The 57,671-nt window shown below is 39.2% G+C and carries 50 protein-coding genes and 1 tRNA gene (2 of these 51 cut by a window edge); 12 read left to right on the forward strand and 39 right to left on the reverse strand.

Annotated features, from left to right (window positions below; genetic code table 11):
- From LKF16_RS04375 to murB, 9 genes are all read right to left on the reverse strand, one after another.
- Positions 1–55, reverse strand: the start of a protein-coding gene (locus LKF16_RS04375; protein WP_291468999.1) for a YebC/PmpR family DNA-binding transcriptional regulator. The gene continues 680 nt to the left of window position 1, outside the view; only the first 55 of its 735 coding nucleotides appear in the window; its start codon is at positions 53–55; its stop codon lies off the left edge, out of view.
- A 66-nt stretch (positions 56–121) separates the two neighbouring features.
- Positions 122–664, reverse strand: a complete 543-nt coding sequence (locus LKF16_RS04380; protein WP_291469001.1) for a VanZ family protein — start codon at positions 662–664, stop codon at positions 122–124.
- Positions 657–2,279 carry an APC family permease gene (locus LKF16_RS04385; RefSeq protein ID WP_291469003.1) on the reverse strand — a complete coding sequence of 541 codons (1,623 nt, stop codon included), beginning with the start codon at positions 2,277–2,279 and terminating at the stop codon, positions 657–659. Before LKF16_RS04385 ends, LKF16_RS04380 begins: the two co-directional genes overlap by 8 nt.
- Before the next feature lie 755 nt (positions 2,280–3,034).
- Entirely contained in the window at positions 3,035–4,846 is a 1,812-nt protein-coding gene (gene glmS / locus LKF16_RS04390) for a glutamine--fructose-6-phosphate transaminase (isomerizing) (protein WP_291469005.1), read from the reverse strand.
- A gap of 399 nt (positions 4,847–5,245) precedes the next feature.
- Positions 5,246–6,601, reverse strand: coding sequence for a phosphoglucosamine mutase (gene glmM, locus LKF16_RS04395; protein ID WP_291469007.1), 1,356 nt, complete (start codon positions 6,599–6,601; stop codon positions 5,246–5,248).
- 20 nt (positions 6,602–6,621) lie between these two features.
- On the reverse strand, positions 6,622–7,761 hold the full coding sequence (locus tag LKF16_RS04400) for a CdaR family protein (RefSeq protein ID WP_291469009.1): 1,140 nt from the start codon (positions 7,759–7,761) through the stop codon (positions 6,622–6,624).
- Positions 7,739–8,605, reverse strand: coding sequence for a diadenylate cyclase CdaA (cdaA, locus tag LKF16_RS04405; RefSeq protein ID WP_291469011.1), 867 nt, complete (start codon positions 8,603–8,605; stop codon positions 7,739–7,741). Before cdaA ends, LKF16_RS04400 begins: the two co-directional genes overlap by 23 nt.
- A gap of 78 nt (positions 8,606–8,683) precedes the next feature.
- Complete coding sequence (locus tag LKF16_RS04410) at positions 8,684–10,810, reverse strand: Na+/H+ antiporter (RefSeq protein ID WP_291469013.1); 2,127 nt, start codon at positions 10,808–10,810, stop codon at positions 8,684–8,686.
- On the reverse strand, positions 10,797–11,717 hold the full coding sequence (gene murB / locus LKF16_RS04415; RefSeq protein WP_291469015.1) for a UDP-N-acetylmuramate dehydrogenase: 921 nt from the start codon (positions 11,715–11,717) through the stop codon (positions 10,797–10,799). The genes LKF16_RS04410 and murB overlap by 14 nt, the downstream gene beginning before the upstream one ends.
- Positions 11,718–11,829: 112 nt before the next feature.
- Here murB and LKF16_RS04420 point away from each other — a divergent pair, with 112 nt between their 5' ends.
- Entirely contained in the window at positions 11,830–12,591 is a 762-nt protein-coding gene (locus tag LKF16_RS04420; RefSeq protein WP_291469017.1) for an exodeoxyribonuclease III, read from the forward strand.
- 3 nt (positions 12,592–12,594) lie between these two features.
- Positions 12,595–13,131 carry a 3'-5' exonuclease gene (locus LKF16_RS04425; protein WP_291469019.1) on the forward strand — a complete coding sequence of 179 codons (537 nt, stop codon included), beginning with the start codon at positions 12,595–12,597 and terminating at the stop codon, positions 13,129–13,131.
- On the opposite strand, the gene LKF16_RS04430 is transcribed toward LKF16_RS04425, so the two are convergent.
- The 4 genes from LKF16_RS04430 to LKF16_RS04445 are packed head-to-tail and all read right to left on the reverse strand — an operon-like array spanning position 13,128 to position 15,741.
- Positions 13,128–13,592, reverse strand: a complete 465-nt coding sequence (locus LKF16_RS04430) for a GNAT family N-acetyltransferase (protein ID WP_291469021.1) — start codon at positions 13,590–13,592, stop codon at positions 13,128–13,130. The genes LKF16_RS04425 and LKF16_RS04430 overlap by 4 nt on opposite strands.
- Positions 13,589–14,056 (reverse strand): tRNA (adenosine(37)-N6)-threonylcarbamoyltransferase complex ATPase subunit type 1 TsaE, encoded by a 468-nt coding sequence (gene tsaE / locus LKF16_RS04435; RefSeq protein WP_291469023.1) that lies wholly within the window; start codon positions 14,054–14,056, stop codon positions 13,589–13,591. Before tsaE ends, LKF16_RS04430 begins: the two co-directional genes overlap by 4 nt.
- Before the next feature lie 21 nt (positions 14,057–14,077).
- The gene (gene pta, locus LKF16_RS04440) at positions 14,078–15,046 is read right to left on the reverse strand and encodes a phosphate acetyltransferase (RefSeq protein ID WP_291469025.1); all 969 of its coding nucleotides are present in this window, start codon (positions 15,044–15,046) and stop codon (positions 14,078–14,080) included.
- Positions 15,047–15,048: 2 nt separating this feature from the next.
- A complete protein-coding gene (locus LKF16_RS04445; RefSeq protein ID WP_291469026.1) occupies positions 15,049–15,741 on the reverse strand; it encodes a uracil-DNA glycosylase in 693 nt (230 codons plus the stop codon).
- A gap of 83 nt (positions 15,742–15,824) precedes the next feature.
- Here LKF16_RS04445 and LKF16_RS04450 point away from each other — a divergent pair, with 83 nt between their 5' ends.
- Both LKF16_RS04450 and LKF16_RS04455 read left to right on the forward strand, forming a co-directional pair.
- Positions 15,825–16,709 carry a Cof-type HAD-IIB family hydrolase gene (locus tag LKF16_RS04450; protein ID WP_291469028.1) on the forward strand — a complete coding sequence of 295 codons (885 nt, stop codon included), beginning with the start codon at positions 15,825–15,827 and terminating at the stop codon, positions 16,707–16,709.
- A complete protein-coding gene (locus tag LKF16_RS04455) occupies positions 16,706–17,248 on the forward strand; it encodes a hypothetical protein (protein WP_291469029.1) in 543 nt (180 codons plus the stop codon). The genes LKF16_RS04450 and LKF16_RS04455 overlap by 4 nt, the downstream gene beginning before the upstream one ends.
- 51 nt (positions 17,249–17,299) lie before the next feature.
- On the opposite strand, the gene LKF16_RS04460 is transcribed toward LKF16_RS04455, so the two are convergent.
- The 13 genes from LKF16_RS04460 to LKF16_RS04520 form a co-directional block, all read right to left on the reverse strand.
- Complete coding sequence (locus LKF16_RS04460; RefSeq protein ID WP_291469031.1) at positions 17,300–17,893, reverse strand: GNAT family N-acetyltransferase; 594 nt, start codon at positions 17,891–17,893, stop codon at positions 17,300–17,302.
- 258 nt (positions 17,894–18,151) lie between these two features.
- Entirely contained in the window at positions 18,152–18,598 is a 447-nt protein-coding gene (locus tag LKF16_RS04465; RefSeq protein WP_291469033.1) for a hypothetical protein, read from the reverse strand.
- Between the two features lie 152 nt (positions 18,599–18,750).
- Positions 18,751–19,221 (reverse strand): SsrA-binding protein SmpB, encoded by a 471-nt coding sequence (gene smpB / locus LKF16_RS04470; protein WP_291469034.1) that lies wholly within the window; start codon positions 19,219–19,221, stop codon positions 18,751–18,753.
- A 6-nt stretch (positions 19,222–19,227) separates the two neighbouring features.
- The gene (gene rnr / locus LKF16_RS04475) at positions 19,228–21,594 is read right to left on the reverse strand and encodes a ribonuclease R (protein ID WP_291469035.1); all 2,367 of its coding nucleotides are present in this window, start codon (positions 21,592–21,594) and stop codon (positions 19,228–19,230) included.
- Positions 21,587–22,336 carry an alpha/beta hydrolase gene (locus tag LKF16_RS04480; RefSeq protein ID WP_291469037.1) on the reverse strand — a complete coding sequence of 250 codons (750 nt, stop codon included), beginning with the start codon at positions 22,334–22,336 and terminating at the stop codon, positions 21,587–21,589. The genes rnr and LKF16_RS04480 overlap by 8 nt, the downstream gene beginning before the upstream one ends.
- A gap of 56 nt (positions 22,337–22,392) precedes the next feature.
- On the reverse strand, positions 22,393–22,629 hold the full coding sequence (gene secG / locus LKF16_RS04485) for a preprotein translocase subunit SecG (RefSeq protein ID WP_010624205.1): 237 nt from the start codon (positions 22,627–22,629) through the stop codon (positions 22,393–22,395).
- 73 nt (positions 22,630–22,702) lie between these two features.
- Positions 22,703–24,247 carry a ClC family H(+)/Cl(-) exchange transporter gene (locus LKF16_RS04490; protein ID WP_291469038.1) on the reverse strand — a complete coding sequence of 515 codons (1,545 nt, stop codon included), beginning with the start codon at positions 24,245–24,247 and terminating at the stop codon, positions 22,703–22,705.
- A 17-nt stretch (positions 24,248–24,264) separates the two neighbouring features.
- A complete protein-coding gene (locus LKF16_RS04495) occupies positions 24,265–25,323 on the reverse strand; it encodes an oxidoreductase (protein ID WP_291469040.1) in 1,059 nt (352 codons plus the stop codon).
- An 89-nt stretch (positions 25,324–25,412) separates the two neighbouring features.
- Positions 25,413–26,714, reverse strand: coding sequence for a phosphopyruvate hydratase (gene eno / locus LKF16_RS04500; protein WP_291469042.1), 1,302 nt, complete (start codon positions 26,712–26,714; stop codon positions 25,413–25,415).
- An 89-nt stretch (positions 26,715–26,803) separates the two neighbouring features.
- Positions 26,804–27,556, reverse strand: a complete 753-nt coding sequence (gene tpiA / locus LKF16_RS04505) for a triose-phosphate isomerase (RefSeq protein ID WP_291469044.1) — start codon at positions 27,554–27,556, stop codon at positions 26,804–26,806.
- Between the two features lie 20 nt (positions 27,557–27,576).
- Positions 27,577–28,791: a phosphoglycerate kinase gene (locus tag LKF16_RS04510; protein ID WP_291469045.1), complete on the reverse strand. Its 1,215-nt coding sequence runs from the start codon at positions 28,789–28,791 to the stop codon at positions 27,577–27,579.
- A 108-nt stretch (positions 28,792–28,899) separates the two neighbouring features.
- On the reverse strand, positions 28,900–29,928 hold the full coding sequence (gene gap, locus LKF16_RS04515) for a type I glyceraldehyde-3-phosphate dehydrogenase (RefSeq protein WP_291469047.1): 1,029 nt from the start codon (positions 29,926–29,928) through the stop codon (positions 28,900–28,902).
- Between the two features lie 34 nt (positions 29,929–29,962).
- Positions 29,963–31,009 (reverse strand): sugar-binding transcriptional regulator, encoded by a 1,047-nt coding sequence (locus tag LKF16_RS04520; RefSeq protein WP_291469048.1) that lies wholly within the window; start codon positions 31,007–31,009, stop codon positions 29,963–29,965.
- Positions 31,010–31,306: 297 nt separating this feature from the next.
- Between LKF16_RS04520 and LKF16_RS04525 the strand changes: the two genes are divergently transcribed.
- Positions 31,307–31,378: transfer RNA gene (locus LKF16_RS04525), tRNA-Arg, on the forward strand.
- A 167-nt stretch (positions 31,379–31,545) separates the two neighbouring features.
- Complete coding sequence (locus LKF16_RS04530) at positions 31,546–32,532, forward strand: alpha/beta hydrolase-fold protein (RefSeq protein ID WP_291469050.1); 987 nt, start codon at positions 31,546–31,548, stop codon at positions 32,530–32,532.
- 49 nt (positions 32,533–32,581) lie between these two features.
- Here LKF16_RS04530 and LKF16_RS04535 read toward each other — a convergent pair whose 3' ends face one another.
- On the reverse strand, positions 32,582–33,958 hold the full coding sequence (locus LKF16_RS04535) for an MDR family MFS transporter (RefSeq protein WP_291469052.1): 1,377 nt from the start codon (positions 33,956–33,958) through the stop codon (positions 32,582–32,584).
- A gap of 124 nt (positions 33,959–34,082) precedes the next feature.
- Between LKF16_RS04535 and LKF16_RS04540 the strand changes: the two genes are divergently transcribed.
- From LKF16_RS04540 to LKF16_RS04555, 4 genes are all read left to right on the forward strand, one after another.
- Positions 34,083–34,505 (forward strand): MarR family winged helix-turn-helix transcriptional regulator, encoded by a 423-nt coding sequence (locus LKF16_RS04540; RefSeq protein WP_291469055.1) that lies wholly within the window; start codon positions 34,083–34,085, stop codon positions 34,503–34,505.
- 12 nt (positions 34,506–34,517) lie between these two features.
- Entirely contained in the window at positions 34,518–35,039 is a 522-nt protein-coding gene (locus LKF16_RS04545) for a GNAT family N-acetyltransferase (RefSeq protein ID WP_291469057.1), read from the forward strand.
- Between the two features lie 178 nt (positions 35,040–35,217).
- Entirely contained in the window at positions 35,218–35,805 is a 588-nt protein-coding gene (locus tag LKF16_RS04550; protein ID WP_291469058.1) for an ATP-dependent Clp protease proteolytic subunit, read from the forward strand.
- A 314-nt stretch (positions 35,806–36,119) separates the two neighbouring features.
- Positions 36,120–37,520, forward strand: a complete 1,401-nt coding sequence (locus LKF16_RS04555; RefSeq protein WP_291469060.1) for an MDR family MFS transporter — start codon at positions 36,120–36,122, stop codon at positions 37,518–37,520.
- Between the two features lie 27 nt (positions 37,521–37,547).
- On the opposite strand, the gene whiA is transcribed toward LKF16_RS04555, so the two are convergent.
- From whiA to rapZ, 3 genes are read right to left on the reverse strand one after another with little or no spacing between them, the layout of a single operon-like run.
- Positions 37,548–38,483, reverse strand: coding sequence for a DNA-binding protein WhiA (gene whiA, locus LKF16_RS04560; protein ID WP_291469062.1), 936 nt, complete (start codon positions 38,481–38,483; stop codon positions 37,548–37,550).
- Positions 38,483–39,514, reverse strand: coding sequence for a gluconeogenesis factor YvcK family protein (locus LKF16_RS04565; RefSeq protein WP_291469064.1), 1,032 nt, complete (start codon positions 39,512–39,514; stop codon positions 38,483–38,485). The genes whiA and LKF16_RS04565 overlap by 1 nt, the downstream gene beginning before the upstream one ends.
- Positions 39,501–40,415: an RNase adapter RapZ gene (rapZ, locus tag LKF16_RS04570; RefSeq protein ID WP_291469066.1), complete on the reverse strand. Its 915-nt coding sequence runs from the start codon at positions 40,413–40,415 to the stop codon at positions 39,501–39,503. Before rapZ ends, LKF16_RS04565 begins: the two co-directional genes overlap by 14 nt.
- Before the next feature lie 138 nt (positions 40,416–40,553).
- Between rapZ and LKF16_RS04575 the strand changes: the two genes are divergently transcribed.
- Positions 40,554–42,563, forward strand: a complete 2,010-nt coding sequence (locus LKF16_RS04575; protein ID WP_291469068.1) for a cation:proton antiporter — start codon at positions 40,554–40,556, stop codon at positions 42,561–42,563.
- A gap of 117 nt (positions 42,564–42,680) precedes the next feature.
- Entirely contained in the window at positions 42,681–44,687 is a 2,007-nt protein-coding gene (locus tag LKF16_RS04580; protein ID WP_291469070.1) for a cation:proton antiporter, read from the forward strand.
- A gap of 50 nt (positions 44,688–44,737) precedes the next feature.
- Here LKF16_RS04580 and LKF16_RS04585 read toward each other — a convergent pair whose 3' ends face one another.
- The 9 genes from LKF16_RS04585 to hprK form a co-directional block, all read right to left on the reverse strand.
- Complete coding sequence (locus tag LKF16_RS04585; RefSeq protein ID WP_291469072.1) at positions 44,738–45,334, reverse strand: hypothetical protein; 597 nt, start codon at positions 45,332–45,334, stop codon at positions 44,738–44,740.
- A 111-nt stretch (positions 45,335–45,445) separates the two neighbouring features.
- The gene (uvrA, locus tag LKF16_RS04590; protein WP_291469074.1) at positions 45,446–48,301 is read right to left on the reverse strand and encodes an excinuclease ABC subunit UvrA; all 2,856 of its coding nucleotides are present in this window, start codon (positions 48,299–48,301) and stop codon (positions 45,446–45,448) included.
- 2 nt (positions 48,302–48,303) lie between these two features.
- A complete protein-coding gene (uvrB, locus tag LKF16_RS04595) occupies positions 48,304–50,316 on the reverse strand; it encodes an excinuclease ABC subunit UvrB (RefSeq protein ID WP_291469077.1) in 2,013 nt (670 codons plus the stop codon).
- A 108-nt stretch (positions 50,317–50,424) separates the two neighbouring features.
- Positions 50,425–51,675: an MFS transporter gene (locus LKF16_RS04600; RefSeq protein WP_291469079.1), complete on the reverse strand. Its 1,251-nt coding sequence runs from the start codon at positions 51,673–51,675 to the stop codon at positions 50,425–50,427.
- 11 nt (positions 51,676–51,686) lie between these two features.
- Entirely contained in the window at positions 51,687–52,979 is a 1,293-nt protein-coding gene (locus LKF16_RS04605; protein WP_291469081.1) for an alkaline phosphatase family protein, read from the reverse strand.
- Positions 52,980–53,107: 128 nt separating this feature from the next.
- Positions 53,108–54,826 carry a phospho-sugar mutase gene (locus LKF16_RS04610; RefSeq protein WP_291469083.1) on the reverse strand — a complete coding sequence of 573 codons (1,719 nt, stop codon included), beginning with the start codon at positions 54,824–54,826 and terminating at the stop codon, positions 53,108–53,110.
- Between the two features lie 226 nt (positions 54,827–55,052).
- Positions 55,053–55,991 carry a thioredoxin-disulfide reductase gene (trxB, locus tag LKF16_RS04615; protein ID WP_291469085.1) on the reverse strand — a complete coding sequence of 313 codons (939 nt, stop codon included), beginning with the start codon at positions 55,989–55,991 and terminating at the stop codon, positions 55,053–55,055.
- 38 nt (positions 55,992–56,029) lie between these two features.
- Complete coding sequence (gene lgt, locus LKF16_RS04620) at positions 56,030–56,866, reverse strand: prolipoprotein diacylglyceryl transferase (RefSeq protein ID WP_291469087.1); 837 nt, start codon at positions 56,864–56,866, stop codon at positions 56,030–56,032.
- Positions 56,866–57,671: the 3' portion of an HPr(Ser) kinase/phosphatase gene (hprK, locus tag LKF16_RS04625; protein WP_291469089.1), read on the reverse strand. The gene runs 154 nt beyond the window's last position; only the last 806 of its 960 coding nucleotides appear in the window; the start codon falls outside the window, past its right edge; its stop codon occupies positions 56,866–56,868. Before hprK ends, lgt begins: the two co-directional genes overlap by 1 nt.

Consider the following 57,671-nt stretch of genomic DNA (forward strand, 5'->3'; position numbering starts at 1 on the left):
CATCTTGAGCGCTTTTTCTACCCTGGATGTTATGCCATTTTGAGTGTCCTGACATTTCTGCTTCCTTCTTTCACTTTTATTAGTAAACCGCCTAATATAATATCAAATCTAAGCCGTTATATCAATACTCCATTGAGAATGGATGCGATTTTTTTTGATGCCGGCGACGAAGGAAAATAATCAACATTGTGATCAATATTGCCGTCAATGCTCCAACGCTATCTAATATCACATCATCCACCATTGGAGACCGTCCACCAGTCAATCCTTGATGAAATTCATCAAATGCGGCTAACCCAGTAGCCATCATCCATGGAGTAAATATTTGTAAAAACGGATTGTGCTTAAAGTAGGTGTACAATGCCAAACACAAGAACAATCCTAAAATGAAATAGGTGCCGAAATGGGCACCCTTTCTGATAAAAAATTCGATGAAGTTAAAATAACCATCATTTTTGATCGATTGATACTTATCGCCATATTGAAAACCAGCATTTTTCAATTGATCATAAAATGGACGATTATTCGAACCTAAATGTTTTTCTAAAAAAGGAATAGTCGTCTGCTGCTTATAAGTCATTGATGAACTGATAAACAAAACTAATTCTACTAAAGTAACAACCAACCAATACCATTTTTCATTACGTTTTAAATTTCTATTCATATTCTTTTTCCATATTAATTGTGGCGTTTAATTCTTTGGCACTTTCGAAGTAGTTTGAACGATACGAAACCTTGACTGCCCAATAGTAGACAAATGTCGAAACTACTAAGATCACAACAAAATCAACTGGATAACGAATCAATCCTAAGCCACCGAAATCAGTTCCACCGATCCAGGAGATACAAGATAGGAAGATCAATTGAAAAATCATCCATAATGAAGCATTGAATTTTTGTTTCATATTCTTAAATCCTCGACGACGTTCAAAGATCACATAAACTGGCAATCCTAAGATAACGATTGCGATAACTTCGATTGTCGTTGGAAACATCGTCCAATAAATTGCTAGACTGATCAAATCAAAGGCCAACGGCGCAAAGATTTTCATCCCTTTGATCTTAGTTGGACGTTTAAAGTCAGGTGCAATTTTACGAAGACTTCCGGCAACCACTGGACCAGTCAACAACGAAATCAACATCGTGGCAGAAACCACTCGAGATAACATTGTCCAATTTTTAAATAATAGAATCATAATAAAACTGACAACGAAGTTTAAGATCAAGGCCATTCGAGGAGAATCATATTTGTTGTCCGTTTTACCCAAAATTTTAGGCATGTGATGATTTTTAGGCATCGAAGCTAATGATTTACCCGCAGAAGCGGAAAAGGCCATACCACTACCAAATGGCGAAATAAACGCAGTAAAGTAAATCAAAGTCGATAGCCAGTAAATATTCAGCAAAATAGCTAAGTCTGAATATGGCGAATTAAAATCAAGCGAACCCCATCCCTTTGAAACAATCGAACTTGGCAATGAGCCAATGAAGACAAATTGCAAAGAAATGTAAATAATTGCACTGATCAATAGTGAAATAACGATTCCCCGACGAATATTGACTGCTGGCTTTTTAATATCATTACCAAGGTTGATAACAGTCTGAAAGGCAACGTAACTGAAGATAATACCAGCACTACTAATAGCTAAGAACACTGAAGATGTCCCATTAGGCATAAATTCGTGAAAATTTGAGCCTAAGTTGCTAACGCTAAAGTGAGCACTGATCAAGGCAATCATCGTCACGATCGGCACAAATATTTTAAAAATCGAAATAGCATTATTAAACTTAGCCATCAAACTAACTGACCAATAATTGATTAGCATGAAGATAACTAACATAATCGTTGCAGCAACCAAACCTTTCAAAGAAAGCTGATCGCCACGCATTAAAGCCCCAGTCCATTTAGCCCAAGACCAAGGCCAAGAACTCATATACTGAACCGATGCGACCGCTTCAATCGGCATAATCGCCAAAAGCGACAACCAGTTAGCCCACGAAGCAATATGCCCCAGAAGCGACCCATGAGTATACATAGAAAATCGACTCATCGCCCCGTCTTCAGGAAACATCGTTCCAATTTCAACATAAACAATCGCAATAATAAAAACAAGAATAGCACCAATGATCCAAGCCAAAATAGCAGCGGGACCAGCAATCTTGGCAGCTTGACTAGAGCCAAACATCCACCCAGACCCAATAATGGCACTAAGCCCAAACATAACAGTAGAAAATAAACTTAACTTCTTCTTTTTTTCAGATTCCAATTCTTCACTCATCTCTGATTCTTTAAATAATCCGATTTAAATTAACGCACATTGATAATTATAATTTAATGTGAAAAAAATAGCTAATTAATTCAGAGAGCGAAGGCCAATTGGGAACTTCCGAGCATTGCCTAGGATAAGGCTTATTGCGATTTTGGCAATCAGTCTTATCCGTAGCAAGCGGAAGAAGTTATTGGCCACAGCTCATTTCAATTCAGAGAGTGCAAAGTGCCGTTTAGACTTCGAGCATTGCTCAGGATGAGACAGATTGCGATTTTGGCAATCAGTTCAATCCGTGGCAAGCGGAAAAGTCTGGCACAAGGATAATTCGGAACTTCCGAGCATTGAAGCAAATCGTTTATTTCACTTCATCATATTGAGAAGCGATGTTGGCAAAGCCAACGAACGAAAAAGAAGAAGTCTCTAGAAACTGTATTTTTAGAGACTTTGAACTACTAGACCCAGAGTTCTTGCCAGCAAAGCCCGCATACCCTATTTCAACAAACACAGAGATTTTGACGTAAACAAGACCAGGTGGAGGGCGTAAATCGTGTGGAGCCAAGTACTGAAATTGTGCTTAGCAATTTATTGCTTAGCACAAGCCCAAGCTTGAAGACAAGCCGTCACGCAGTGACACTTGGCTCCAAGTTGTGGCCAGTACGTCACGGACTCCAAAAGCGATTTACGCCCTCCACCGGCAGTGAACCACGAAAAAAAGCATCAAGGCACAAGCCCTGACGCTTTAAACAAAATTTGAATTTTAAAACCTATTCAACTGTAACACTCTTAGCCAAGTTACGAGGCTTGTCAACATCGTTACCACGTTCAAGAGCAGCATAATAAGCAATCAATTGAGCAGGAACAACACTAACAATAGGTGAGATCATTTCGTCGATTGAAGGAAGAACCACTTGGTCACCTTCTTGAGCGTACTTCTTACTTGAGATAACAAGTACATGGCCACCACGAGCTTCAACTTCTTGGATATTTCCACGAGTATGAGCAGCACCAATACCATCATTTACATAAGCGAACACTGGAACGCCTTTTTCAATAAGTGAGATAGTACCATGCTTCAATTCACCAGCAGCGAATCCTTCAGCATGAATGTATGAAATTTCTTTCAATTTCAATGATGCTTCAAGTGAGAGTGCATAATCGATACCACGACCGATGTAGAATGCATCCTTCTTGCCAGCTAAGTAGTCATGAGCAATTTTTTCAAATCTATCTTTTTCATCAACGATAGTTTGAATAGCATTGGCTGCTAATGAAAGTTGACCTTGGAGATCAAAGTCCTTAGCTAATTGAACACCCTTATATTCACCCATTGCTTTAGCAAGCACAGCTTCCACGGCAATGTTAGCTGTGTATGCTTTTGTTGAAGCAACAGCAATTTCAGGTCCGGCTAATAATTCCATAGTGTATGTAGCTTCACGTGAAAGTGTTGAGTTAGGTACGTTTGTCATTGTCAAACTGTGATAGCCTAATTCGTTAACACGAACTAATACTTGTCTACTATCGGCTGTTTCACCTGATTGTGATAGGAAGATAAAGAATGGTTTTTGAGAAAGTTTTGGCATATGGTAACCAAATTCACTAGCCAATTCAACGTCGACTGGAACATCTGCCAAGTTTTCAAAAATATCCTTACCAACTAAGGCTGCATTGTAACTAGTACCAGCAGCAACGATGTATAGACGGTCAGCTTCAGAAACATCTTTCAACATCTTTTGGTCAACCTTAATGTCTTTTCCATCGAAGTAATGTGATGAGATCTTTCTCATTGTAGCTGGTTGTTCATCAATTTCCTTGAGCATGTAGTTTGCGTATGTTCCTTTAGAAATATCTGAGGCATCCAAGTTAACTGTGTATGGATCTCTTTGAACGGCTTTACCATCAAGTGTTGTGATGCTTACGTTGTCTTTCTTCAAGATAACAACTTCGCCATCATGAATTTCAACAAATTTGTGTGTGCTCTCAAGCATAGCCATAGCATCAGAACAAATTACGTTAAATCCATCGCCTAAACCAATTAGCAAAGGACTCTTATTCTTAGCAACAAAGATACGATCTGGTTGTTCTCTATCAACCATAGCAAATGCGTATGAGCCTTCAAGAAGTGACAATGCCTTTCTGAAAGCTGATTCAGCATCCATGTTTTCTTTAGTTGCAAAGTAATCAACTAATTGAACAGCAACTTCAGTATCTGTTTGACTGACAAACTTGAAATCGCTGAGATATTTCTCTTTAAGTTCAGCATAGTTTGTCAAAACACCGTTGTGTACTAAATAGAAACGGTTGTCTTGTGAATAATGTGGGTGAGCATTTTCAACAGTTGGTTGACCATGAGTTGCCCAACGTGTATGTCCAATTCCCATTTCACCTTGTACTTCTGGTCCAACTTCTTTTTCAAGTTGACTGATCTTTCCAACTTCTTTTACAAGGAAGTCCTTACCTTTTTCATTATTTACATAAATCCCGGCTGAATCATAGCCACGATATTCCAATTTTTCTAGTCCATTTAATAAAATTTTAGTTGTATTATCGTTACCAACTACTCCAACAATTCCGCACATAGTAAATCTCCTAAAAGTGGTATAGTTTATTCATATGTATTGGTATAGTTCATTTTTGGTTACCAATATTTGATTTGAACAACTATTACTGTACTAATTCAGTGGGATTATGTCAACAATTTTTAATTTTTTTGTTAAATATATAACAATAATGGTACAGGTGGTACATACCGGTATGGATATTGGTATAACCACGAAAGAATTTTTGATTTAAAAATTAATTACCGATGTAAATATCATGCTGTGTTTCAGAAATTTAAAGTCAGGTTTAGAACTATTCTAGTTTGGAACGTAGATCAAATAGATCGTTGTCGTAAACGCAACTCGCCATTATCAATGATTTTTCCAATAAAAAAGCTTGATACCATTGATAGTATCAAGCTAATTGATTTTTGAATATTATGCACCCATGTCCTTTTTCACGACATCAGCGATTCTTTCCGTATATTCATTAACTTTTTCTTCAGTTGCGGCTTCGCACATTACACGAAGCAATGCTTCTGTACCACTAGGACGTACTAGAACACGGCCATCGCCATCCATCTCTTCTTCAACCACTTTGATTGCGTCAAGGATGTCTTTATGTTCTTTCCAGTTGTTCTTGTCAGTTACAGGAACATTGATCAAACGTTGTGGATAGATCTTAACTGGGGCAGCCAATTCTTTCAAGCTCTTGCCGGTTTCTTTCATAACGTGCAACAAATGGATACCAGTCAACATTCCATCACCAGTATTCATGTATTCAAACAATACGACGTGTCCTGATTGTTCTCCACCGATGTTGTAATTGTTCTCACGGATTGATTCAACCACGTGACGGTCTCCAACGGCAACTTGGACATACTTCATGTCGTTTGCTTCAATCGCCTTATAAAGTCCCATATTGCTCATTACAGTAGTTACGATAGTATCCTTTTTCAAGCGTCCGCCATCATGCATGTACTTACCGAGGATGAACATGATCTTATCGCCATCGACAATATTTCCGTCTTCATCAACGGCAATACAACGGTCTCCGTCACCATCAAAAGCCAATCCGGCAACTGCATCTGAATCTTTGACCTTTTGAGCCAATTGTTCTGGATGAGTTGAACCAACATGGTCGTTAATGTTGATGCCATCTGGATGAGAAGCCATGATATCAAAGTCAGTATTCAAGTCTGCAAAAAGCGTGCTGGCCAAACGGCTAGTTGATCCGTTAGCTGTATCGAGTACGATGTTCATGCCGCTTAAATCATCTGAAACTGTTTGTTTCAAGAATTGAAGATATTTTTGAGCACCTTCTGGATAATCAGAAACTGTTCCTAGACCTTCAGCTGAAGGTCTTGGCAAGGTATCTTCTTTTGCATCGAGCAACTCTTCGATTTCATCTTCAACGTCGTCAGGAAGTTTGTATCCGTCTGATCCAAAGAACTTGATACCATTATCTGAAGCTGGATTGTGAGATGCTGAGATCATGATACCTGCATCAGCTGAAACTGCACGAACTAAATATGCGACAGCTGGTGTTGTAACAACATTCAAATTCAAGACTTCGATTCCAACTGATAACAATCCTGAAATCAAACTGTCTAACAACATTTGACCTGAAATACGTGTATCTCTAGCTACTAAGACACGTGGTCGGCTGTTTTCATTTTGAGAATGCTGTGTCAGTACGTATCCACCAGCACGACCTAGTTTAAATGCTAGTTCTGGTTTTAATTCTTTGTTAGCAATACCTCTAACACCGTCTGTTCCAAAATACTTTGTCATAAATATACTACCCCCAACGTTTAATCGTTTGCGTTGCTTTCGTTATTTTCATTATTTGTTGAATTACTGTTGCCGTTTGGATTATTGTTTCCGTTACTTGTTGTACTGCTATTAGAACTACCTTCGCTGGTATTGGAATTTGTATTAGAGCTACTTCCATTTCCTGGCGAGGGTTTACTATTGCTGCCAGTTCCATTAGTTGAGCTGACGGTTATGTTAACTAAGATCAAATCTGGATCAGAAGAAACTATTTGTCCCTTCAAGGCATCCGCAACATTAATACTGTGTTTCGAATTATTTGTAACTCCAGAAATATCCACTGGTATGTTGATCGAATCTTCAATTGCATCTAACTGTTTCTGAGTACCAAAAACTGTGATAGTGGTCACATCAGAATCAAAGGAGAAATTCATTCCCGTCGGTGAATCCCCCTGCTGGGTAAAATTTATAGAGACCTTCTTACTAGGCAAGTTGATTGGAATTTTAACATGCGCAGTTTGTGGCTCTAGGGTAACATTTAATGTCTTGCCATTTTTATCCAGAGCTTGGATCAATACTTCTTGATCAAAAGTATTCTTGATCCCTTTAGGCAATATTGGTTTAACAATCAATTTCTTGATTTTCTTAACGTCGCTTGCTGCACCAGTTACTTTAACTGTATCTGGAGATACGACTGGTTTGCCAGCACTATATCCAGAAGCGATTGAATTCTTATTGAACTGAACGTTAACCGGCAATGACTTAGTCATCCGCTTCTGAATGTTGATATTAACGTACTTCGGTTTAATTGTGTAAGTAAGTTCTGAGTTAAGACCATTTTGTTGAATCCTAACTTTGTGCTTTCCAGGTAAATATTGTCTTAAGTTAAGATAAACACTAAAGTTTTGTGTGTTCTTCGTCGCTGTGACCAAAGCCGATGGTCCTTCAATCGTCACTTTGACTGATTGAGGATATCCAGTGATGTAGTAGGCATCAGTGTTGGCTTGGACTTGCAATGGAACGGTCATGGTTGCTTTAGTGTTGACCGTGGATTGATTCGACTGATTAGAGTCTCTAGTTGAACCAACCCCAGGAGTACTGACCATAAAAAACAGCCACAGTGCTCCACAAAGGGAGATGAATGCATAGAAATAATTACTATTGATTATCTTCTTCATCATGACGATCTCCTCCCTTCTTACGACGGCCGACCCGGAAAATGTCGGAGATTGAATGATTCTCGTTTTCACCATCTTCAGATAACTGTGCGTGAAGGTACTTCAAGTAGTCTTCACGAGAAAGATCAAGCATCATGTGACCATTTCTAGTGATCATGACGCCACCAGTTTCTTCAGAGACGACGATGGTGATTGAATCGGTTACTTCACTAATACCTACTGCAGCCCGGTGTCTTGTTCCTAATTCTTTAGGAATCGTGTTGCTTTCTGACAACGGTAAATATGCGGCAGCAACTGATATTCGATTTTTTCGGATAATAACAGCTCCATCATGAAGCGGCGTATTCGGAATAAATATATTGATCAAAAGCGCTCCTGTGACTTCCGCATCCAAATCAATACCAGTCTCGACGTATTCTTCAAGTCCAGTATTCATTTCCAATGTGATCAAGGCACCGATTCTACGCTTGCTCATATATTGAATCGCCTGATCTAAACTTTCGATCAGATGATTTTTCGTCTTGCCTTCTTCATTACTTCTAGAACTGAAAAATGGCATTCGGCCTAGATGTTCGAGTCCACGTCTTATTTCTGGCTGGAAAATTACAACAATAATAATAACTCCCCAGTTGATCAGTTGGTCCATCAAGAATGACACAGTGTGCAAGTTTAAAGCCCAACTGATGATCTTGATCAAAAATATGACAACGATACCCTTCAATAATTGAACCGCTTTGGTTCCACGGATCATTGAGAGCACCTTGTAGAGAACATACCAGACAACCAAAATATCGGCTAAATTAGCAAGGTTTTGCAATGTAAAAATATTGCTAGGCGTTAAATTCATAATTTTTACCCCTCTTAGCTCGAAATCAATTATAGCAAACAATAAATATTATAAAAGTCCCATTGGTCAACATTCTAGCTACTGAATGTCGTAATTAATGACTTCCTCGCTGTAATTGATGTTTTTACGAAGGTTATTAGCAGTTATCCGGCTAATCTTACCTTGCTCTAATAGATCTTGTACAAAAGCTCTTTGGTAACTTAATGCATTAACCTCGAGATTTACTCTCTCGATGTTAAATGCTTCAGAACGATTGCGACGCTTACCTTGAAGAAGTTCAAGACGTTCTTCATAATGACGCTGGAACAAATAAAGCAAGTTGTCGTAGACAACGTTCTCATCGTCATCTTCTAGTTCACGAAGTTTTGCTAAAGCTCTCTTTGAACCAGCAATCGCAATCTTGATTGCATCGCGATTGTATTGAACCACTTCTTCTCGTTTCGTGAACGGCAAGTTAATAACCTTGGTGATTTCTTTAAGCGTTCTACGGACGTAGGCCATGATAAATTCAACCGATTGATTGTAACTATGTTTGACTAAACCACGTTTGTATTTTTCGATCCGCTTAATGGCAGTTTCGTAGGCATCTTCAGAAATTTCATTGCTGTCATGTAATTCTTCGATTGCTTCAAGTTCGCAATTTAAACAAATATCCCAGAGTTCAGCATCCTTTTTACCCTTAACTCGTTTTTTGCTGATTGGATTTGGTCCATCCGATTGCAATTGAGCATTGTGTAAATTAAAGACATATTCGGCAATCACAGTCGTATAAACTTGATTACGTTTATCGACGTTTTCTTCGCGTAATTTATTAATAGTTTTTTCAATGACGATCCTGTTAGCTTCATCAACGTTCAATTCAGTTGTAGCAACTACTTCAGTGTTATCAGCTTCATCATCGATATCATCTTCGTCAGTGTTGATAGAGTTACCACGATAAGTAATCGGTGCAGTATTCTTGGTGATCAACGGAATCAAGATCGTTGCACCCAGCAAACTGTAAATAATTACTGAACTAGCGATGAATAATAGCAAGGTCCGAGCTGGAAAGGCTGCACCACTATTAGTTACGAATGGCAATGACAAGACACCGACCATAGTAACGGCACCACGTACTCCAGATATTCCTGACATTAAACAATAGTAGAATCTTGCTCTTGAGAATAAATTGAAGTCAGTCCGATCAGATCTTTCAAAGAAGGTTGAGTAAAAGTAGCTCCAGGCAAATCTGATGACTACTAGCATGATCCAGATCACGAAGGCAAATCCTAAAGCCTTGATCGTATTCATACTTTGATTGTGGATCAATTCTTCCATGGCAAATGGAATCTCGATACCTAGTAAGACGAAAACGAATCCGTTTAATAGGTAAACTAGCATGTCCCAAGTTCTTGACGTGACCAATCTGATTTCTGGGCTGAAGGCACCAGTCGTTCTGCTAGAAGAAATATTCATGATACCAGCAATAACCACGGCTACAACACCGGAAACGTGAAGTAGATCTTCAGCGATATAGTAAATGATAAATGGAATCAAAATTTGAATGATAGCGTGAAGAATCGAGTCATCAACACCTTGGTTGATCAAATATAACCGAACCCCGTTGAAGATCCAAATCATGATCGCACCCGCTAGAGCACCAACAATTGAAATATAGAAAAAGTCGATTGTGGCATTACTGAGTGAAAACACACCAGTAACAGTCGCTGCAACGGCATACTTAAAACAAATCAAACCAGATGCATCGTTGATCAAACTTTCTCCACTTAACAGATGCATCAGTTTATCCGGTAATTTAGCTTTTTTGGCAATGGATTGCACAGCAATTGGGTCAGTTGGCGACAAAATTGCAACCAACGTAAACGCAGTTGCCCAAGGCAAACTTGGTACTAACCATTTAACCAATGCCCCACCAACGATGGTTGAAATAATAACCAGGATGATGGCATTGCCCATGATGGGGCCCTTTAATTTCCACAGTTCCTTTTTAGGGAACCGATTCCCATCATTAAATAGGATCGGCGCAATAAAGACTAATAGGAACCATTCAGTATTGACCATGATCTTGACATTTATAGTCAAGGCAGCAATCACGCCGGCTGCGATCTGAATCAAACTGGCTGGGATCGAAACAAAGTAGTGACTAATAATGTTAGCCACGATCAATAATGAAATAATCAGAATGATTGTTTCAACTATTTGCACGGACTTCACCCACCTTATCTTCTCCTATAATTCTAACTTCTGTGTGTAGTTCAACATCAAATTTCTCTTTGACTGTTTTCTGGATCAAATGGATCAGATCCATATAATCAGTTGCTGTAGCATGATTGATATTTACGATAAAGCCGGCATGCTTCATTGAAACTTGGGCCCCGCCGATGATCTTGCCTTGCAAACCAGCTTTGATGATCAATGGACCAGTGAAGTGTCCAACTGGACGTTGGAAAACAGAACCACAAGATGGATATTCCAAGGGTTGCTTTGACCGACGCAATGCGTTCAATCGATCCATTTCAGCTTGAATATCTGCTTTATTTCCTGGTTTTAAAGCAAAAGTTGCACTGACGACAATTCCGCCGTTTCTTTGAATCAAGCTCTTACGATAATCAAACTCCATGTCATCGTGATTGAATGTCTTGATTTCGCCATTTGGCATCAATACATCAGCCGACTCAAATACATCCCTGACTTCTCCACCATAGGCACCAGCGTTCATAAACACGGCACCCCCGATACTTCCAGGTATTCCTGCAGCAAATTCCATACCGGTCAAACCAGCAGCTTGGGCAGCAATCGTCGTGTCGATGATCGTGGCTCCAGCCTCTGCGATAACTTTTTGACCATCGATCTTGATTTGGTTGAAATTAGGAAGGATAATCACAACGCCTCTAATACCACCATCCTTGATAATTAGGTTGCTAGCATTTCCGATAACAGTAATCTTAACATCATTGTCGCGGGCGACATTGACGATATCGACTAATTCTTGTCGTGTTTTGGGAAAAGCTAATGTGTCGGCATTTCCACCAGTTTTTGTGAAGGTATATTTACTTAAGGGTTCATTTAATTTAAATTCAATATTAGGTAATTCGTTAATTGGAAAATTCATAATTTAACCATTCCTTATTGTACATAGACTACTTTTAATTTTAGCATACAGTCTGGAACATAACGAATAATCAAACATGCTGAACATGTTATTATTAAATAGGAGGTAGAACATGAAACTTATATCTTGGAACGTGAACGGACTTCGCGCCGTCGTAAAACATGATTTTAAAGAAACATTCGACAAATTGGATGCTGATGCCTTTTGTATTCAAGAAACCAAACTGCAAGAAGGTCAAATTGACTTAGACTTGCCAGGTTATCACCAATACTTCAATTATGCCGATCGAAAAGGTTATTCTGGAACGGCGATTTTTACTAAAGAAGAGCCGATCAGTGTCAAAATGGGACTTGACGTCGATGAATACAACCATGAAGGTCGAACGATCACTTTGGAATATCCAAAGTTTTATTTGATCACTAGCTATACTCCTAATTCTCAACAAAAGTTAAAACGAATCGATTTCAGAATGGGTTATGACGATGTTCTTAGACAATATATGCAAGAACTTTCAAAGAAGAAACCCGTTGTACTTTGTGGCGATCTTAACGTCGCTCATAACGAGATCGATATCAAGAATGATAAAACTAATCATCATAATCCTGGATTTTCCGATCAAGAAAGAGCAAAATTCAGTGAACTGTTAGATTCAGGTTTTACCGATAGTTTCAGATATCTCCATCCTGATGAAGTTAAATACTCATGGTGGAGCTATCGCTTTAATGCTCGTCAAAATAACGCAGGTTGGCGGATCGACTACTTTGTCGTTTCCAATAACGGACAAAAGATGATCAAGAACGCCGATATCTTAACGGATGTTTACGGATCAGATCACTGCCCCGTCCAACTTGATTTAGATTTAGAAGGTGAATAATTAATGAATTTTGTTTCGATGGATTTTGAGACTGCTAACGGACACCGAACTAGTGCCTGTTCGCTAGCTTTGGTTCTTGTGCGAGAGAGTCAAATTGTAGATAGTTTCTACACTCTGATCAACCCGCAAGAAAACTTTAGCCCTCGTAATATCCAGATCCACCATATCAGACCAAATGACGTAGCTGACGCACCAACCTTCGATCAAGTCTGGCCTCACATTGAGTCCTTATTTGATAGTTCACATTTGGTGGCAGCTCACAATGCCAGTTTTGATAACAGCGTTTTAAAAAATACGCTCAGTAACTATGGAATTTATCCACCAAAGTTTTTAACAATTGATACTGTTAAAACTAGCCGGAAGTTTTATCCACAGTTGCCTAATCACAAGCTCGATACTGTTTCTCGTGGCTTGAACATTGATCTTGAGCATCATCACAATGCATTAGCCGACAGTATCGCCTGTGCTGAGATCTTGATCAAAACTGAGCAACAATTTGGCGCTGACCAAATAAAAAAGATGGTCAAGCTGACTAGCTAAACCATCCGTTCCATAATAAAAGTTTTTGCTTTTTTAGACCTAGTTGTAAATCCATGTTTCTTGTATAAATGGATCGCAGCTGGGTTTTTTTTGTACACTTCTAAGGATACTTTGCTGATTGGACTTTCTTGGGCATATGCCAGCACATCCTCCATCAGAAAAGACCCAACACCTTGATTCCATAAATCTTTTTCGACAACGATACCTAACTCTGATTCATATTGGTCAATTTTTTCCAGACGAGTAAATCCGATGATATCATCGCCTAAAATCGCCAAGATCAATTCATCGTTTGGCGAATTGTATATCTCATCTAAAGAGATTCGTTCATCATCTAAAGTCACATTTTGCAGCGATTCATGCTCAATGAAGGTACTTTCTTTACTAGCTCGTTTTAAAAAATCGATCAGCTTTTCAGCATCTGTGGGAATCGCCTCTCGAAGTACTAATTCATCGCTCATAATATCGCTCCAAAATCACGGTTTAGATAATTGTCGCCGTGTAACTTGATATTGATGATCCGACCATCTTCGCTATCTGGATCACGTTTTAGGTTCACTGAAATGTGATCTGCTGGGACCTCATCTTTAATGAACTGTGGCCATTCGACCACTGTCACGCCGTTGCCATGAAAATATTCGTCAAAGCCAAGATCTTCATCTGGATTGTTTTCCAGTCGATAAGCATCCATGTGATACAACGGCATTTTGCCATCTTGATATTCGCGGATCAAAGTGAATGTTGGACTCTTAACATTTTTACTGATACCTAATCCTTGAGCTAATCCACGTGTAAAGGTAGTCTTTCCGACACCAAGATCGCCATTTAGCAAAATAACATCCCCTGCTTCTAGTAATGAAGCAAAGCGATGACCGAAGGACTCGGTTTCTTGATAAGAATGTGTTTGTAAATTATATTCCTGCATAGTATCCCTCAAAAAAATAAATTAAAGTGCTAGGGCTGCGGTCAAGATCGATAGTTTGTATACATCATCCACATTGGCACCACGTGATAAGTCGGAAATTGGCTTGTCCAAACCTAGAAGGATTGGTCCAACTGCATCAAATCCGCCAAATCTTTGGGCAATCTTATATCCGATATTACCTGATTGCAATTCTGGGAAGACGAAAACATTTGCGTGACCAGCAACCTTTGAGTCTGGTGCCTTTTGGTTAGCAACAGTTGGTACAAAGGCAGCATCGAATTGCAACTCGCCATCGATCGGAATTTCTGGTGCTAATTCTTGGGCGATCTTTGTAGCTTCAGCAACCTTAGTTACTTGGTCGCTCTTGGCACTACCCTTAGTTGAAAAACTAAGCATAGCAACCTTTGGATCGATATCAAACAACTTAGCTGACTTAGCAGCTTGAACTGCGATCTCGCCCAATTCTTGAGCACTAGGATCAATATTGATAGCACAATCTGAGAAGAGATATCTCTCGTCGCCCTTTTGTAAAATGAATGCACCACTGATTCTGGAATTGCCTGGAGCTGTTTTAACGATCTGAAGTGCAGGACGAACTGTGTCACCAGTTGAGTGAACAGCGCCAGACACCATACCGTCAGCCTTACCAAGATATACTAACATTGTTCCAAAATAATCAACATCTAGAAGCATTTTTTCAGCTTGTTCTTTAGTGTTCTTGCCCTTACGACGTTCCACAAAGGCATCAACCATGTCATCGAATTCAGAATAATTCTTAGGATTGATGATTTGAATATCACCTAGATCCAAGGAATTGTCGCTAGCAACCTTGTCGATCTCAGTTTCGTCGCCTAAAAGAATTGGCTTTAAAATATTTTCACTGTTTAATCTAGCAGCAGCTTCCAGAATTCGTGGGTCTTCACCTTCGGGTAAAACCATTGTGAGATTCTTTCCATCGATCTTTTGTTTCAAACTATCAAATAAATCCATTATCATTCCTCCATTTCATCGACAACCGTTGGTAATTGCCAATTGATTACCCTTTCATTGTATCGTAAAAGCGCTTTATTTGTTTGAGAAAATGGTTTTGATCCAAAAAATCCTCGATAAGCTGACAACGGACTAGGATGAACTGAACTGATAATTGTGTTTTTAGAAGTATCGATCAAGGCACTTTTACTCTTAGCAGCACTGCCCCAAAGTATAAATACCACGCCACCTTTATCCGATAATGCCTTGATAGCGTAATCAGTCAGTTGTTCCCAGCCTTTACCTCGATGAGAGTATGCTTGGCCTCTTCTAACGGTTAAAACCGAGTTCAATAACAAGACTCCTTGATCTGCCCACGATTTCAAGTAACCGTGTTGAACTGGAGTACACCCTTCATCAGATTGCAATTCTTTGTAGATATTCACTAGTGAAGGCGGCAACTTTGTTCCCGGAGCAACCGCAAAACTGCAGCCAATTGCTTGTCCTGGTTCGTGATAAGGATCTTGCCCTAAAATAACAACCTTAGTATCCTCATAAGACGTCCACTGAAACGCTTGATAAATCTGATACATATTCGGATAAATAGTCTGCGTCTCGTATTCGACCTTCAAAAAGTCGTGCAACTTGTGATAATAATCTTGTTCAAACTGCGATTTTAAAACATCTTGCCAATCATTTTCGATAAAAGTTTTCAATCCACACACACCTAACTATTTTAATTTTTTTTATTAAAAATATGTTAACATGCAACTATAAGCTTAATATATGGAGGTTTACTATGATCAAAATCATCGCATCCGACATGGATGGAACCTTGTTAAATGACGAAATGATGATTTCGCAAAATAATATCGATGCCATTAATGAAGCCATGGACAACGGTATCGACTTTCTAATTGCATCCGGCAGACAGCTCGACGAAGCTAAGCCATTTTTGATGAATAAATTTCACCCCGGTTATATTACTCTAAACGGGGCCGAAATTTACGACAAAGACGAGAAGCTGGTTTCCAGCAATCCCATCTCTGCCAAAAGCGTTGCTAAAATCACTGACTACTTTAAAGAAAATAACCTCTATTTCGAGCTTATCACTGATAAAGGCGTTTTTTCCAATAGTCTTGAAAAAAGAACTACTAGTATTGCCGAATTGTTGAATATTTTAAATCCAACTACCACATATGAAAAAGCTTTAGCTGATACTAAAGAAATTTTGAAGCATGCTAAAACAATCTACGTGGACGACTACGATGAGATCCTCAACGATCCCGACAACAAGATCATGAAATTGTTAGTCTTCGATAGTCGGCAAAAAGAGATCTTCGACCCCTTACGCGCGGATTTTAAGTCAATTGATGATATAGTTATTACATCATCTTCACCAAATAATTTGGAGATCAACAGCGTTGATGCCCAAAAAGGAATTGCTTTGATGGAATACGCTAAGCACAAAGGCGTTAAACCTGAGGAAGTTATGGCTATCGGCGATAACTTGAATGATTATTCCATGATCAAAGCTGCCGGTGTTGGTGTTGCAATGAAAAACGCTGTGCCTAAGATCACTGAAGTTTCTGACATTCAAACTGATTCTAACGTAAACGATGGCGTGGCCAAAGTGATCCAAAAGGTAATCAAAAATAATAAAACCGTAGGTAATCGTGAATGAACTTATATATCCGAACCGCCGATCTTTTATCCGGAAACTTAATGGTCGTTTCCGATAAAAATAAAGAGACGGTTTTTATCGCCACTCGCGATAAGAATAACCCGTTTTTGATTCAACTATTCAATCGTTTAAATGAAAAAGTTGCTGAGATCAAACTCAAGAACAGCTTTTTAAAAATTTTTTCAATTGAGGTTGGCGGACAAGAGGTTGCGACGATCAATACTATCCCGATGATCGATGTTAAGTACGTCCATATTGGCAAACTTAACTGGCGGATCGTTGGGAACATCCCCATGTCCGATTATCATGCCAAATACAAGCATGAAGTGATCATGGAAGTCAGCCCGATCATTCTTAGTTTGGGACAACCTGGATTGCAATTAAAATTCCAAAATATCGATGATTCTGAAGTCGGCACTTTGATAGCGATATTCTTAAATAAATATGTCAAAATGCCTGGTAAGCCTCTGGACGATTCCCGTAATAGCTTTCAAGGCAAAGGTAAACTATCTTACCTCAGTTTCAAAAATAAATGTTGACCCTAAAAAGAGCTCTAAACCAACAGGTTTAGAGCTCTTTTGTATTTTGTATTATGCGATTTGGCTAGCTTTAGTAGCTACCTCTTCCAAATTGTATTGCATGTGATCATATAAGTGGCTTCCAATATATAATTGACCGACCTTCTTGAAACCGACTTTGTCATAAACGTGCTTAGCTGGTGCATTTTCAACGTCCACGTTCAAACTCAAGACCTTTTCTCCACGGTCGCGAATCAAGTCGATGAAGCTCTTTAACGTCTCAGTTCCGATACCTTGATTTTGAAACTCAGGTGCAACAGCAAATGAATCCAAATACCATTCGCCTGGCCAAGCTTCCTTGTCTGTAAATAAAGTGTCTTTGTTGATTCCATGTTTTTTCAATATTTTAACTAGAGGGGCATCAATGCCATCTTCTTCATCTTCAGGATAACTGATTGCGATTGCAGCTACCTTCCCGTCGATCTCATTGACAAGGATATGATCTAGACCATAACGATAGTTAGGTAATTCAAATCCTTCCCTGATGACTTGTTCCATCATGTCGTTACCAACTTCTTTGAAGACATCTAATTCCATTTCATCAAAGATTTGAAAAAGGGTTGGCAATATCTGCTCGACATCATCCTCTTTTGCATATCTAAACATTATTTCACCTCGGATAATATCATACACGAATATTGTTAAATAACAAAATTATTGCATTAATAAAGCCAGATATATGATAATATCTGGCTTTTTGTATTCATATTTAACGGACATTAGGGAACACAGCTCATCCTTATATTTTTAGTAAAGAGTTGTCCTTCCTCTTTACAATCATAGAATATCGAATTGTCAGTTTTCTGAAAATATGCATTTTTTTGAAAATGTTCAGAAATTGGACACTTTTGAAATTCTGATCAACTATTTTTGATGATTTTTGAGTAGATTACAGTGTTCGAGCAAACGATTGATCACTTCATCGCGACTGGTTCTAAGATCACTTTCTAGCCAAATCCTCAAGGTATGAACGATTCCACCCATTAAATGAGCTTGTTGCGACTTCAATTTATGATGAGGTATCTCATATTCGTTAAATGCCATCGTACACAAATCTAATAAATAATCAGGATGATCCATGATCTTGCTTAGTCGATAGATATTGAGACATAAATATCTATTCTCCAAAATATAATCAACCGCAGATATCACCAATTCCTGATAATTATGACAATCTTTGGCAACTTCTGCGACGATCTTTTCTTCAAAAAAATCAAAATAAAAATCATCCATGCAGCTAAAGTGATAATAAAGCACGCTACGACTCTTTTCAGATTGTCGTTCTAGATCCGTCATTGAATATTTTTTCAAAATCCTACTGGACAAGGTTGATTGAGCAGTATCAAAAAAATGTTTCCGGGTTAGATTAGAGCTACTTTTATTTTTAATCATAAGCAAATTCTATCATATTCATTAGTTTTTTCGAATTATAAACACTCAAAAAAACGCCATCAGAATGAGTCCTAATAACGTATCTTAGTTGCACGTTGGATTTCTCGTTCTTGATCGCGTTTTTTGATTGTTTCTCGTTTGTCGTATTGCTTTTTACCTTCAGCAACACCGATCAGTACTTTGGCAAAGCCATGTTTTAAATAGACTTTCAAAGGAATGATGGTGATACCTTTTTCTTGGATATTTCCGGCAATTCGATGAATTTCTTTCTTGTGAAGCAATAACCGACGATTCCGCAATGGATCATGATTAAATTGGTTTCCTTGGTCATAGATGGCGATATTAACGTTCTCAAGCCATAATTGGCCATCCCTTAACTGAACAAAGCCATCTTTGATATTTATCTTACGGGCTCTAATAGACTTGATCTCAGTACCGGTCAACTCCATTCCAGCCTCATAAGTCTCTAGGACTTTATAATCATGTCTAGCTTTACGGTTGGTTGCTACTTCATTCGCAGATTTTTCATGATGTTTCTTCACAGTTCATCACCTGCTTTCGTATTTACCACGTCTCTTATTATTATTGTTTGAACGACCGTGTCCGCCGCCACGATGGTTATTGTGACCGCCTTTGCCATTTCCACCTTTGCTTCCACGACCATTGCCACGGAAAGTACTACGTGAATGACTGTTACGACGTTTTTGGAATTCTTCCTCACGTTGCTTAGCACGTTCAGCTTCTTCTGGCGTTAAGACACGTTCGAAATCGATCTTACGTTGTTCAGCGTCAGCTCTGATCAACTTAACTCTGATAGCTTGTCCAACTTTGAAAGTCTTACCAGTGCTACGACCATGCATTGACATGCTCTTTTCGTCGTATTCGTAGTAATCGTCTTTCATGTTTGAAATATGGATCAAACCTTCAACAGTATTGTCTAGTTGAATGAACATACCAAAACTAGTTACTGAACTGACAACAGCATCGAACTCTTCGCCAACTTTATCAGCCATGTATTCTGTCTTCTTAAGATCATCGACAGCACGTTCAGCATCAATTGACTTACGTTCACGACTTGAAGTATGTTCAGCGATTGGTTGAAGCTTTTCAGCCCACTTTTCTTTTTCTTTATCAGTGAAGCCATTCTCAGCATATTCGTGGACCATTCGGTGAACGATCAAATCAGGATAACGTCTGATTGGCGAAGTAAAGTGAGTATAGTATTTTGCAGCCAAACCAAAGTGACCTAATGCTTGGTCAGAATATCTAGCTTGTTGCAAACTTCTTAGCAACATAATAGTTACAACTTGTTCTTCTGGAGTATCAACGACACTGGCCAAAACATTTTGGAACATCTTTGGCGTGATCTCTTTTAGATTACCCTTTACTTGCACACCGATAGCAGCAGCAAATTCGAAGAAGTTTTTAACTTTTTCTGCATCAGGTTTTTCATGGACACGATACAAGAATGGCACATGACTCATGTTGTAATGTTCAGCAACGGTTTCGTTAGCTGCCAACATGAATGATTCGATCATTCTTTCTGATGTTCCACGATTTCTGAGCTTAATGTCGATTGGCTTACCGTTTTCATCAACGATGATTTGTGCTTCAGTTTCTTCGAAGTCAATTGCACCACGTTCGTGACGTTTGTTGAATAAAATTTCATGAAGTTCAGCCATATCTTTGAGCATTGGAACTAGATCTGCATATTCTTCATTTAACTCAACATCGCCTTTTAAGATCTCGTTAACGTTGTTATAAGTCATACGATATTTAGATTGGATGACACTAGGGAAAATATCGTGCGTTAAGACATTTCCTTGAGGGTCGATTTCCATCTCACAAGTCAGTGCTAGACGATCTTCACCAGGGTTCAATGAACAAATACCATTTGATAATCTAAATGGCAACATTGGAATAACACGATCAACTAAATAAGTTGAAGTACCACGTTCATAGGCTTCATCATCAATTGGCGAACCTTCGCGAACATAGTGAGTAACATCGGCAATGTGGACACCTAAGTGGAAGTTACAGTTTGAAAGTTTTTCAACTTCAACGGCGTCATCAAAGTCTTTTGAGTCATCCCCATCAATCGTGATAACAGTGTTCTTAGTTAAATCCTTACGACCTTCGCGGTCAGCCTCTGTAACATGATCGGGGATTTTTTCAGCAGCATCTAGAACTTCCTTAGGAAATTCAGGATTGATGTCGTTATCCAAAACGATTGAAATAATATCAACGCCAGGATCATTCTTGTTACCAATGATCTCAAGTGCTGTACCTTCCATACTTTGTGGATGGTCATCGTTAGGATATTCATCGATCGAGACTTGGACCATATCACCCATTTGTGGATGAAGGCCTTTGTCAGAAATAAAGATCATGTAAGTCGAATAGCGTTTTTCATGACTTTGAACATAGCCAAAGTGGCCAGTCTTTTTAACTTGAACGTCACTGTATGGATGGAATTCACCCACTAATTTGTCGACTGAGCGTTCAACGATCTTAGTAATCTTACCTTCAGGTCCCTTATCATTCCATGGGTTTGAAGGTTTTGTAATTTGAATTTCTACTTGATCGCCATTGACCGCATGCAAAGTGTGGTCACGAGTAATAAAGGCATCTGGTTCGACCTCGTCGTAGCGAACAAATCCGAATCCTTTTTCGTTGGCCTTAAATACACCCTCAACGACCTTAGTCTGTTGAGCCATCTTGAATTCGTCTTTGTTAGTAAGCGTGATCTTACCTTCGCCCTCGAGAACAGCCAAAGCTTTAACAACACGTTTGAATGCTGAAGCTCCGTGCATTCTCAATACATCTTCAATTTGTTCAGAAGTATAGCGACGATCTGGGTTGCTTCTGAAAAATTCCAGGATATCTGAAATTAATTTATTATCTTTATCAGGCATTTCTTTCCTCAATTTTTTCTAAAAAGTTTAATACGTCAGACTGTAAGTCTTTATGTGCATTATTGATAGTTAGGACGTGGCCAGCATCGTACCAATGCAAATCAGCATCTGTTACGATTGACTGTACCTTATCCGCACCGTGAGGATCGACCATTTTATCTGTTTTTCCTTGACCAATAAAATACGGTTTATGAATCTTCTTTAGATCCTCAGTAACTTGCAACGTCTCGGTTTGAATATTAGTTAAAAATCCATCGATCTTGCTGTCAATCACAGCGAGCTTACTATCGATCTCAGAATCAGCTAGCTCATTTAGTTGATAAACCTTTTGAGCATAGATCAGAAATTCTGAACGTATCATCTTAAAACTAGTATTGAATAGTGGCGAGCCAAAAGTTCCCCCACCGAGTACGTCGGACATGTTTTCGATTGCCTTGGTAGCAAAAATAGCTCCTAGTGACAATCCAAAAAAGTATATTTCAGTTTTTCCTTGCGACTTTAAAAAATCTAACGCTTCTTCAGCTTGTTTCCACCAATTGGCGGGTCCGCCTTTTTCAATAATATCTAAAGGTTCGCGAGTCCCGTGTCCGGCAAACATTGGCGCATAAGCTGAATAGCCATTGCGTTCTAAAAATCTGCCCAACAGTCGCATATCGTTTGGAGTTCCCGATAATGAGTGCAACAAAACGACTGCCTTAGGTCCATTATCAAAATAAAAAGGTTTAGGTGCAATTATTTTCATCAAAATTACTCCTTATAACAAAAAACCTCCTGAGATTCTTCAGGAGGATGACTTGTCTAGTGAGATGATAAATATACTAAAACTAGTGATAAAGCGAAGAATAGTACTAGAAGCACATAAGTAACTTTAACCATGAAAGCTTCAAATCCACGCTTCTTTTGGTTGTTAAATAAGTCTCCACCACCACCTGATAGAGCGTTCAAAGCATCTTGTTGCTTTGTAGGCTGCATCAATACGGCAATGATTATCAATACTGAGACAATAATTAGTAATACTTCGAATAAATTATACACCGGCAAAACCCCCGTTCATGGTGTTTAAAGCTGAAATCACTTCTAAAACAATAACATAAAACATTCAAAAATTCTAGTCTATTCCATTGATAAGCGTCGTCAGTCTCTTTTTAAATTTCGCACGCTGAGCAGCGTTAACCATCATGACGATACGATCTCCAGCTTTAACAACTGTGTCTCCACGAGGAATTATCTCACGTTCTCCACGGTAAATCGCAATTACTAAGACTTCTTTAGGGAAAGAAATATCGCGAATATATTCTCCATCAATACTGCTGCCTTCATAGACCGGAATTTCAATTCGATCATTATATTTGCTGACTTGGTTTAAATAGGTAGAATTCAGAGTCAGTTTTTCTTTCAAAGCTTCATAAATTGGTGCACCGTTCAAGATATCAACCACAATATAGGCAATCAGTGAGATCACTACCAATGGCATTAAGTGTCCGAGCGACCCAACCATTTCCGTGACCAAAATAATTGCTGTAAATGGAGCTTTACTGATGCAAGCAAAGTAACCTGCCATCGCAAAAATAATCAAATTACTTTCATATGAAATTGGCAACAATCCCATTTGATTCATGAACACTGCATAAACGGCTCCGATAATGGCTCCCAAATTTAAAATAGGAAGAAAAATTCCACCAGGAAGTCCTGAACCATAAGAGATCATTGAAAAAATAAATCTCAGAATAAAGATACCGGCCAAGATCCAAAAGCCAACGTTCATGTGATTCAAGCTGACGATCAAACCATTTCCGCCACCAATAAATTTTGGGAACATCATCCCAACTGGGACTAATAAAATTAAAGGAATCAAACCTTGAAAACTGCGTGGAATTTTCGTTTTTGCATACAAACTGGGCATGTACAAAATAACTATCTGATACAAACGTCCTAACAGCCCTAGAATTATTCCTAAGACAATCAGGTGCCAATACATTCCCACTGGGAGACTGAATTTATAGGGTATATCAAGTACCGGCGTAAGACCAAATACGTATAGGGCAACTAAGTTAGAACTGACAGCACTAGCCAAGGCTGTCAGCCAGACCATTGGCGAAAAATTATGATAAATTTCTTCGATCACAAACATACATCCAGCTAGCGGTGCATTAAATGCCGCTGCTAGACCACCGGCAGCACCACTAGCAATCAAGATACGTTTAGTGGTCGGAGAATCGACATGGCTGAGTTCACCAAATCCTTGACCGATTGTGGAACCCAACTGAATTGCCGGTCCTTCACGTCCGAGAAAAAGTCCGGGTCCAATACTAAGAATGCCACCAACGAACTTTCTCCACAGTACTGACCACCACTTGATCTTGAGGTCGCCGTCTAATTGTGCCTCAACTTGCGGAATACCAGAACCGGAAATATTCGGTTCTTTTTTCAGCATAAAGCCGACAATTATTCCGACGACAATCAAAAAAGCTAATAGTCCAACAACTATTCCCCAATTAGTTCTTGCCTCTACGTAGAAATGTTGGAATACCGTCAACGATGATTGAATCGACCAACGAAACATGCTGACGACGGCACCAGATAAAATACCAACAACTATCCCACCTAAGAGAAGCTTTAATTTATAAACATCAATGGATACATGTTTTTCCATCGACTTCCCCCTTATAATTATTTTTCAAATTTTGGCATTTTGTAAACTGAAGGCCATGGAGCAATAAAGCCAGCCTCAAGCAGCTCAATGTCAGTAATAGCTTGTTCATCCGTGACCAATTTAGGTTGGTCGTGGATCAAAGTTTGATAAACCGAATCGTAAAACAATCCGTAATCGCCTAACGGAGTTTTGATCTGCTTTTTGATCCAATCGCCATTTGAATTATGGTAATTAGCAACTCCGTAATACATTGGACTGTCTTCGCCAAAACCTGGCGTTCCTGGCATAATACCGGCCTTCAGGTCATTTTCTTGTTGGTCAGCACCATATTTAATAAATGATCCATTGGTTCCATGGACGATAAAGCGAGGATAATCCGTTGCAACATTAAATTCTGCCTTAACTTTGACCTTGTTTCGTGTTCCATAGTGAAGATCAACGTCAAAATAATTATCTACTGCATCTGCCACTTCGTTGTTACGAATATCGTAGGCAACAGTATCGGGACGTCCAAACAGAGCAACCATCCGATCCATCAGGTGAATACCTAATCCGTAAAAGGTCCCTTGTTCCTTAATACCAGGTTTTACAACTGTTCCTGGACGGTAATAATCAATATGAGATTCAACTTCCAAAATGTCTCCCAAAAATCCCTGTTCGATCACTTGCTTAACAGCTAAATAATCCCCATCAAATCGACGGTTTTGATAAGGAGTAACTAAAATGCCCTTTTGACGTCCTAATTCGAGCAACTCGCGTGCATGTTCAACACTGTCAACGAAAGGCTTTTCGACGATAACGGACTTATTAGCTAAAATAACACTCTTAGCTAGCTCATAATGCGTACTTGCAGGCGTACAAATTGTTACTAGGTCGACCTGTGGGTCATCTAGAATATCATCTAAATCAGTTGTAAAAACTGTTCCTTTGTCTTGATATGGTTTAGCCAAGGTTAGATCAACTGGCTTACGCGTATAAACCTTAGCAACCTCAAAATCTGGACGAATATTTAAATAAGGCAAATGGTAACGATTGGCAGACTTGCCAAACCCAATAAAAGCAATTTTTAATGACATACAAATTCTCCTTGTTTAGACATACATTAATCATATAATTTTGAGCAAAAAAAAACAGCCCAGAAGGGCTGTTTTTAAATCAAAAATGATTATTTGTTAAGGTTGTAGAAACTGTGGATACCTTTGTATTCTGCTTGTTCGCCAAGTTGATCTTCGATTCTCATCAATTGGTTGTACTTAGCAATACGGTCTGTACGACTCATTGAACCAGTCTTGATTTGACCTGCGTTTGTAGCAACAACAAGGTCAGCAATTGTTGTATCTTCTGTTTCACCTGAACGGTGAGAAACAACAGCTGTGAATCCAGCTTCTTTAGCCATTTCGATAGCTTCGAATGTTTCTGTAAGTGTACCAATTTGGTTAACTTTGATAAGGATTGAGTTAGAAACTCCCATATCAATACCCTTCTTCAAGTAGTCAGTGTTTGTAACGAACAAGTCGTCACCAACTAATTGAACTTTGTCGCCAAGGGCTTTTGTAACTTTTTGCCAGTCTTCCCAGTTGTTTTCATCGATAGGATCTTCGATTGTGATAACTGGATACTTGTCAACGATGTTTGCAAGTAAGTCGATGAATTCGTCTGTGCTCAATGAAGCACCGTTTTCGCCTTCACCCTTAAGATCATACTTGCCTGTTTCTGTGTTGTAGAATTCTGATGAAGCACAGTCAAAACCAATAGCGATATCATCACCAGGTTTGTAACCTGCTTTTTCAATAGCTTCTACCAAAATCTTGAAAGGAGCTTCGTTGTTGTCAAGGTCAGGAGCAAATCCACCTTCATCACCAACAGCTGTGTTCTTGCCTTGTGCTTCAAGAACTGCTTTAAGTGAATGGAATGTTTCTGAACCCATACGTACGGCTTCATGAATTGACTTTGCACCAACAGGTACGATCATGAATTCTTGGAAGTCAACGTTGTTATCAGCATGCTTACCACCATTGATAACGTTCATCATAGGTGTTGGAAGTACGTGAGCATTTGGTCCACCTAAGTATTCGTACAATGGAAGGCCAAGTTCGTCAGCAGCAGCACGTGCAGCAGCCAATGAAACACCAAGGATAGCGTTAGCACCAAGGTTACCTTTGTTTTCTGTACCGTCAAGCTTGATCATAGCGTCATCAATAGCTCTTTGATCAGTTACATCCATACCAATAACTGTCTTAGCAATCTTATCGTTAACGTTTGAAACAGCTTTAAGAACACCTTTACCACCAAAACGTGACTTGTCGCCATCACGTAATTCAACAGCTTCGTGTTCACCAGTTGAAGCACCTGATGGAACATCAGCGCGGCCAAAGCCACCTAATTCAGTATAAACTTCAACCTCGACAGTTGGGTTACCACGTGAGTCGAGAATTTCGCGACTTAAAATATCAGTAATTACAGACATATTGTAAAAATCTCCTTTACGATTTTTAATACATTTTCATTTTAACCTAAATTTTGTCAAAATAAATATAAGTTATTTTATTTAATTAATTATTTTTGATAGTTAACTAATGCAAGGAATGATTCAGGATCCATACTTGCACCACCAACGAGTCCACCATCAATATCCTCTTTGGCCATTAATTCTTTAACGTTAGCAGGTTTAACTGAACCACCATAAAGAATTCTGATCTTGTCAGCTGTATCTTGATCATACAAGCTAGCAATCTTTTCACGGATTACGTGAACCATTTCTTGTGCTTGGTCAGCAGTAGCAGTCTTACCAGTACCGATAGCCCAAATAGGTTCGTATGCAATAACTGATTTAGCTAAGTCAGCAGCAGAGATGCCTTTAACAGCAGCTTCGATTTGACCTGTAACCCAGTCTTCAGCTTTTCCAGCTTCACGTTGTTCAAGTGTTTCACCACAGCAGATGATTGGCAACATGTTGTTCTTCAAGATAGCGTGAGCTTTCTTGTTGATGTCTTCATCAGTTTCTTTGAAGTATTGTCTTCTTTCTGAGTGACCAATGATTACGAAATCAATGCCCATTTGTGAAAGAGCCAATGGACTGTTTTCACCAGTAAATGCACCGGCGTCTTCAAAGTAACTGTTTTCAGCAGCAGTCTTTAAAGGTGTACCTTCAGCACCTGCAACAAGTGTTGATAAATCAATAGCAGGAGCACCGATAATAGCTTCTACGCCTGATTCTGGCAATTTACCTTTGATACCGTCTAAAAATTCTTGGGTTTCCTTAGGATTTTTGTTCATCTTCCAGTTACCCGCAATAATAGGTGTACGCATAAATTAATTCTCCTTAATGACTATTTGTCTGAAATTGAAGCAATACCAGGTAATGTCTTACCTTCTAGGTATTCTAGTGATGCACCACCACCAGTTGAGATGTGAGTAAGCTTGTCAGCAATACCCAAACTCTTAGCAGCAGCAGTTGAATCACCACCACCAACGATAGTGATAGCATCTGATAAGTTACCTAGGGCACGTCCAACTTCAAGAGTACCTTCAGCAAACTTGCTCATTTCGAATGCACCCATTGGTCCATTCCATACAACAGTCTTAGCACCGTTTAACTTGTCTTTGAACAAGGCAACAGTCTTAGGACCGATATCCAATGCCATTTCGTCATCAGGAATATCTACGCCATCAGTAGTTGTTGCTTCAGCATCGTTTGAGAATTCTTTAGCAACGATGTGGTCTACAGGAAGCACGATCTTGTCGCCAGCTTTTTGAAGGAGGTCCTTAGCTAGATCAACTTTATCTGCTTCAAATAGTGACTTACCAATCTTGTGGCCTTGAGCAGCTAAGAATGTATAAGCCATACCACCACCGATTAAGATGTGGTCTGATTTTGGAATCAAGTTTTCAATAACACCGATCTTGTCAGAAACCTTAGCACCACCAAGAATTGTTACGAATGGGTGTACTGGGTTATCAACAGCGTTACCTAAGAATTTGATTTCTTTTTCCATCAAGAATCCAGCAGCAACTGGTTTGCCAGCAGCCTTCATAGCTGTTGAGATACCAACGTTTGATGCGTGGCTTCTGTGGGCTGTACCGAATGCATCGTTGACGAAAACATCGCCAAGTGATGCCCAGTATTCACCCAATTTAGGATCGTTTTTACTTTCGCGCTTGCCGAAGTCATTATCGATATCTTGGAAACGAGTGTTTTCCATCAATAGGATTTGACCATCTTGCAAGTTGTTAATAGCATCTTCAAGTTCTTTACCTTCGTTAACAGGTACGAACTCAACAGGCATGCCACTTAATTCTTGAAGTTTAGCAGCAACAGGCTTCAATGATAAAGCTTTCTTGTCTTCGTCACTCTTGATACGGCCCAAGTGAGAAAGCAAGATAACCTTTCCACCATGTTCTGAAACATACTTGATTGTTGGGATAGCACCAACGATACGGTTTGTATCGCCGACAACACCATCTTTAATAGGAACGTTGAAATCTACACGCATTAAGACTTTTTTGCCTTTTACGTCAACGTCAGAAACGATAAGTTTTGCCATTTTAAATCCTCCAGAGTATTTTCCTAAAAAAAAGACGGAAGGAGTTATCCTCCCTCCGCCAATTTAATTCACTAAATTAGGTTGTAAACTTCGCTATTTAACTAAAAATTAGTTTAAGCTAGCAAATTTTTCAAGTGTACGAACCATTTGTGCTGTAAATCCTGATTCATTATCATACCAAGCAACAGTCTTAACAACTTGAGCGTCGCCTGTACCAACGATTTGTGTTTGTGTTGGGTCGAATACTGAACCGAATGATGTACCGATAATATCTGATGAAACAATTTCATCATCGTTGTAACCGAATGATGGGTTGTTGTCAGTATATTTCTTAACAGCAGCATTTACTTGATCAACTGTAACTTCTTTGTCAAGAGTTGCAACTAATTCAGTAACTGAACCTGTGATAACTGGAACACGTTGTGCATGTCCATCAAGTTTACCCTTCAAGTCAGGAACAACAAGACCTAAGGCCTTAGCAGCACCAGTTGAATGAGGGATGATGTTAGCAGCAGCAGCACGTGCAGCACGAACATTACCTTTACGTTCTGGACCATCTTGAAGCATTTGTGTAGCTGTGTAAGCATGGATAGTTGTCATTGTACCAGCTTTGATACCGAATTCTTTGTTTACGGCATTAGCTAATGGTGCAAGACAGTTTGTTGTACATGAGCCAGCTGATGCAATCTTAACGTCGTTAGTCAAGATGTCATCGTTAACACCATAAACAACTGTAGGCATGTCACCTGATGGAGCTGAGATCAATACACGTTTTGCGCCTGCATCGATATGAGCTTGAGCTTTTTCTGTTGATGTGTAGAAACCTGTACATTCAAGAACGATGTCAACACCGTCGTTGCCAACCCATTTAAGGTCTGCAGCATTCTTTTCAGCGTATACAGGGATCTTCTTACCGTCAACAACGATACCATCTTCAGCAGCTGTGATAGCGTCTGATTTGAAGTTACCATGAGCTGTATCATATTTAAGCAAGTGTGCAAGCATTGCAGGTGATGTTAAATCATTGATTGCAACAACTTCCAAATCTGTTTTGCCTTCTGCTTGAAGAGCAGCGATACGGCGGAATGCCAAACGGCCAATACGTCCAAATCCATTAATACCAACTTTTGTAGTCATACAAAAATTCCTCCTTCAGGAAAGTAAAAATATATTATTTTAAAGGGTTATCCCTTAAAATCATCTTTGAGGCACCCTCATCAGTAATGAGTATGGTGTGAGAAGGTGCATTCTTCATGTAAGCTTCGATAGCAGTTGCCTTTGAAGCACCACCAGCGATAGCAATTACATTCTTAATATTAGCAAGGTCCCGAACATGAAGTCCAATTCTAGGTACCTTATATACAAGCTTACCATCTTGATCAAAGAAATCTCCAAACGCTTCTGCAACAGCATCGCTGTTGGTGATCGTTAGCTTGTCTTTATCAGACAGATTTCTTCTTTCAGCCATTACGCTTGCGGTTCCAATGCTATGAACAACAACGTCACATCTATATATTAAATCAAGCACTGATTTAATTGAAGCTTCATTTTGTAAAGATTCGAAGCTCTGTTCACTGATGTCCTCGGGCAAATACAGTGCCCGATGTTGTCCATGCGTTCTATTCGCCATTTCAGCACAAACACTGTTTGCCTGAATGATTACTGACTCTCCCACTCCGCCACGAGCTGGTAAGAATAATAAATCACGGTTCTTTGAAAGACTTGGTGATAAATTCCTAGCAACTCTGGCTAAAGTGCTACCGCCAGTAACAGCAATCAAACTCTTGCCATTAGGTAGAATAGATCCGAGCAACTGGTTGAGGCGCAATCCGAATGAGTCGACCACTCGATATTGCTTATCGGAATTACCAGGAAGTACGATGCAACGATCAATTCCTAGTTTCTTACTTAACTGTTGCTCTAAAAGTGCTGTTCCTTGAAAGTCAGCTAATAACTTATTCAGTTGACCATTGGCTTGAATTCCCGTCTTAGTTAGAGACATCCCTGACTTAGATGAATTAATCAATCCTTGATTTTTCAAAAGGTCTGTCTCAGTTCTAAGGCTTCGTTCAGTAACATTAAGGTCATCTGCTAGGACCCGACGGCCCACCGGTTCCATTAATTTAATACTTTGCAGTATTCTGAAACGTTTCTCGACTGTTTTAATGAAATCGGGAGCAACCAAATCCAACAATTCTAAATCACTATTGATTGTCATTTGATTTACTCCTTGGGACTAATCTTGTCCCTGTATGTCCTTTTGTGACCCATATACTCAAAAAATAAAAGCCCGGATAAACTTTGTTACCTCTCAAGCACAGTTCCTATTATAAACGGTCAGTTCATTTTTGCAAGTGCCAAGGCATCAAAAATGGAATGTTTTTTCATTAATGCTCCGTATTGCTGTTATAGCACAGTTTCTAATTTGGTTTTATCTAAAATTATGAATTAGAAATCATTTGAATAGTTATTTCTATTTAACTTTGAAGTCATCTTTGCGATAATATAACAGTACGCGTCGCTAGTATAATGGATAGCACTCAGGATTCCGGTTCCTGCAATGTGGGTTCGACTCCCACGCGACGCATTTCGCAAAGACTGATCATTACGATCAGTCTTTTTTTATTCATAATTCGCTAACTAACTTCTTATTATATGTATGAATTTATATAATGGTTATTGTTATTTTTTTAAGGCTCATTTAAGATGTAAGCGGTAATACATATTCATAATAATTAGAAGGTAGGGAATGATATGAAACGCAAGCGCTTGGTTCTACTATTCGCACTATTAGCTTTTGTTATGGTTATTGGTACTGCATGTTCTTCCAGCAACTCAAGTTCTTCGAAAGATTCGTCTGAAACAACTTTTAAAAAGACGAATACAAATGATTCGAAGAAGGATCCATCTCTGACAACTGTTACTAACGAGGTTGAGTCGAAGTTCAAACAGTTATCTTACAAGGATAAAAAGACCGGAGTGACATTAAGATACAACTTGTTCGTTCCAAAGAACTACAATAAAGACAAGAAATATCCTCTCCTAACATTTATCCCTGATGATTCAGTTACTGGCAAGAGTACTAAAACGGGGATCACGCAAGGATATGGTGGTAGTATTTGGGCCACTAACTCAGAACAAAAGAAACACGCCAGTTTTGTGCTAGTTCCAGTCTTTGATACTTCAACCGTTAGTGGTGGAGTTGGACAATTTGGTTCTTCAGTAGTTAAAAAGAATGTTCAAACTTATCTCGATCTAATGAAAAAACTTGAAAAAGACTACAACATCGATATGGACCGTCTATACGCTACTGGTCAATCAATGGGTGGTATGACAATGTTCTATCTAAATTCTCATTATCCTAATATGTTTGCTGCAACACTTTATGCATCATCACAATGGGATGTAAGTCAATTAGAGAAACTCAAGAATCAGAAATTCTTCTACATTGCTTCTGCTGGTGACCAAAATGCTTCAAAGGGTCAAAAGAACGTTATGAAGATGCTCAAAAAAGACGGTAAGAAATATACAACAACAACTCTAGATGCTCAAGTTTCCGCCAAGGAAAAGAATACAGCAGCTAACCAGTTGATGGACAAGAATCGAGATGCCAACTTTATAACTTGGAAGGCAGGAACGGTTCTCGAAAATGCCACGACTCATCTAGAGCACAATGCCTCATTTGATTATGCCTACACGATTCCAGCTGTTCGTGATTGGCTCTATAATCAATCAAAGTAAAATAACAATTTAAAACGAAAAGCAATCGATCAATTGACCGATTGCTTTTTTAATTTGCTGAAGTTTTGGTATATAGTTTGCGAATAAAGATGAAACAACATAATAGCAGTGTTAAACAAGCTGCAAAGCCTATCTTGATACCGACGAGTTCCCCACTGATCGTATGGATGTTTTCATGCTGATTTGAAACTGTGATTATGGCAATCAACAATGCTGTTCCAAAGGATGCAGCAACCTGTCTTAGCGTATTATAGAGTGCAACGCCATCTGGGATCAGCTCAGCTGGAAGATACGACAAAGCTTGAGTCTGAATTGGGATCAAGACTAAGACTAGTCCAAATTGGCGGATCGTTTGACCCAAAGTGACTGTCCAAATCGAGGTATCCTTATTGATCAACACTTGTAAAAATGTTCCGATACAGTCGATGGTAATACCGATCAATACTAGATTTTTTACAGGATATTTATCGAACAATTTACCGCTTATCGGCGACATGATGAAGGTCACCAACGCACCTGGAAATAGTACCAATCCTGAGATCAAAGCACTTTTGTGCATGACGTTCTGGACTAAAATCGGTAAAAGGATCGTATTTCCATACATCGTCACCATCAAGATCATGTTCAAGATGTTGGCAATGTTGAATTGGCTGTGTTCAAAAACTTTTAAATTGATAAAAGGATTTTTTGAATGGCCTTGAGTCTTCAAGAATAACCAGCCGAAGAACAGACCCAGGATGAACAAGCCACCGATGTTAAACGAAATAACGTTGTATTCACCAATATTTGAGAACGCCCACAGTAGACATAAAAGTCCAAAACTGGCTGTGATCAAACCTTTAACGTTAAAAGTCAGTTCAGTCTCATGCTTAACTTTTGGCATGAAGATGATGGCCAAGATTATTGAGATAAGCGTAAATGGCATGGTCAAGCTAAACAAATAGCGCCACGATAAACTATCAAGGATAAAACCAGAAACTGTCGGACCGACGATCGGTGAAAAATTAAATACGACTCCGATGATACCCATGACCGAACCACGATGCTTGGCATCAGCTGCCCGCATAGCAATAACGTTAACTAACGGAATCATTACCCCAGCACCGACCGCCTGGATCATTCGTCCAGCAATCAAAATAAGATACTGATTGGCAACTGTCCCGATCAATGAACCGACGAAAAAAATTGTCGAGAAGGTCAAAAATAAATTTTTGAACGAAAACTTTTTCATTAAAAATGCACTGGTTGGGATCATCAAAGCATTAGCGAGCATGTAACCGTTAGTCAGCCACTGTGCTGACGAGTATGAAACGTGAAACACGCGCATAACTGATGGCAGAGCTGTCGTCATCATCGTAGAACTGAGGACGCCAAAAAAACTACCAAATAGCACAATAAATAAAGATACACGCATTTCTTTTTTCATAAATAATCTCCAAATAGTTTAATGTTTCCTGAAAATCTTTCGATACAGAAACTTAGTTGACAAAAGCAACTTAAATTACTATATTGAAAACTAGTTGCTTTTGTCAACCATTGGAGGAATAAAAATGAAAAAAGAAGATATTTATAATATCCGAGAATTCGATCGTTTTTACACGAACGTTCTTCAATTAACTGATAAGTACCATTTGCACACTAAATTTACGATCTTGGAATCACGAATCTTGCTCGAAATAAATCGTGGCGTCAACACGGCTAATCAGTTGCTGAGTTTATTAAAGCTAGACAAAGGATACATTAGTCGCGTTTTGAAAAAATTGGAAACTGAAAATTTGATCACTAAAAAGGCTGATTCAAAGGACTTGCGGATCAAAGTCCTTGCTCTTACCGACGATGGCAAACAGGCTCTTGAAGATATCAACCAACGAGCAGATAATCAAATCGACAAGCTTTTTTCAAACGTTTCTGAATCAGAAATACCTGAGATCATCGACGCGATGAAAAAGATCCAAACTAAACTTAACCAATAAAGAGGATGTACTATGGCAACAATTTATTTAAGAAAATCTACCCTGTCTGACCTGGATGCGGTCATGGAAATAATCGAAGAAGCACGCGCCCTTTTAAAAAAAGATGGCAGTCCACAATGGCAAAACGGCAGCCCCAATCGTGACACCTTAAAAAATGATATTGAATCAGGAATCAACTGGGTACTGATAGTTGATGGAAAAATTGCTGGTGCCGCCACCCTGCTGGAATCTGCTGAACCTAGTTATTCAAAAATTTTCGAGGGTTCATGGAACAATACTACTGAACCTTATGCAACGACTCATCGAGTGGCTATCTCAAGTAAATTTCGAGGGATGCATTTAAGCAAATTCATGTTCACTAATCTGACCACAATTGCAATCGAACATGGTTTTAAAAATATGCGGATCGATACTCACGAAATGAACGAACGCATGCAAGGATTAGCCAAAAGCTTAGGATATCATTATCGAGGCATCGTCTACGTTGATGAACCAGTTGACGGCAAACGACTAGCATATGAATTGAATCTCTAGTCGCAAAATAGTTATAATATCGGGAATTATTGAAATAATATTAATAGTATAAAAATATTTTCAATATATCAGTGCTTCATTGTTGACCCCATATGATTTATATGCTAAATTAGCACTGTGCTTTTGAGAGTGCTAATTGACAATTCGCACTAATTAAAAATAGGAGGCATTTTATTTTATGTTAGTTCCTACAGTTATTGAACAAAGTTCTCGTGGCGAACGTGCCTATGATATTTATTCAAGATTATTAAAAGATAGAATCATTATGGTTTCTGGTGAAGTAAACAGTCAAATGGCTAATACCGTTGTTGCTGAATTACTATTCCTTGATGCTCAAGATTCTGATAAAGACATTTCAATGTACATCAACTCACCAGGTGGTTCTGTTACTGATGGTTTGGCTATCATGGATACAATGAATTTCGTTAAGTCCGATGTCCAAACAATTGCAACAGGTATGGCTGCATCAATGGCCAGTGTCTTGTTATCATCAGGTACAAAGGGCAAACGTTTTGCCTTGCCAAACTCAACGATCTTGATTCACCAACCTTCAGGTGGTGCTCAAGGACAACAAACTGAAATTGAGATTGCTGCTACAGAAATCTTGAAGACAAGAAAGAAATTAAATCAAATCTTGGCCGATAATTCTGGACAAACTCTTGAAACTTTGCAAAAAGATACCGAACGTGATAACTACATGTCAGCTCAAGAAGCTAAAGACTACGGTTTGATCGATGATATTATGACAAACAAAGCTGGAAAATAATTTCAGTTACTAAGCGGAATGCAAATTACTTGCATTCCGCTTTTTTTGTGCGAATAGACAAGTTCAATCAAATCAATTATTCTAATCAAGGAACTTAAGTTTACCTATAAGAAATCATGTAATAAATATTGTATATTATGACAATTTTTATATCTTAATCCGGTTCTTGCAGGACTTAATTCTAATTATAATAATGGTTGTTTGAAACAATCGAAATTAAACTACGCCCGTGAGTATATTTATTCATATTATGCGGATAGATAGTTTAATTCTTACAAATTGATTTTCAAATGATCGTGGAAGGAGAATTAACAATGGAGAATAATCAAATACAAAACTCCGTTAGTAGAAAATTTTTTGTCAGTACCTTGCTGGCCGGAACTTTTACAATGTCGATTAGTCAGTCGTCTCTGTCTACCGCCTATCCGACATTGATGAAGTTCTTTGGCGTCTCCGCACCAACTATTCAATGGCTGACCACTGGATTTATGTTGATAATGTGTATCATGATGCCGATCAGTCCTTGGCTATTGAATAACATTTCATTCAAGAACTTATTTTTAAGCGTCGTTGCTATCTTCGGCATTGGTACATTTGTCATTATTGTTGCGCCTAACTTCCCGATTGCCATGTTGGGACGGGCGTTAGAAGCAATCGGTGTCGGGATATTGTTCCCGTCGTTTCAATCAGTCTTACTAGAAATAACTCCACAGGAAAAACGTGGGACGACCATGGGCTTCGCTGGATTAGTCATGGGGTCTGCACTAGCTAGTGGACCAATTATTTCTGGTATCGTTTTGAACTGGTTGCATTGGCAAGGATTATTCGTGATCTTCTTGATCATCATGATTGCTATCTTTATTTTGGGACTATTTTTTATCAAAGACGTTATGCCTAGAAATAAAGTCAGATTGGACTTTATCTCAATTATTTATTTAGTTGGACTAGTTGGTTTGCTATACGTTGTCAACCAAGCTGGTGCTGCTCATTCCATGAGTACTAACCTTTGGATCATCTTGGTCATCAGTTTAGTTTTGACAGTCTTGTTCATTCACCGTCAACTATCTGTCAAAGAGCCACTGCTTGACCTCCAAGTTATGAAGCATTTCAATTTTGATCTAGCAATTTTACTAACTGGCTTTTCTTATATTTCATTGATTGTCGTTACAATCATCTATCCACTTTATTATCAAAACATTCTCGAAACTTCAGTCTTAGTTTCTGGTTTAGCACTAGTTCCACCAGCTATTTTATTGAGTATCCTCAATCCTCTAACGGGTAAATTAGCTGATAAGATTGGTTTCAAATCTACCTTACTTACTGGTATGTCGATGATCGTTGTTGGCTGGTTCTTACTATTTGTTTTGAACTTCAAATTAGGAATTTGGCCAATGATCTTGATTGCCATGTTGATCGAAGGTGGAAATGCCTTCGTCATGATGCCAGCGACAACTTTGGGTGGTAATTCATTACCTAAGGATTTGATTCCACACGGTACAGCCATCATTACGACTGTTCGTCAGTTACTCGGTTCACTCGGAGTTAGTTTGGCAACGTTGATCTTGGTTACTTCAAACCAAAATCATCGTCTGCCAGTAAACGGTGGTTTAGCTGGATACCACGCGGTATTTACATTCTTCTTCATCATCGCAATTGTCGGTTTGATATTTGCAATCATGGTTAAGGATTATAGTAAAAAATCAAATAGCAAATAAAAAAACACTCCTGCAGGAGTGTTTTTTTTATACCTTGGCCTCTTCAGCCATTTGATTTAACTTACGTAGTCGATGATTGATCCCTGATTTTGAAATAGCGCCACTTGGCACCATCTCGCCCAACTCTTTAAGCGATACTTCTGGATTATCCAATCTCAAAGTAGCAATCTCTTGTAGTTTTTGAGGAAGCGAATCTAAGCCGATCGTATCACGCAAATACTTGATATTTTCAACTTGACGTTCCGCTGCGGCAACGGTCTTATTGATATTAGCATTTTCGCAATTAACTAACCGATTAACTGAATTTCTCATATCACGAACGATTCGAATATCTTCGAATTTCAGCATCGCATTAGTTGCACCGATCAATTGTAAAAAGTCGGCAATACGCTCAGCTTCTTTCAAATAGACAATATAGCCATTGCGTCGTTTAGTGGTTCTGGCATTCAACCCAAAGTGATTCATCATTTCAGCGATATCTTCATTGTGTGATTCGTACAATGAGTAAATCTCTAAATGATATCTTGAGGTCTCTGGATTATTAACGCTTCCGGTCGCCAAAAACGCTCCACGTAAATATGAACGCATTCTTTGATCTTCATTCAAGATGTCTGGCGTGACATCAGTGTTGATGGACAACCCAGTCTCATCTAAAATTCCTAAGTCTTGCAGTACTTCATTAGTGTTTCTTTTGAGTCGAACTAGATATTGATTATTCTTTTTCAACTTCATTTTCTTACGAACTAAAAGTTCAGATTCCATACCGTATTTTTGCTTGATCAATGAGAAAATTCTCCGAGCGATTGCCGGATTTTCTGTTTGAGTAGTCAAAACGAAATGATGGTTCTGTAAACTCAACGAACCGTTCATTCGAATAAGAGCGGACAACTCGACACGAGCATGCTCTGGATGGACCTCTAAACCAGTGAGTTCTTTTTTAACCTCACTTGCATAGGAAGCCATTATCTCACCTCATTTTTTCTATTTCCCGACTGGAACGCCAAATTCAAGATTTCATGAGCGATCTTATCGCCATCATGAAAGGCTCCATTGTCTCTTAACTTCAAGAAGTCGTCTTGGATCACGCGACATCCCATTTCTCTCAATGTCTTGAAGTCTGGTTCTACTTGGTTGATGTACTCGTCGTATTTTTTGTGGTTAACGAATCCATCTGGAACTTTACGAGTATTCACCAAAACAGTATCAACGTAATTTCCACCTAAGTGGCGGTCAAGGACCTTCACGTGATCTGCATCGGTAAATCCTTCAGTTTCGCCGATCTGCGTCATAATATTGCAAATGTATACGACCTCTGCCGGCGTTTCTTTGACTGCTTCACCAATTTGTTTGATCATCAAGTTTGGCAAAATACTGGTAAACAAACTACCAGGTCCCAATACCACCACATCAGCTTGCATGATTGCTGCCAAGACTGGTAAAACCGTCTCTGGCTCCTTTTCAGGTTCGTCAGAATTAGTTACCCAAACACGCTTAACGTGTTTACCTGAGTGAGTAATTTCATGTTCCCCGGCCAATGTAGTGCCATCAGTGAATTCTGCATTCAACGTCAATTTAGTCGTTGAAGCTGGAAAGACATTACCATCGATTCTCATCATTTTTGATAAAGTCTGAACCGCATCAAAAATATTAGGCGACATTTCGCTCAAAGCCGCAATGATCAAATTGCCTAAAGCATGCCCTGAGAAAAAGTCGTCATCACTCTTAAAACGATGTTGGAACACTTCTAATTCTTCATTAGGAAGATCAGACAGCGAAGCCAAAACGTTTCGAATATCCCCTGGTGGTACAACGTTGATATAATTTCGAATAATACCAGATGAACCGCCATCATCAGCAACGGTAACAATCGCCGTGATGTTAGCATCTTCTTTTCTTAAACTGTTTAAAATAACTGGTAAACCAGTTCCCCCACCTATAACAACAACCTTTGGACGACGTCCTTTAACAACTCGAACTATCCTATTTGCTGCCATGTTCAATAACCTTCTTTTGAGATTTTTCTGCATCACGGTGAGTAATATCAACGTAATACTTGTCCTTGAGATCGTTGCCTAGTCTTTCAGCAATCGCAACTGAACGGTGTTGGCCGCCAGTACAACCGATTGCAATTGTCAAACTAGTCTTACCTTCTTTTTCATAACCTGGCAAAATGTATTGCAGCAAGTCATAAAGTTTCTTATAGAAAGTTTCCGTCTCTGGACTATCCATCACGTAATCGTAAACAGACTTGTCCTTACCGGTCAGTACCTTAAGTTCAGGAACGTAGAATGGATTTCTTAAAAAACGAACGTCCATCACAATGTCGGCATCAATTGGCAGACCGTATTTAAATCCAAATGACATCACTTCAACATGAAATGTTGGAACTTCGGAAGATTCTTGGAAATTGGAGAAAATTTCTTCACGCAATTGGCGAGGCGACAAATCAGTTGTATCAATGACTACTTGTGCACGCGACTTCATTTCGCTTAAAAGTTCACGTTCCTTATGGATTCCGTCGAGCAAGCGTCCTTCCATTGCCAATGGATGACTGCGACGTGTTTCTTTATAGCGAGAAACTAGTTCTTCGTCTGAAGCATCCAAGAACATGATCTTCATTTCAACCTTTTGATTCTTCTCTTGTTCATCAGCTTGCGTTTCAGCCAACATTGAGAAAATCTCATCGTAAAAATCTCTTGAACGAATATCTACAACTAGAGCTACTTTATTGATCTTGCCAGATTCATTTACTAATTCCCAAAACTTTGGCAATAAGTTAGGTGGCATATTATCAATACAGAAGTAACCCAAGTCTTCAAAGGATTGCATGGCGACCGTTTTACCAGCGCCACTCATCCCAGTTACAATCACTAAGCTAAGTACTTTTTTTGCCATTGTGCACCTCACATTCGAATTTCATCATAACATAACGACCCGGGCGTGTCATTCGAGAAATCTTTTAAAAAATTTTCTTATAGTATATTACTGAAATTGCGATAGAATTAGATTTAGCTTTTGAGGGGAGAAACACTTATGGATACGGTCTTTTTATTCCTACTATTAGTTTTAGCGGTAGTAATCTCAAATATAATTTTTTGGCGCTTTGATTCCATTCCTGTCGCATTTTTTCAAATTGCAGCGGGACTAATCTTATCAACATTGCCAATTTACGCAAATTTTCATCTGGAACCAGAAGTGTTCCTACTTGGGATCATTTCAGTCTTAATGTTTAACGATGGACAGCATACTAGCATGTCTAGGCTTACTCATCAGTTTGGAACGACTTTTTCGTTATCAGTCGAACTGGCGATTGTCTCGATCGTAGTCGTAGGATTTGTGACCCATCTATTGATCCCAGCATTATCGTTAGCATTGGCTTTCGCACTCGGAGCAATTATTACTCCCACTGATGCAGTAGCAGTCTCTTCGATCACCAATAAAATGGTCATCCCAAAAGACGTCATGACAACTTTGGAAAACGAATCATTGTTCAATGACGCATCTGGTATCGTCGCCTTAAACTTGGCCATCGCTGCCGCGGTGACCGGTCAATTCTCGGTTATGCACGGTATTGGAAACTTTCTATATGTATTCTTCGGTGGGATCATTGTTGGCGCAATCTTAGGTTCCTTGATAGTCATGATCAGATTACGTTTTATTAACATGAATATCGATACTGCTTCAGTTCTAGTTCCCTTCACCCTACTGACTCCGTTTGCTGTCTATTTGATTGCTGAAGCACTCGGTGTTTCGGGAATTTTAGCCGTCGTCATGACTGGATTGCTTCACGGCGTTCAACAAAATCGTCTGAAATTGACTAGTTCCCGTGTTCAAATAATTATGACTAACACGTGGTCAGTCGTCTCAAGTTTGTTGAACGGAATTGTTTTCGTCTTGCTCGGCTTATCGCTGCCTCGTGTTATCATCAATATCAGTCAACATCACGGAAATAGCTCTGTAGCAACTTTGTTTGGCGTTGGGATCTTGCTTTACTTGATCATGACCTTATTGCGTTACCTATGGACTCGCTTCGATTTCGCCAGGATCAGAGCTTGGGACAATCATCAAAAAACTGGTAATAGCTTTATCATGGCTTTAAGTGGCGTCCATGGAACAATCACGTTAGCTATGGCGTTTTCATTACCAATGACGTTGAACGGTCAAACATTCAATGCTCGAAACGATATCATCTACATCGCTTCAATCGTGATCTTAGCTAGTCTGATCGTACCAACGCTAGTACTGCCCTTCTTTTTACCAAAACAAAAAATTGATTTTACCCAGGCTGAGCTTTCTCAAGCTAAAGACGAAATGGTGAATAATGCCATCAAAATGGTTGCGACTAACCACGGCAATTCTGCTTCAGCCAGTCAAATAGTTACTATTCTTGACGGTCAGCGTATGGTCATTGAACGTGGCGATAGGAATACGCTCAATCAATTATTTGATAAGTGTTACGAGATCGAGAAACAGACAGTCGACCAAATGATTGAAAATGACGAAGTTTCCGTTAATGATGCCCAAATATACTTACGTGTTGCTCAACGAATAGCGATTCAAAATCAACAAAATCCTTGGCAACGAATAATGATGTTTTTTAATTTCAGAATTCGTGACAAAGTTTCAATGTCCGAATCTGCTCGCAAAAAAAGACAACTGCTTCGCCAAAAGAAACGTGGACGTAAAAATGTTGGACGTGGGGAAATGATCAAGCGCAACAAAGAAATGTGGACCATGATGCGTGACATCGAGGTTAAACCGTATGCTGATATAACCAAATTTTTGAATACTAAGATGACTAATGAAAACGCTCGTGAAGTTTCTATTGTTAGAACTGCTTATGATCAACGTCATCGTCGACTCGTCGGTGAACAATCATTTGTTGACGAACAAAATGCTATGTTGAGTGAAGCTTTCCAAGAAGAATATAACTTCATCCAAAACCAAATCCTGTCAAAAAGATATAGTCGTGAACTTGGACGAGAATTAAATGAACAAGTATCCACCGATCGGGTCGTCTTTTTACAGTCAATTGAAGATTAAAGATAAGTCAGACAGAGGTCTGGCTTTTTTATTAAATACAATATTTTTTATAACAAATTGCGATACACTTGAGACATTGAAAGCAACATCCAAATCATCCGAGGGGGACGATTTCACATGGAGACATTCTTTCTGATTTTTATTTTGATCATTGCGGTCATTGTCACAAATGCACTTTATACCAAATTTAAGCTTTTCCCGGTCGCATTTTTGCAAATTGCAGCCGGTTTGATTTTATCGATTTTACCAGTATTTCGACATTTTGAACTTGAGCCGGAAATTTTTATGTTAGTGATCATCTCAATGCTGATGTTTAACGATGGTCAAAATACCAATTTATCAAGATTGACTCGGCACATGGGGACAACTTTTTCATTGGCGGTTGAACTTGTGATCATCACTATCTTGATTGTCGGCTTTTTAACACATTGGTTGATCCCAAGTATTTCATTGGCCTTGGCATTTGCCCTCGGCGCAATCATCGTACCAACTGATGCGGTCGCTGTTTCATCGATCACTACCAAAGTTTTGGTTCCAAAAGACGTCATGAATACTCTTGAAAATGAGTCGCTGTTCAACGATGCATCTGGTATCGTCGCCTTAAACTTAGCGATTGCTGCCGTAGTTACTGGGCAATTCTCGCTCTGGCATGGAATCGGTAACTTCCTGTATGTATTTTTTGGGGGAATAATTGTTGGTTTGGTTCTAGGAATAATCATCATTAACATTCGGATCCGATTCATTAAGGCTCATGTTGATACACCTTCAGTCATGGTCCCTTATACGTTAATGACGCCTTTTGTAGTTTACTTAGCAGCTGAAGCAGTCGGAGTTTCGGGAATTTTAGCAGTCGTCGTCACTGGATTGCTCCACGGCGTCCAACAAAACCGTCTGCGACTAACTTCTTCAAGGCTTCAAATTGCCATGACTACAACTTGGTCTGTTGTGGCCAGTGCCCTAAACGGTATCGTCTTTGTTCTACTAGGTTTGTCATTGCCAATTGTCATCAAGGACTTGTCGCATAATGACACCGGATCAGTTATTACCTTAGTTGGCGTTGGTATCCTACTATATTTAGTCATGACGCTATTAAGATTTCTGTGGGTCCAATTCGACTTTGCCAGAATTCGTTCCTGGAACAAGCATGACAAATTGATGAATAGCATCGTTATGGCTCTTAGCGGCGTTCACGGGACCATTACCTTGTCATTGGCGTTCTCATTGCCATTAACGCTCCACGGGCACGCATTTACCTTTAGAAACGATTTGATTTTTATTTCAGCAGTCGTTATTTTAACTAGTTTACTAATTCCAACAATAATTCTGCCGTTAATGTTGCCAAATAAAGTCAGCAAATATTCTGAAGACGAATTGGTATCAGTCAAAAGCAAAATGGTCGATGATGCCATAAATACCCTATTAGCAAAAAATTCGAAGTCCCCAGCTGTCAGCCAAGTCATCAGCGTACTTGATGGTCAGAGGATCGTTGAGCGTCGCGCCGATAGAAACAAACTGGCAGAAATATTCAATCATTGTTTTGAAATTGAAGAAACGACGGTTGAAAAAATGTATGACGAACAAGGAATCACTCAGTCCTTGTTTGAAGCTTATATGCGAGTCGCTCAGACCACGGTTCAGCAATATCAAAAACAAGGCTGGGAAAAATTCCATTGGTTCTGGCGTTTTCAGATTGTTAGTCGACTATTCTTCACTAAAGAAGGTCGGGCATCTAGAAAAATGCGCAAACAAATGCGTCCGGCATCGATCGATCCTGATAAAGCCATGGAGATCAATCGTCAATTCTGGCAAAAAATCGCCAAGATCGAAACCGAACCATATAACAAGGTGGTCACTTATTTAAGCGAAATTTACAACGATGATAATTCTCGTGAAATTGGGATCGCTCGTCGTGCTTATGACGAAAGACATCGTCGCTTAAACTCAAATGAGCAATTCGTAGCCGAACAAAATGAGTTATTGATCCAAGCATTCCAACAGGAATACAACTTTGTTTACGCTCAATCTACTGCGAAAAAAATCAATGCAGCCTTGAGCAACGCTTTGTATGAACAAATTTCAACTGACCAATTAGTCTACACGCAATCGGTCGGGCCATCAGATTAAACTAAAAAATCACTGTTCGCGTTTTGCTGAACAGTGATTTTTTCTTATTATTAATATGGTGTCATGGAATTTAAATATGTCAGACTATCGACAGTCTCGGAACTGATCCATTCATCAGTCGCAACACGATAATAATGCATTGGCGATACTGCTCCTGGAGAATAAACCGCAATCGAACGATCAGTTTGCCAACTTGATCCAGAAGCAACATTGCGTCCGGAGATTTTATTGAAGTTATGGTCATACAGTGGTGCAGGCGTTGACGTTGAGACTTTGGCGATTCCCTTGTAAGTATCATAAAGATAACCATCTGAAGCAGGCATGTACTCATCAGTCGAAACTTGGAAATAAGTAGAATCGTCATTTCTGAATAATTCCGAACCCACACGCCAACTAGTTCCATTGCCTAATCCCCGATTAGATAATTTTCCAGCTTTGCTGTACAACTTGGCAGTCGGAACAGTAACTTGAACTGCTTTGTTTTCAGTCGGAGTGATCGTCTTAATGGGACTGACTTGTGTTGAGACGACCGTCGTCGATTGGTCATCATTGTTATCAGAAGCAGCTAAAACGTTGTTAGAAAGAATTGTGCCACTTCCAACTGTGAACAATAAACCTAAGATCATACTCTTTGTAAATTTATTCATTATACTTCCCCCCACTGCCTATTTTTCCACTATTCATAAAAATGTCCAATCAGACGATAAATTGATCGATAAACAAAAAAAGTGTGAGAATTTAATTTCTCACACTTTTTGTTATTTACCCAAAGCGTCTTTTGTCCGCTTGGTATCACGTTTTAAGATTGGTCCTAAATACTGACCTGTGTAGCTCTTTTTAACATTAGCAATGTGTTCCGGAGTTCCGGTAGCGACGATCTTGCCGCCGCCTTCGCCACCTTCAGGACCAAGATCAATATCCCAGTCAGCTGACTTGATGACATCCAAATTGTGTTCAATTACTAAAACCGTATTACCTTCATCGACCAAACGTTGTAAAACATCCAACAAGCGCTTGATATCGTCAGTATGAAGACCTGTCGTTGGTTCATCAAGAATATAGAAGTTGTTACCACTAGACTTCTTATACAATTCTGAAGCTAGCTTCATTCTTTGAGCTTCACCACCAGATAATTGAGTGGCAGATTGGCCTAATGAAACGTATCCTAATCCAACATCAACGATTGTCTGTAACTTACGTTTGATACGTGGAATATTGCTGAAGAAATCTAATGCTTCAGCGACTTTCATATCTAAAACTTGCGAAATATTCTTCCCCTTGTAAGTTACTTCCAAAGTTTCAGAATTGTAACGAGTACCATGACAAACTTCGCAAGGTACGTAAACGTCTGGTAAAAAGTTCATTTCGATCTTAATAATTCCGTCTCCACGACAATTTTCACAACGTCCGCCCTTAATATTGAATGAGAATCTGCCCTTCTTGTAACCACGAAGTTTAGCTTCATTCGTTTGAGCGAATAAGTCACGAATATCATCAAAAACACCGGTATAAGTTGCTGGGTTACTTCTTGGCGTACGTCCAATTGGACTCTGATCAATGGCGATCATCTTGTCTAATTTTTCGTAACCTTTGATGGTCTTATACTTGCCTGGTTTTTGAGAATTATGATTCATCTTCTGTGCCAAAGCACGTTTAAGGATCATATTAACTAACGTTGACTTACCGGAACCTGAGACTCCTGTGACGGCAATAAATTTGCCTAGTGGGAATTTCACATCCAAATTCTTCAAGTTATTCTCAGCTGCACCAGTCACTTCGATAAAGCTGCCGTTTCCATCACGACGTTCTAGTGGTACTGGTACAAACTTTTTGCCGGAAAGATATTGTCCTGTCAGGGACTTAGGATTCTTTTCGACTTCTTCTGGTGTCCCGGCAGCCACAATCTGACCACCGTTTTCTCCCGCTCCAGGTCCGACATCGATCAGGTAGTCGGCTGCACGCATCGTGTCCTCATCGTGCTCGACAACAATCAAAGTGTTGCCTAGATCACGCATCTTCTTGAGTGAGCTGATCAACCGATCGTTATCACGTTGATGCAATCCAATTGATGGTTCATCCAAAATGTACATGACACCTGATAAATTCGAACCGATCTGCGTTGCTAAACGAATCCGTTGTGCTTCACCACCGGAAAGAGTTCCGGCTGAACGTGACAGCGTTAAATAATCCAAACCAACGTTGATCAAGAAGGCCAAACGATCACGGACTTCCTTCAAGATTGGTTTAGCAATCACAGTATTTTGTTCTCCCAGTTTAACCGATTTGAAAAATGGGAGTGAGTCTTTGATTGAAAGATCTGAAGCTTCAGCGATATCCTTGCCTTCAATTTTGACAGCTAATGCTTGACGATTTAAACGCTTGCCATGACAAACTGGACAAGTCAATTCAGTCATGTACTTACGCATAACTTCACGTGTAAAATCGCTGTTCGTTTCGTGATAACGACGGTTGATGTTAGGAATAACCCCTTCAAATGGCACATCGACATCACGAACGCTTCCAAAATCATTCTCATAGTGGAAATGGAATGTTTTGCCATTTGAACCATGCAAAATGATATCTTGGTCTTTCTTAGATAACTTCTCAAATGGCGTATCCATATCGATCTTAAACTCTTTGGCAGCTTGAGCTAACATCTCAGGATAGTATTGAGAACTAATTGGGTTCCAAGGTTGAATGGCACCCTCTTTTAAAGTCTTACTTGGGTCAGGAATGACCAAGTCTTGATCGACCTCTAGTTTCATCCCTAAACCATCACAGGCCTCACAAGCTCCAAATGGCGCGTTAAATGAGAATAGTCTAGGTTCCAATTCACCCACCGTAAATCCACAAAGTGGACATGAGTTCTTCTCAGAAAAGACCATCATTTCGCCGCCGATAACGTCAGCGTTCATGTAACCATCAGATAGACGCAAGGCTGCTTCGACTGAATCAGTCAAACGTGACTTAATATGGTCATTGATCACGATACGGTCAACGATTACATCAATATCATGCTTCTTGTTCTTCTCTAGTTCGATATCTTCACTGATGTCGTGGATCTCGCCATCAATACGAACACGAACGTAGCCTTGCTTTTGAATTTGGGCCAAGGCCTTTTTGTGTTGGCCTTTTTTGGCGCGAATAACTGGAGACAAAACTTGAAGTTTTGTCCCTTCATCTAATTTCAAAATTGAATCAACCATTTGTTGGGCTGATTGGCTCGTAATGACTGTACCGTCATTTGGACAAATCGGTGTTCCAACACGTGCCCAAAGCAGACGTAAATAATCATTGATCTCGGTAACTGTACCGACAGTTGAACGTGGGTTCTTTGAAGTAGTCTTTTGGTCGATCGAAATTGCTGGACTTAAGCCATCTATTGAATCGACATCTGGTTTATCCATTTGTCCCAAAAATTGTCTGGCATATGAAGACAAGCTTTCGACATATCGTCTTTGTCCTTCTGCGTATAAAGTGTCAAAAGCTAGCGAACTTTTCCCAGAGCCAGATAGACCAGTCATGACAACCAGTTTATCACGTGGAATAGTCACGTTAATATTTTTTAAGTTATGAGCACGAGCTCCATGAATTACTATTTTATCATTCAGCATACTTAATTCATTTCCGCCTTTAATTCAAGAATTGTATCACGCAAGTTGGCAGCACCCTCGAAATCTAATTTCTTGGCTGCTGATTCCATTTGTTCAGTTAAATTACTGATCAATTCGTTCTTTTGTTTCTTGGTCATATTATCAAAGTCGAGATTATCCTCAGTGATAGCCTCTTTTTCTGACTCAGAGTTATCGACCTTATGGAACATGGAAATTGCGTCACGAATCGGCTTAACAATAGTCTTAGGAGTAATTCCATGCTCTTCGTTAAATTTCATTTGGATCTCACGTCTGTGCTTAGTCTTGTCGATAGCATTGCGCATTGATTCAGTAATTGAATCTGCATACATGATAACTTTACCATGTTCATTTCTAGATGCACGACCAATGATCTGAACTAGCGAACGTTCGGCACGTAAAAATCCTTCCTTGTCAGCATCCAAAATTGCAATCAAGGATACTTCGGGAACATCAATACCTTCACGTAGCAAGTTGATACCAATCAAAACATCAAATTTACCTAGACGCAGATCACGAATGATTTGCGACCGTTCGATCGTCTTGATATCACTGTGCAAGTATCGGACTTTGATCCCCAGATCTTTGAAGTAATCCGTCAGATCCTCGGCCATCTTCTTAGTCAAAGTCGTGACAAAGACTCTTTCGTGCTTCTCGACTCGGTCGTTTATCTCCGCGACCAAATCATCGATTTGTCCCATGATCGGCCGGACTTCAATTACCGGATCTAGCAGACCAGTTGGACGAATAATTTGTGGGACCACATGACTAGTTCTATCTAGTTCATAAGGTCCAGGCGTAGCTGAAACATACAGAATACGTTTAACGTGTTGTTCAAACTCATCAAGTTTTAACGGACGGTTGTCCAAAGCACTTGGCAATCTGAAACCGTAGTTTACTAGCATCTGCTTTCTGGCACGGTCACCATTGTACATACCACGAATTTGAGGCATCGTAACGTGTGACTCATCGATCATAATATTAAAATCATCAGGGAAGAAATCTAGTAACGTGAAAGGTGGTTCACCTTCGGCACGTCCTTCCATGTGACGAGAATAATTTTCGATACCAGATGTATAACCCATTTCACGCATCATTTCGATATCGTATTCAGTTCTTTGCTTAATCCGTTGAGCTTCTAATAATTTACCTTCGCCCTCGAACTTCTTAACTTGAACGTCGAGTTCATTTTGAATTCTAGTTAAAGCTTGTTCCATACTGGCATCACTGATCATAAAGTGAGTCGCAGGGAAAATACCGATATGATCCATTGAACCAATGATCTCACCAGTTAAAGCATTCATTTCAATAATACGGTCTATTTCGTCGCCAAAAAATTCGACACGAATAGCATTATCATCTCTTGATGCAGGGAAAATGTCGACGACATCCCCACGGACACGAAAGCGTCCACGTTGAAAATCGATATCATTACGCTCAAATTGATTCTCGACTAATTCTTCGAGTAATTTATTACGCGAGATCTGTTGACCAGTTCTCAAGGAAATAATACTGTCAGCATATTCTCTTGGATCACCTAAACCAAAGATACAAGAAACTGAAGCCACGACAATAACGTCATTTCGCTCAAGCAATGAACTTGTCGCTGAATGACGTAATTTATCGATCTCATCATTGATACTTGAATCCTTTTCGATGTAAGTATCGCTTGATGGAACATATGCTTCTGGTTGGTAGTAATCATAATAACTTACGAAGTATTCCACAGCATTGTGTGGGAAAAATTCTTTCATCTCACCGTAAAGTTGACCCGCAAGAGTCTTGTTGTGGGAAATGATGAGCGTTGGTTTGTTTAAATTCTTAATAACATTAGCCATCGTAAACGTCTTACCAGTACCAGTGGCACCTTCTAGGACCATTTCTTTATCGCCGTCTTCAAAACCCTTAGTGAGTTTGTCGATAGCCTGTTGTTGATCCCCGGCAGGAGCGTACTTTGAAACTAAGTCAAACTTATTGTCATCCACTCTATCTATCACTTTGAAACCTCCCAAAGCCAAAAAATACATCTAACTCAAACTGAATTAGATGTAATTTGCGTTAGAAATTTATATCGAATATATATTAACATATCGAACATACTTTCGCTATTTTTTTGGACTATTTGAAAGTTTTGGCAACATGGCAAAAATTATTAATCCAACTAAGAATAGGACACTCAACGATGCCGCACCAATAGTTGATTTACCAGTTAATTGCGTCACGATACCAACTAAGAATGGTCCCATGACAGCCGAGAATTTGCCCAGGATATTGTAGAATCCGAAAAATTCGCTACCAGAATCTTTCGGAATGATCTTACCAAAGAAGGATCTACTCAAAGCTTGTAAACCACCTTGAACAGTACCAACTAAAATGGCCAAGATCCAGAAGTCTGCCGTAGTATGCAAGTTCAATGCATAAAGACAAATTACTAGATAAACAAATATTCCTAATAGAATACCTTCACGAGTTGAAAATCTATCCGCGATCCAACCGAATAAAATTGAAAATGGGAAGGCAACTAGCTGTACGACTAACATGACGATCATCAAGACACTGGTTTTAACACCGATATCCATCCCGATAGCAGTCGCCATAGTAAAGATCGTATCGACACCATCAATATAGAAGAAATAAGCTACTAAAAACCAAGCTACTTGCTTATATTGTTTGATGTGTCTGATCGTTTGAAAAACTCGTTTGAAACTTCCAGCAAGTGGTGCTGAAGTTGGAGCAACTGAATACTTTTGATGGACATTTTTTTGCAGAGGTAAGTAAAAAATTATCCACCAGACTGCTGCAATAATAAAACTCCAACGTGAAACTGCGGCGCTGTCCATGGCTCCAAAGCCATTAGTTAAATACAATACCAGGAACAAACTGAATGCGACCACTCCACCTAGATATCCATAAGCATATCCATGCGTTGAAATTTTGTTCATTTGACTATTATCGGCCACATCAGTCAAAAAGCTATCGTAGAACAAATTACTAGCCGAGTATCCGATTGCCGATATGACATAAATTGCCAGTATCCAGCGCCACTGAGTGGCTGGAAGCAAGGCTAAGCCAACCGTTGAAACGATACCTAGCCAACAAAAAATATTTAATAAACGTTTTTTAAAGTTTGGATAATCTGCTAACGCTCCTAAAAATGGAGCCAAGATTGAAACTAATAAAGTTCCAAAACTGTTAGCATATCCCCAAAATGCCGTTGAACTGGCTGCAGAAACATGGTCAGCCTGTGCGATCGATTTAAAATACACAGGTAAAACTGCGGTCGTAACGATGATACCGTAACCTGAATTGGCCCAGTCATACAGGATCCAACTCCATTGCTTTTTGTTGATCTTCAAATTGACACCCCTTAATTTTTAAAGACATCCTCAATGGTTTGACCTGCTATTTCATTAGTAAATTTCAAACCTAGTAATTTAGCGAATGTTGGTGCTTCATCTACTAAATTAGCCTTCTCAACTGTTGATCCTTTTTTAATTGCCGGACCATTAAATACTAACGTGGTTTGATAATCTGGCTTATCAGGATCATATCCATGAACTCCGTGATAACGGTCGGTTTCGCCCAATGAATTTGGATCAACTCGTTCAACAACAGTTGGACGGTCGCTTTCATCAGTAAAATAATAACCAGCTTTGGCTTCGATCATTAAACTGCACAAAGGATCGGCACCGCGCTTAACAGCTTCGGCTTGGCTATAAACTTTTTCAACGCCTTCAACGTTTTCGACTAACTTTTTCAACTCAGCTAGTTGTTCAAAATTTTGTGTGTAAATATATGTCGAACCGTCACAAGTTTTCGCCATTGCTTGCCAATTTTTATCAAAAGTCTGGTCATCTTTGGCTTTTAACCAGCCTTTTTTGGAGAACAAGGTATTCAAATGGATCATTTTAGTAACATTGATCTGATAATGATCGCCTAGGATCACGAAATTTGTATCATCGAAGGTTCCGGCATTCTTGGTGGCTTGGATCAGTTGGCCAACATGTTTATCAAGGCGATGCAAAGCTTTCATCGCTTCATCTGAACGGACACCGTAACGATGGCGCATGCTATCCATGTCAACTAAGTGGATCAAAGTCAAATTAGGTTTCTTATTCTCGATTGTATCGACTGCACAAGCTGTAATAAAGTCATCAAGTTGTGGTTGCTTGATGCCATTGCGAAGCTTGCCGTATTTATGATTCATTTCGAGCAAAAATACTGGCGAACTGGCTTTAAGCGAAACTAAAACTTGATTAGTCCAGATGCGATTAGGAAAAATCTCAGCTAAATTGTAGTTGATCTTACTTCCGGCAGTTACTGGCCACAAAAAAGCTGCGGTCTTCAAACCTGCATGACGTGCTAAATCATAAACAGTCGGCGACTTAACATCTTTTTGATACCAATACCAATCCGGTGAACGTCTTTCTGGTTGAATCTTGGTATTGTTGACGATCCCGTGCTTATTAGGATACTGCCCAGTGATGATCGATGTATGCGATGGATAAGTCAGCGTTGGATAAATCCCAGTCACAGACTTGACCCAAGTCCCCCCATTAACTAATTCATTTAAATTTGGAAGTTCCGCTTGATGTTCTCTAATATCGCGAAAACCTAATGAGTCCAATGACATGACGAGCAAATGTTGATTTGATGCCAAAATAAAATCCCCTTTTTTACCAAACTTCGATACAAAATATTATATCGCAATGATATCCCCCATGTACTATTCTTAAAAAAACAAAAAAAATAGATGTGAATTTTACTCACATCTATAATATTTAAAAATTATTCCCAAGTATTAACTTCTTTAGCGAATCCTTCCAATTTCTTGGCAGCATTGTCATCAGTATCGCTAGTAATGCCAATGTAGAACTTCATCTTAGGTTCGGTACCTGAAGGACGAACTGCGACCCATGTGCCATCTTCCAAGATAAACTTCAAAGCGTCAGCCTTTGGAAGTCCTGTGTCAGTTACTTTTCCGTCTTTGGTGTCAGTCTTGCTCAAATAATCAAGTGATTCAACAACTTTAACGCCGTTGATTTCGCTGATACCTTCTTCACGGAATTCTTTCATCATGGCAGCCATACGTTCTTTTCCAGAAACACCATCGAAAGTCTTTGAAATCGTCTTTTCACGATAATAACCGAATTCTTGATAAAGATCCTCAAGCGCATCGTAAATTGTTTTACCTTTAGATTCGTAATACGCAGCAGCTTCAGCTAATAAGATAGTTGATTGCATAGCATCCTTATCACGAACGAATGGTTTAACTAAGTATCCGTAGCTTTCTTCAAATCCGAATAGAAATTCATGGCTATTGGTATCTTGGAAGTTTTGGATCTTTTCAGCGATGTATTTGAATCCAGTCAAAACATCATACATTTTAACGTTGTACTTGTTAGCAATTGCGGTTGCTAATTCAGTTGAAACAATTGACTTAACCACTGCACCATTTTCTGGTAGCGTGTTAGTTTCCTTCTTAGCTTGCAACAAATAATTTAGGAGAACTGAAGCAATTTGGTTACCTGTCATTAACTTGTATGAACCATCAGGTTGTCTAACAGCAGCACCTAAGCGGTCGGCATCGGGATCAGTAGCAATCAATATGTTGGCTTCAATTTTCTTACCTAAAGCAATTGCCAAGTCAAAGGTTTGGGCAAATTCTGGATTAGGGAATGGAGTTGTGGCAAACTCAGGATCCAAAATTGCCTGTTCTTTGACCATATTGAAGTTTTCAAAACCGAGATCTTGAAAAATTCGTGGAGCAATCATTTTACCCGTTCCATGAAGCGGCGAGTATACGAACTTCATCTTTCGACCAACATCTTTGATCAAGTCGTGGTTAACAACAACCGTATCAAGTTGTTTCAAGTACAATTGATCAACGTCTTCACCGATCAGCGACATTAATTTTTCTTCACGAAGTTGATAAACTGTCTTAACTTTGATGGCAAATAAGTCATCAGCTTTACGAACGTATTCAGTGATCTTGTCTGATTCGACTGGAGGCATTTGGCCACCGTCTGGTCCATAGATCTTAAAACCATTGTATTGTTTAGGATTATGACTAGCTGTGATCATGATACCTGCGTATGTGTGCAAAGTTCTAACTGCAAATGAGAGTTCGGGAGTTGGTCTTAAACTGTCAAACACGTAACTCTTGATTCCATGTGCGCCTAAAACCTTAGCTGACTCAATTGCAAAATCTTGAGAATGGTAACGTGAATCAAAACTAATGGCTACTCCACGTCCCTTAGTTTCATCATCCAAAGTATCCATGAACAAAGCTAAACCTTCGGCAGCTTGTCTAACCGTGTAAATGTTCATACGATTGATACCAGGTCCTAAGACTCCACGCATACCGGCTGTACCAAATTCCATTGGTGCATAAAATGCTTCTTCAGCTTGTTCATCATTATCTTTTAGTTCATTTAATTGTGATTTAAGTTCTGGCTCTAATTCTGAATAATCGAGCCATTTTTTCATATTTTCTTGCCAAGACATTCCTAACAGTCCTCCTAATATGTAAGTCCTTACATTTTATTATAGCAATAATTATCAATTTTAATAGGTTTTTACGTAAATTATTAGTAAAATTGTATATCTTTTTACTATTATTTTAGTAAAACAGCACAATTACTGTTGAATTTAAGCTTAGTTTACCTACCCAAACTTAAATTTGGATAAAAAAATAAGCTCCCAATTCCTGGAAGCTTATGTATTAACTCGATTATTTTGTTGTAACTTTGTCAGATAAAGTTTGAATGTAGTTGAATGCTTGTTGTCCGGCAATTCCACCTTCACCAACGGCAGTAGCAACCTGACGCAAGTCTTTCTTACGAACGTCACCGATAGCAAAGATGCCATCGACATTAGTTCTCATATGAGTATCAGTATCGATCCAGCCATCAGCATCCAAGATGCCAAGACTCTTGAATGGTTCTGTCATTGGTTGGATACCAACGTAGATAAATGCACCCTTGGCAGGAACAACATGTTCTTCGCCAGTCTTCTTATCAACGTAACGAACGCCAGCTACTTTGTCGTCTTTACCGACGATCTCTTTAACGTCAGCATTCCAGACGAACTTGATCTTATCATTCTTGAAGGCACGGTCTTGTAAGACCTTTTGAGCACGCAATTGGTCACGACGATGAATGATCGTAACTGAATTAGCCATTTGAGTTAGGTAAACTCCTTCTTCAACGGCTGAATCGCCACCACCGATAACAGCAACGTCTTGACCCTTAAAGAAGGCGCCATCGCAGACAGCACAGTAAGAAACTCCGCGTCCTGATAATTCTTCTTCGCCAGGAACACCGATTTTCTTATATTGTGAGCCAGTAGCGATGATCACAACTTTAGCCTCGTAGTCTCCATCATCAGTGTGAACGATCTTAGTTTCGCCCTTATCCTCAACGGACTCAACGGTACCATATCCAAATTCTGCACCGAATCTAGTTGATGAATGATACATCTTTTCACTTAAATCTGGTCCTAAAATAGAATCAAATCCAGGATAGTTTTCAATTTCAGCCGTATTGTTCATTTGGCCACCGTAAATACCACGGTCCAAAATCATAACGGATAAGTTTGCACGTGATGCATAGAGTGCAGCTGTAAGACCACCAGGGCCTGCTCCAATAACTACTACGTCAAATTCTTTCATTGCGTCTACCTCCTAATACTTTTAACAGCTTACCATTATTATTTATTTTTGCCATTATTTTGTCTTGTCAAATCCGTATACCATGGTAGGTCCATTTTTTTGCGTCGATAGATCCATGCACCGATAGCAAAAATCAATAGTATCAACGACAACATCTGTGAAACTCTCACTCCGGGAAGAATGTACAAGCTATCTGTTCGCATCCCCTCAACGAAAAATCTCACGATTGGATACCATACTAGGTAACTTAAGAATACTTCGCCAACTTTGTAAAAATGCTTACGATGTCTCAAAACAAGGATCAAGATCAAACCAATCAAATTGAAAAATGATTCGTATAAAAATGTTGGCTGACGATATGCTCCATTGATGAACATTTGCTCGATCACAAAGTGAGGCAAGTGCAACGATTGCAAAAAGTCGAGCGACGTCTTTGCACCAAAAGCTTCTTGGTTCATGAAGTTACCCCAACGACCAACAATCTGTCCTAATAAAACTGACGGTGCAGCAATATCTAACATTAGCCAAACAGAAATTTTTCTGCGTAAACATAAGACTAGTAAGACAATAAATCCACCGATCAAACCACCATAAATGGCGATTCCACCGTGCCAGATCTTAATTATTTCACCAGGATTAGCGATATAAAACGGCAGTTCAAAGATAACATAATAGATCCGAGCACAAATCAATCCGACGGGAACGCCAATCAAGACGAGATCCAAAATGTTATCAGAATTTATCCCACGACGAGTGGCTTCACGCATGGCCATGATCACACCAACTAAAGCACCAAGTGCAATGATGATCCCATACCAGTGGATCTCAAGTCCGCCAAGATTAAATGCAATCGGATTTAAAGCTAATAACGTCATTACTTATTGTCCTCATTCTCAGCATTTTTTTGACCATTTTCTTGGATCAAAGAACCAAGATTTTCTTCAAACTTCTTAGTAGCATCGTATCCCATCTTCTTAGCTCTGAAGTTCATGGCAGCAACTTCAATGATAATTGAAATATTACGACCAACTTTGACTGGAATAGTCATTTGTGGAACACCGACGTCAAAGAAAGTCCGTGTTTCTTCCATTGAGCCTAAACGGTCGTAACTCTTATCTGCTTGCCAGTCTTCCAGATTGATAATCAATTGAACATCGCTGGCAGTTCTAACGGCTCCAGCACCAAACAAGTTCATCACATCGATGATTCCAATACCACGAATCTCTAGTAAGTGATTCAAAATTTTAGGTGCTTCACCAACGATTGTTTTTTCATCTTGTTGATAAACATCTACTCGATCATCAGCAATCAATCGGTGACCTCTTTTAACTAATTCAAGGGCAGTTTCACTTTTACCAATACCAGAATGACCTGTTAGTAAAATACCAATTCCGTAGACATCAACTAAAACGCCGTGAACTGACTCTCTAGGTGCTAACTTCTCATCCAGAAATTCAGTGATCAAACTTGATAATCTAGTAGTTGGAAGTTCTGATCCAATTACTGGAACCCCATTTTCATCAGCAGCCTTTAACAATTCTTTACTAGGAGAAATGTTTCTTGAGATCAACAATACCGGAGTATCATCGCGACAAATCTCGCACATGACTTTGTACCGATTATTTACAGTCATTGAATGCGAATATGCCGATTCCGTTTGACCAAATAATTGGATACGTT

This window comes from Companilactobacillus sp., from assembly GCF_022484265.1.
GTDB lineage: Bacteria > Bacillota > Bacilli > Lactobacillales > Lactobacillaceae > Companilactobacillus.

Bases quoted from the DNA above. Each gene is read 5' to 3' on its own strand.
- LKF16_RS04380 (WP_291469001.1), bottom strand. From the start codon at position 664: ATGAATAGAAATTTAAAACGTAATGAAAAATGGTATTGGTTGGTTGTT.
- LKF16_RS04385 (WP_291469003.1), bottom strand. From the start codon at position 2,279: ATGAGTGAAGAATTGGAATCTGAAAAAAAGAAGAAGTTAAGTTTATTT.
- glmS (WP_291469005.1), bottom strand. From the start codon at position 4,846: ATGTGCGGAATTGTTGGAGTAGTTGGTAACGATAATACAACTAAAATT.
- glmM (WP_291469007.1), bottom strand. From the start codon at position 6,601: ATGACAAAGTATTTTGGAACAGACGGTGTTAGAGGTATTGCTAACAAA.
- LKF16_RS04400 (WP_291469009.1), bottom strand. From the start codon at position 7,761: ATGATGAAGAAGATAATCAATAGTAATTATTTCTATGCATTCATCTCC.
- cdaA (WP_291469011.1), bottom strand. From the start codon at position 8,605: ATGAATTTAACGCCTAGCAATATTTTTACATTGCAAAACCTTGCTAAT.
- murB (WP_291469015.1), bottom strand. From the start codon at position 11,717: ATGAATTTTCCAATTAACGAATTACCTAATATTGAATTTAAATTAAAT.
- LKF16_RS04420 (WP_291469017.1), top strand. From the start codon at position 11,830: ATGAAACTTATATCTTGGAACGTGAACGGACTTCGCGCCGTCGTAAAA.
- LKF16_RS04425 (WP_291469019.1), top strand. From the start codon at position 12,595: ATGAATTTTGTTTCGATGGATTTTGAGACTGCTAACGGACACCGAACT.
- LKF16_RS04430 (WP_291469021.1), bottom strand. From the start codon at position 13,592: ATGAGCGATGAATTAGTACTTCGAGAGGCGATTCCCACAGATGCTGAA.
- tsaE (WP_291469023.1), bottom strand. From the start codon at position 14,056: ATGCAGGAATATAATTTACAAACACATTCTTATCAAGAAACCGAGTCC.
- pta (WP_291469025.1), bottom strand. From the start codon at position 15,046: ATGGATTTATTTGATAGTTTGAAACAAAAGATCGATGGAAAGAATCTC.
- LKF16_RS04450 (WP_291469028.1), top strand. From the start codon at position 15,825: ATGATCAAAATCATCGCATCCGACATGGATGGAACCTTGTTAAATGAC.
- LKF16_RS04455 (WP_291469029.1), top strand. From the start codon at position 16,706: ATGAACTTATATATCCGAACCGCCGATCTTTTATCCGGAAACTTAATG.
- LKF16_RS04460 (WP_291469031.1), bottom strand. From the start codon at position 17,893: ATGTTTAGATATGCAAAAGAGGATGATGTCGAGCAGATATTGCCAACC.
- rnr (WP_291469035.1), bottom strand. From the start codon at position 21,594: ATGCCTGATAAAGATAATAAATTAATTTCAGATATCCTGGAATTTTTC.
- LKF16_RS04480 (WP_291469037.1), bottom strand. From the start codon at position 22,336: ATGAAAATAATTGCACCTAAACCTTTTTATTTTGATAATGGACCTAAG.
- LKF16_RS04490 (WP_291469038.1), bottom strand. From the start codon at position 24,247: ATGGAAAAACATGTATCCATTGATGTTTATAAATTAAAGCTTCTCTTA.
- LKF16_RS04495 (WP_291469040.1), bottom strand. From the start codon at position 25,323: ATGTCATTAAAAATTGCTTTTATTGGGTTTGGCAAGTCTGCCAATCGT.
- eno (WP_291469042.1), bottom strand. From the start codon at position 26,714: ATGTCTGTAATTACTGATATTTTAAGTCGCGAAATTCTCGACTCACGT.
- tpiA (WP_291469044.1), bottom strand. From the start codon at position 27,556: ATGCGTACACCTATTATTGCGGGTAACTGGAAGATGAACAAAAATCCT.
- LKF16_RS04510 (WP_291469045.1), bottom strand. From the start codon at position 28,791: ATGGCAAAACTTATCGTTTCTGACGTTGACGTAAAAGGCAAAAAAGTC.
- gap (WP_291469047.1), bottom strand. From the start codon at position 29,928: ATGACTACAAAAGTTGGTATTAATGGATTTGGACGTATTGGCCGTTTG.
- LKF16_RS04520 (WP_291469048.1), bottom strand. From the start codon at position 31,009: ATGACAATCAATAGTGATTTAGAATTGTTGGATTTGGTTGCTCCCGAT.
- LKF16_RS04530 (WP_291469050.1), top strand. From the start codon at position 31,546: ATGAAACGCAAGCGCTTGGTTCTACTATTCGCACTATTAGCTTTTGTT.
- LKF16_RS04535 (WP_291469052.1), bottom strand. From the start codon at position 33,958: ATGAAAAAAGAAATGCGTGTATCTTTATTTATTGTGCTATTTGGTAGT.
- LKF16_RS04540 (WP_291469055.1), top strand. From the start codon at position 34,083: ATGAAAAAAGAAGATATTTATAATATCCGAGAATTCGATCGTTTTTAC.
- LKF16_RS04545 (WP_291469057.1), top strand. From the start codon at position 34,518: ATGGCAACAATTTATTTAAGAAAATCTACCCTGTCTGACCTGGATGCG.
- LKF16_RS04550 (WP_291469058.1), top strand. From the start codon at position 35,218: ATGTTAGTTCCTACAGTTATTGAACAAAGTTCTCGTGGCGAACGTGCC.
- LKF16_RS04555 (WP_291469060.1), top strand. From the start codon at position 36,120: ATGGAGAATAATCAAATACAAAACTCCGTTAGTAGAAAATTTTTTGTC.
- whiA (WP_291469062.1), bottom strand. From the start codon at position 38,483: ATGGCTTCCTATGCAAGTGAGGTTAAAAAAGAACTCACTGGTTTAGAG.
- LKF16_RS04565 (WP_291469064.1), bottom strand. From the start codon at position 39,514: ATGGCAGCAAATAGGATAGTTCGAGTTGTTAAAGGACGTCGTCCAAAG.
- rapZ (WP_291469066.1), bottom strand. From the start codon at position 40,415: ATGGCAAAAAAAGTACTTAGCTTAGTGATTGTAACTGGGATGAGTGGC.
- LKF16_RS04575 (WP_291469068.1), top strand. From the start codon at position 40,554: ATGGATACGGTCTTTTTATTCCTACTATTAGTTTTAGCGGTAGTAATC.
- LKF16_RS04580 (WP_291469070.1), top strand. From the start codon at position 42,681: ATGGAGACATTCTTTCTGATTTTTATTTTGATCATTGCGGTCATTGTC.
- LKF16_RS04585 (WP_291469072.1), bottom strand. From the start codon at position 45,334: ATGAATAAATTTACAAAGAGTATGATCTTAGGTTTATTGTTCACAGTT.
- uvrA (WP_291469074.1), bottom strand. From the start codon at position 48,301: ATGCTGAATGATAAAATAGTAATTCATGGAGCTCGTGCTCATAACTTA.
- LKF16_RS04610 (WP_291469083.1), bottom strand. From the start codon at position 54,826: ATGTCTTGGCAAGAAAATATGAAAAAATGGCTCGATTATTCAGAATTA.
- trxB (WP_291469085.1), bottom strand. From the start codon at position 55,991: ATGAAAGAATTTGACGTAGTAGTTATTGGAGCAGGCCCTGGTGGTCTT.
- lgt (WP_291469087.1), bottom strand. From the start codon at position 56,866: ATGACGTTATTAGCTTTAAATCCGATTGCATTTAATCTTGGCGGACTT.